Origin of the sequence: Ruegeria sp. R14_0 (assembly GCF_017743975.1) — a bacterium.
In the GTDB taxonomy this organism is placed as follows: domain Bacteria; phylum Pseudomonadota; class Alphaproteobacteria; order Rhodobacterales; family Rhodobacteraceae; genus Ruegeria.
Genome location: NZ_JAGHRC010000012.1, coordinates 1 through 57,671, shown reverse-complemented (window position 1 = coordinate 57,671; position 57,671 = coordinate 1). Strand labels below are relative to the sequence as shown.

At 58.6% G+C, this 57,671-nt stretch carries 50 protein-coding genes and 1 tRNA gene (1 of these 51 running past the window's edge); 20 read left to right on the top strand and 31 right to left on the bottom strand.

Annotation, left to right across the window (positions count from 1 at the left end; genetic code table 11):
* Window positions 1-10 carry the 5' portion of a catalase/peroxidase HPI gene (gene katG / locus J7416_RS21870; RefSeq protein ID WP_209227849.1) on the bottom strand. 2,192 nt of this gene lie to the left of the window's left edge, so only the first 10 of its 2,202 coding nucleotides appear in the window; the start codon lies at window positions 8-10; its stop codon lies beyond the left edge, outside the window.
* A 265-nt stretch (window positions 11-275) separates the two neighbouring features.
* Complete coding sequence (locus J7416_RS21865; protein ID WP_209227847.1) at window positions 276-1,124, bottom strand: SDR family oxidoreductase; 849 nt, start codon at window positions 1,122-1,124, stop codon at window positions 276-278.
* A gap of 91 nt (window positions 1,125-1,215) precedes the next feature.
* Here J7416_RS21865 and J7416_RS21860 point away from each other — a divergent pair, with 91 nt between their 5' ends.
* Window positions 1,216-1,848: a class I SAM-dependent methyltransferase gene (locus tag J7416_RS21860; RefSeq protein ID WP_209227845.1), complete on the top strand. Its 633-nt coding sequence runs from the start codon at window positions 1,216-1,218 to the stop codon at window positions 1,846-1,848.
* A 6-nt stretch (window positions 1,849-1,854) separates the two neighbouring features.
* Here J7416_RS21860 and J7416_RS21855 read toward each other — a convergent pair whose 3' ends face one another.
* From J7416_RS21855 to J7416_RS21845, 3 genes are read right to left on the bottom strand one after another with little or no spacing between them, the layout of a single operon-like run.
* The gene (locus J7416_RS21855) at window positions 1,855-2,634 is read right to left on the bottom strand and encodes a carnitinyl-CoA dehydratase (protein WP_209227843.1); all 780 of its coding nucleotides are present in this window, start codon (window positions 2,632-2,634) and stop codon (window positions 1,855-1,857) included.
* On the bottom strand, window positions 2,631-4,646 hold the full coding sequence (locus J7416_RS21850) for an acetate--CoA ligase family protein (RefSeq protein WP_209227841.1): 2,016 nt from the start codon (window positions 4,644-4,646) through the stop codon (window positions 2,631-2,633). The genes J7416_RS21855 and J7416_RS21850 overlap by 4 nt, the downstream gene beginning before the upstream one ends.
* A gap of 16 nt (window positions 4,647-4,662) precedes the next feature.
* A complete protein-coding gene (locus J7416_RS21845) occupies window positions 4,663-5,823 on the bottom strand; it encodes an acyl-CoA dehydrogenase family protein (RefSeq protein WP_209227839.1) in 1,161 nt (386 codons plus the stop codon).
* Between the two features lie 76 nt (window positions 5,824-5,899).
* On the opposite strand from J7416_RS21845, the gene J7416_RS21840 reads away from it, so the two are divergent.
* Window positions 5,900-6,841, top strand: coding sequence for a GlxA family transcriptional regulator (locus J7416_RS21840; RefSeq protein WP_209227837.1), 942 nt, complete (start codon window positions 5,900-5,902; stop codon window positions 6,839-6,841).
* Here the strand turns inward: J7416_RS21840 and J7416_RS21835 are convergent.
* Together J7416_RS21835 and J7416_RS21830 are read right to left on the bottom strand one after the other, a co-directional pair.
* Window positions 6,838-7,827, bottom strand: coding sequence for a sterol desaturase family protein (locus J7416_RS21835; protein ID WP_209227835.1), 990 nt, complete (start codon window positions 7,825-7,827; stop codon window positions 6,838-6,840). The two genes, J7416_RS21840 and J7416_RS21835, sit on opposite strands and share 4 nt — an antisense overlap.
* A gap of 22 nt (window positions 7,828-7,849) precedes the next feature.
* Window positions 7,850-8,605 carry a class II aldolase and adducin N-terminal domain-containing protein gene (locus J7416_RS21830; protein ID WP_209227833.1) on the bottom strand — a complete coding sequence of 252 codons (756 nt, stop codon included), beginning with the start codon at window positions 8,603-8,605 and terminating at the stop codon, window positions 7,850-7,852.
* A 118-nt stretch (window positions 8,606-8,723) separates the two neighbouring features.
* On the opposite strand from J7416_RS21830, the gene J7416_RS21825 reads away from it, so the two are divergent.
* The 5 genes from J7416_RS21825 to J7416_RS21805 all read left to right on the top strand — a co-directional run bounded on the left by J7416_RS21825 (window position 8,724) and on the right by J7416_RS21805 (window position 15,985).
* Window positions 8,724-9,599: a LysR substrate-binding domain-containing protein gene (locus J7416_RS21825; protein ID WP_209227831.1), complete on the top strand. Its 876-nt coding sequence runs from the start codon at window positions 8,724-8,726 to the stop codon at window positions 9,597-9,599.
* Window positions 9,600-9,741: 142 nt separating this feature from the next.
* Window positions 9,742-11,544 (top strand): adenine deaminase, encoded by a 1,803-nt coding sequence (gene ade / locus J7416_RS21820; RefSeq protein ID WP_209227829.1) that lies wholly within the window; start codon window positions 9,742-9,744, stop codon window positions 11,542-11,544.
* Window positions 11,541-13,004, top strand: a complete 1,464-nt coding sequence (locus J7416_RS21815; protein ID WP_209227827.1) for an AMP nucleosidase — start codon at window positions 11,541-11,543, stop codon at window positions 13,002-13,004. Before ade ends, J7416_RS21815 begins: the two co-directional genes overlap by 4 nt.
* Before the next feature lie 130 nt (window positions 13,005-13,134).
* Window positions 13,135-13,422: an HU family DNA-binding protein gene (locus J7416_RS21810; protein WP_170349467.1), complete on the top strand. Its 288-nt coding sequence runs from the start codon at window positions 13,135-13,137 to the stop codon at window positions 13,420-13,422.
* A 190-nt stretch (window positions 13,423-13,612) separates the two neighbouring features.
* Entirely contained in the window at window positions 13,613-15,985 is a 2,373-nt protein-coding gene (locus J7416_RS21805; RefSeq protein ID WP_247744424.1) for an autotransporter outer membrane beta-barrel domain-containing protein, read from the top strand.
* A 182-nt stretch (window positions 15,986-16,167) separates the two neighbouring features.
* Here J7416_RS21805 and J7416_RS21800 read toward each other — a convergent pair whose 3' ends face one another.
* Window positions 16,168-17,364, bottom strand: a complete 1,197-nt coding sequence (locus J7416_RS21800; protein ID WP_209227851.1) for a BCCT family transporter — start codon at window positions 17,362-17,364, stop codon at window positions 16,168-16,170.
* Window positions 17,365-17,547: 183 nt separating this feature from the next.
* Between J7416_RS21800 and J7416_RS21795 the strand changes: the two genes are divergently transcribed.
* Complete coding sequence (locus tag J7416_RS21795) at window positions 17,548-18,435, top strand: DMT family transporter (protein ID WP_209227825.1); 888 nt, start codon at window positions 17,548-17,550, stop codon at window positions 18,433-18,435.
* On the opposite strand, the gene J7416_RS21790 is transcribed toward J7416_RS21795, so the two are convergent.
* A complete protein-coding gene (locus tag J7416_RS21790; RefSeq protein WP_209227823.1) occupies window positions 18,411-18,932 on the bottom strand; it encodes a glutathione peroxidase in 522 nt (173 codons plus the stop codon). The genes J7416_RS21795 and J7416_RS21790 overlap by 25 nt on opposite strands.
* 145 nt (window positions 18,933-19,077) lie before the next feature.
* Between J7416_RS21790 and msrB the strand changes: the two genes are divergently transcribed.
* Together msrB and msrA are read left to right on the top strand one after the other, a co-directional pair.
* On the top strand, window positions 19,078-19,527 hold the full coding sequence (gene msrB, locus J7416_RS21785; RefSeq protein ID WP_170426424.1) for a peptide-methionine (R)-S-oxide reductase MsrB: 450 nt from the start codon (window positions 19,078-19,080) through the stop codon (window positions 19,525-19,527).
* Window positions 19,524-20,033 carry a peptide-methionine (S)-S-oxide reductase MsrA gene (msrA, locus tag J7416_RS21780; protein ID WP_209227821.1) on the top strand — a complete coding sequence of 170 codons (510 nt, stop codon included), beginning with the start codon at window positions 19,524-19,526 and terminating at the stop codon, window positions 20,031-20,033. The genes msrB and msrA overlap by 4 nt, the downstream gene beginning before the upstream one ends.
* 31 nt (window positions 20,034-20,064) lie before the next feature.
* Here the strand turns inward: msrA and J7416_RS21775 are convergent, their stop codons facing one another.
* The 8 genes from J7416_RS21775 to J7416_RS21740 all read right to left on the bottom strand — a co-directional run bounded on the left by J7416_RS21775 (window position 20,065) and on the right by J7416_RS21740 (window position 32,313).
* Window positions 20,065-22,068: a hydantoinase/oxoprolinase family protein gene (locus tag J7416_RS21775; RefSeq protein WP_209227819.1), complete on the bottom strand. Its 2,004-nt coding sequence runs from the start codon at window positions 22,066-22,068 to the stop codon at window positions 20,065-20,067.
* A gap of 72 nt (window positions 22,069-22,140) precedes the next feature.
* Window positions 22,141-23,178 (bottom strand): tRNA epoxyqueuosine(34) reductase QueG, encoded by a 1,038-nt coding sequence (gene queG, locus J7416_RS21770; RefSeq protein WP_209227817.1) that lies wholly within the window; start codon window positions 23,176-23,178, stop codon window positions 22,141-22,143.
* A 78-nt stretch (window positions 23,179-23,256) separates the two neighbouring features.
* A complete protein-coding gene (locus J7416_RS21765) occupies window positions 23,257-23,922 on the bottom strand; it encodes a glutathione S-transferase family protein (protein ID WP_209227815.1) in 666 nt (221 codons plus the stop codon).
* A gap of 58 nt (window positions 23,923-23,980) precedes the next feature.
* Entirely contained in the window at window positions 23,981-24,715 is a 735-nt protein-coding gene (mtgA, locus tag J7416_RS21760) for a monofunctional biosynthetic peptidoglycan transglycosylase (protein ID WP_209227813.1), read from the bottom strand.
* 39 nt (window positions 24,716-24,754) lie between these two features.
* The gene (locus J7416_RS21755; RefSeq protein ID WP_209227811.1) at window positions 24,755-25,702 is read right to left on the bottom strand and encodes a Hint domain-containing protein; all 948 of its coding nucleotides are present in this window, start codon (window positions 25,700-25,702) and stop codon (window positions 24,755-24,757) included.
* A gap of 186 nt (window positions 25,703-25,888) precedes the next feature.
* Entirely contained in the window at window positions 25,889-30,421 is a 4,533-nt protein-coding gene (gltB, locus tag J7416_RS21750; RefSeq protein WP_209227809.1) for a glutamate synthase large subunit, read from the bottom strand.
* The gene (locus tag J7416_RS21745) at window positions 30,418-30,852 is read right to left on the bottom strand and encodes a GFA family protein (protein ID WP_209227807.1); all 435 of its coding nucleotides are present in this window, start codon (window positions 30,850-30,852) and stop codon (window positions 30,418-30,420) included. Before J7416_RS21745 ends, gltB begins: the two co-directional genes overlap by 4 nt.
* 27 nt (window positions 30,853-30,879) lie before the next feature.
* Window positions 30,880-32,313 carry an NAD(P)-dependent oxidoreductase gene (locus J7416_RS21740; RefSeq protein ID WP_209227805.1) on the bottom strand — a complete coding sequence of 478 codons (1,434 nt, stop codon included), beginning with the start codon at window positions 32,311-32,313 and terminating at the stop codon, window positions 30,880-30,882.
* Window positions 32,314-32,543: 230 nt separating this feature from the next.
* Between J7416_RS21740 and J7416_RS21735 the strand changes: the two genes are divergently transcribed.
* On the top strand, window positions 32,544-33,347 hold the full coding sequence (locus J7416_RS21735; RefSeq protein ID WP_209227803.1) for an undecaprenyl-diphosphate phosphatase: 804 nt from the start codon (window positions 32,544-32,546) through the stop codon (window positions 33,345-33,347).
* On the opposite strand, the gene J7416_RS21730 is transcribed toward J7416_RS21735, so the two are convergent.
* The gene (locus J7416_RS21730) at window positions 33,348-34,331 is read right to left on the bottom strand and encodes a complex I NDUFA9 subunit family protein (RefSeq protein WP_209227801.1); all 984 of its coding nucleotides are present in this window, start codon (window positions 34,329-34,331) and stop codon (window positions 33,348-33,350) included. It lies immediately after the preceding gene.
* Window positions 34,332-34,528: 197 nt separating this feature from the next.
* Between J7416_RS21730 and J7416_RS21725 the strand changes: the two genes are divergently transcribed.
* The 4 genes from J7416_RS21725 (at window position 34,529) to J7416_RS21710 (ending at window position 38,109) form a co-directional block, all read left to right on the top strand.
* Window positions 34,529-34,615 (top strand) — tRNA-Leu (locus J7416_RS21725).
* Between the two features lie 591 nt (window positions 34,616-35,206).
* Window positions 35,207-36,196 carry a TRAP transporter substrate-binding protein gene (locus J7416_RS21720; protein ID WP_209227799.1) on the top strand — a complete coding sequence of 330 codons (990 nt, stop codon included), beginning with the start codon at window positions 35,207-35,209 and terminating at the stop codon, window positions 36,194-36,196.
* Window positions 36,197-36,277: 81 nt separating this feature from the next.
* Window positions 36,278-36,790 (top strand): TRAP transporter small permease, encoded by a 513-nt coding sequence (locus tag J7416_RS21715; protein ID WP_209227797.1) that lies wholly within the window; start codon window positions 36,278-36,280, stop codon window positions 36,788-36,790.
* Entirely contained in the window at window positions 36,790-38,109 is a 1,320-nt protein-coding gene (locus J7416_RS21710) for a TRAP transporter large permease subunit (RefSeq protein WP_209227795.1), read from the top strand. Before J7416_RS21715 ends, J7416_RS21710 begins: the two co-directional genes overlap by 1 nt.
* Window positions 38,110-38,191: 82 nt before the next feature.
* Here J7416_RS21710 and J7416_RS21705 read toward each other — a convergent pair whose 3' ends face one another.
* From J7416_RS21705 to J7416_RS21655, 11 genes are all read right to left on the bottom strand, one after another.
* Entirely contained in the window at window positions 38,192-38,644 is a 453-nt protein-coding gene (locus J7416_RS21705; protein WP_209227793.1) for a carbon monoxide dehydrogenase subunit G, read from the bottom strand.
* Window positions 38,645-38,750: 106 nt separating this feature from the next.
* Entirely contained in the window at window positions 38,751-39,563 is an 813-nt protein-coding gene (locus tag J7416_RS21700) for an XdhC family protein (RefSeq protein ID WP_209227792.1), read from the bottom strand.
* Window positions 39,564-39,574: 11 nt separating this feature from the next.
* Window positions 39,575-40,762, bottom strand: a complete 1,188-nt coding sequence (locus J7416_RS21695; protein WP_209227790.1) for a VWA domain-containing protein — start codon at window positions 40,760-40,762, stop codon at window positions 39,575-39,577.
* The gene (locus J7416_RS21690; protein WP_209227783.1) at window positions 40,762-41,628 is read right to left on the bottom strand and encodes a MoxR family ATPase; all 867 of its coding nucleotides are present in this window, start codon (window positions 41,626-41,628) and stop codon (window positions 40,762-40,764) included. The genes J7416_RS21695 and J7416_RS21690 overlap by 1 nt, the downstream gene beginning before the upstream one ends.
* A 105-nt stretch (window positions 41,629-41,733) precedes the next feature.
* The gene (locus tag J7416_RS21685; protein WP_209227781.1) at window positions 41,734-44,151 is read right to left on the bottom strand and encodes an aerobic carbon-monoxide dehydrogenase large subunit; all 2,418 of its coding nucleotides are present in this window, start codon (window positions 44,149-44,151) and stop codon (window positions 41,734-41,736) included.
* Window positions 44,148-44,642 (bottom strand): (2Fe-2S)-binding protein, encoded by a 495-nt coding sequence (locus J7416_RS21680; protein ID WP_093963851.1) that lies wholly within the window; start codon window positions 44,640-44,642, stop codon window positions 44,148-44,150. The genes J7416_RS21685 and J7416_RS21680 overlap by 4 nt, the downstream gene beginning before the upstream one ends.
* A gap of 12 nt (window positions 44,643-44,654) precedes the next feature.
* Window positions 44,655-45,488, bottom strand: coding sequence for a xanthine dehydrogenase family protein subunit M (locus tag J7416_RS21675; protein ID WP_209227779.1), 834 nt, complete (start codon window positions 45,486-45,488; stop codon window positions 44,655-44,657).
* Between the two features lie 139 nt (window positions 45,489-45,627).
* Window positions 45,628-46,728, bottom strand: a complete 1,101-nt coding sequence (locus tag J7416_RS21670) for an MHYT domain-containing protein (RefSeq protein ID WP_209227778.1) — start codon at window positions 46,726-46,728, stop codon at window positions 45,628-45,630.
* 141 nt (window positions 46,729-46,869) lie between these two features.
* The gene (locus tag J7416_RS21665; protein ID WP_209227776.1) at window positions 46,870-47,874 is read right to left on the bottom strand and encodes an ABC transporter substrate-binding protein; all 1,005 of its coding nucleotides are present in this window, start codon (window positions 47,872-47,874) and stop codon (window positions 46,870-46,872) included.
* Window positions 47,853-49,220, bottom strand: coding sequence for a sensor histidine kinase (locus J7416_RS21660; RefSeq protein WP_209227774.1), 1,368 nt, complete (start codon window positions 49,218-49,220; stop codon window positions 47,853-47,855). Before J7416_RS21660 ends, J7416_RS21665 begins: the two co-directional genes overlap by 22 nt.
* Window positions 49,210-49,878: a response regulator transcription factor gene (locus tag J7416_RS21655; RefSeq protein ID WP_209227767.1), complete on the bottom strand. Its 669-nt coding sequence runs from the start codon at window positions 49,876-49,878 to the stop codon at window positions 49,210-49,212. The genes J7416_RS21660 and J7416_RS21655 overlap by 11 nt, the downstream gene beginning before the upstream one ends.
* Window positions 49,879-49,986: 108 nt before the next feature.
* Between J7416_RS21655 and J7416_RS21650 the strand changes: the two genes are divergently transcribed.
* The 5 genes from J7416_RS21650 (at window position 49,987) to J7416_RS21630 (ending at window position 54,985) form a co-directional block, all read left to right on the top strand.
* Window positions 49,987-50,970, top strand: a complete 984-nt coding sequence (locus tag J7416_RS21650) for a tripartite tricarboxylate transporter substrate-binding protein (protein ID WP_209227765.1) — start codon at window positions 49,987-49,989, stop codon at window positions 50,968-50,970.
* 66 nt (window positions 50,971-51,036) lie between these two features.
* The gene (locus tag J7416_RS21645; protein WP_209227763.1) at window positions 51,037-51,519 is read left to right on the top strand and encodes a tripartite tricarboxylate transporter TctB family protein; all 483 of its coding nucleotides are present in this window, start codon (window positions 51,037-51,039) and stop codon (window positions 51,517-51,519) included.
* A 1-nt stretch (window position 51,520) separates the two neighbouring features.
* Window positions 51,521-53,032: a tripartite tricarboxylate transporter permease gene (locus J7416_RS21640; protein WP_209227761.1), complete on the top strand. Its 1,512-nt coding sequence runs from the start codon at window positions 51,521-51,523 to the stop codon at window positions 53,030-53,032.
* Window positions 53,022-54,209, top strand: coding sequence for a CoA transferase (locus J7416_RS21635; RefSeq protein WP_209227759.1), 1,188 nt, complete (start codon window positions 53,022-53,024; stop codon window positions 54,207-54,209). Before J7416_RS21640 ends, J7416_RS21635 begins: the two co-directional genes overlap by 11 nt.
* Window positions 54,206-54,985, top strand: coding sequence for a citryl-CoA lyase (locus J7416_RS21630; RefSeq protein WP_209227757.1), 780 nt, complete (start codon window positions 54,206-54,208; stop codon window positions 54,983-54,985). Before J7416_RS21635 ends, J7416_RS21630 begins: the two co-directional genes overlap by 4 nt.
* 4 nt (window positions 54,986-54,989) lie before the next feature.
* On the opposite strand, the gene J7416_RS21625 is transcribed toward J7416_RS21630, so the two are convergent.
* Complete coding sequence (locus tag J7416_RS21625; RefSeq protein WP_209227755.1) at window positions 54,990-56,498, bottom strand: heme biosynthesis HemY N-terminal domain-containing protein; 1,509 nt, start codon at window positions 56,496-56,498, stop codon at window positions 54,990-54,992.
* A gap of 10 nt (window positions 56,499-56,508) precedes the next feature.
* Window positions 56,509-57,671 (bottom strand): hypothetical protein (locus tag J7416_RS21620; protein WP_209227753.1); only part of this gene is annotated, 1,163 nt, incomplete at its 5' end.

Below are 57,671 nucleotides of genomic sequence, written 5' to 3'. Positions count from 1 at the left end.
TTCCGTCCATGTCGATCTCCAATCCTGGCTAAATTCCGGCTCAGTCGCGCGGTGAAAAACTCGGTCGATCAAGAACATATATAGATGACACTTTTACCTCTTTTAGATGCACGACCTGCAATTCGCGCATTCCACCAGAGGTATCGGCGACTCTTGTCTTGTCGCCGCCAGACCTAGCAGATTCAAACCATGCAAATAAGTTTTGTTTATGGATAAGTTTGATAACTAAAAACTATCAAACTTGGTGCCTTGCCACACCACCAAAAACGGTCCGGTTATTGACTGTCGACCATTAAGGACTTCAGACCGACCCTGTAGTTTGGATAAAGCAGCGAGACGCCCAATTCATCCTTGATCCGATCATTCCTGACACGCTTGTTTTCGTTGTAAAAGCTGCGCGCCATGGGGGTCATTTCCGCCTCTTCAAACGACACTTCGGGTGGTAGCGGCAAACCCTGCAGCTCGGCCGCATAGGCGATAACGTCCTGAGGCGGAACCGGTTCGTCATCACACACGTTGTAAACCGCACCCGGATTGGGTGCATTCATGGATGCGTTCAGGACTTGGGCAATGTCTGCCACGTGGATACGTGAAAAGACCTGTCCCGGCTTTATGATACGGCGCATACCCACGCGTTTAAGCTTGGAAAACGGCCCGCGACCGGGGCCGTATATTCCTGCCAGACGGAAAACATGCGTCGGCAACCCCGGAATGCTCTGCCATTGTCTTTCGGCCTGAACCCGCCACTTGCCCCGTTCCGCGGTCGGCGTGGCTGGTGTGGATTCGTCTACCCAAGCACCCTGATGGTCCCCATAGACAGCGGTCGTCGACAAATACCCGACCCATTTGAACTGCGCTGCTCGTTCGGCGATTTCATCCCGCAGTGCCGCCAAAACCGGATCGCCTTTCGCATTCGGTGCCGTCGATATCAGCAGATGCGTTACCCCATCCAGCTGCGGTTCTTGACCCGGCCAGATGACCGGCTCGGCCCCCGAAGCCCGTATAACCGGCGCCTGGGCCGGATCACGCGTTGTGCCCAGAACGCGCCAATTTTGGTGTTGCAACTGACGGGATAAGACCTGCGCCGAATACCCGTGACCGAAGGAAAAGAGAGTGCCTGTCATACGTTCCTAGATGATCGGCAATTTCAGCAGATGCAAGAACTCTGCGCTGCGACACTTGATTCGAATCCCCCATTGCGCCTTTCTTTTGGGCATGAGTGACAAAACACCCGATATCCACGCAGCCTATGCGCTAGAGTCCGCGGAAGACCACAAGCGCCTCTATGCCGAATGGGCTGGGGATTACGACGAAGGTTTTGCCACGTTCGAGGATTATCAACTGCACATCCATACGGCCCGCGCCTTTGTTGCCGCCGGAGGGCAAGGACCTGTGCTTGATGTTGGTGCGGGAACCGGTCTGTGCGGCGCAGTCTTGGCCGGGCTGGGCGTGGGGCCGATTGACGCCACAGATATCAGTCCAGAGATGCTGGATCAGGCCATGCGCAAGGACATCTATCGCGACGCGATTGAAGCTGACCTGAACGAAGGCATACCGGTACCGCGCGACAGCTACTCGGGCATTGTTTCATCCGGCACCTTTACCCACGGCCATCTGGGCCCCCAGGCCTTGCCGGCCCTGTTGCGCGTTGCAAGGCCCGGAGCGCAATTCGCCCTGTCCATCAACGCCCAGCATTATGAAAAACGCGGTTTCGCCGAAGCTCTGCACCGGCTGTCGCAACACCGGATCCGCAATCTTGCTTTGCCCGAAGTCCGCATTTTTGGCGATCTGGCATCCGGGCCCAATAAAGACGACACGGCCCTGATCGCGCTGTTCGAGCGCTGTTGATCCTGTCTATCGGCCTTTCCAAACAGGATCACGCTTTTCGGCAAATGCGCGCGCGCCTTCCAGATTATCTTCGGACCCATAAAGGACATCGACCGTCGGCAATTGGCGCTGCGTGATCCGGTTCATCGCATCCTGAAACTTGGAATCCTCGGCATCGCGCACGATTTCTTTGATTGCGGCGTAAACCAATGGCGGCCCGCTGGCCAAAAGACGCGCCAATTCCCATGCGCGGTCCATCAGCTGATCCCCCGGAACGACCTCATTCACCAGACCCCAGTTTTTCGCCTCGTACGGGTCGAACCAGCGACCCGTCAGCAGAAGTTCCATCGCGACGTGATAAGGGATGCGTTTGGGTAGTTTGACGCTGGCCGCATCGGCAACCGTCCCGGATCGGATTTCCGGCAGCGCGAAACTGGCGTGGTCGGCGGCCAGGATCATGTCTGCGCTCAGCGCCAGTTCCAGCCCACCGCCGCAGGCAATCCCGTTGACCGCCGCAATCACCGGCTTGTTCATGTCCCGCAGTTCCTGCAGCCCGCCAAAGCCACCGACACCATAGTCGCCGTCGACTGCATCGCCATCCGCGGCCGCCTTCAGATCCCAGCCGGGGCAAAAGAACTTCTCGCCGCCGCCGGTCAGGATGGCGACGCGCAGGTCAGGATCATCGCGGAAATCGCGAAACACCTCGCCCATGACCCGGCTGGTCGCCAGATCAATTGCGTTTGCCTTTGGCCGATCCAGAGTGACTTCTAAAATCGCGCCATCGCGTTTGGTTTTGATCGGGGTCATGAGCTTGCCTTTCGGATCAGAGCGTCCACCGCCACCGCACGGTCAAGCGTGCAGATCAGTGGGTTGATTTCAACTTCGCTGACATGGGATGCGTTGGCAATAACATAGGCTTGCACCGCTTCGACCGTGTCCAATATCGATTCCATATCCGCAGCCGGTTTGCCGCGATACCCCGCCAAAAGGGGCGCGCACTTCAACCTGCTCAGCGCGTCTTGCACTACGTCGCGAGAGGATGGGATCAGCAGCGATACGGTGTCGCGCAGAATTTCGGTCAGCACCCCGCCGGCCCCAAGTGTCAGAACATACCCATGGGCAGGGTCGCGGGTCACGCCAACCAGCAATTCGGCAACGCCGCCTTCAGCCATTTCTTCGATCAAAACCTCATCGGTCCCGATTTCCGCTGCGACTTTGGCAACCGCCTCTGCGTGAACGCCCAGACGGACGGCCGCATGTTCCGACTTATGCGCCAGACCGACGCCTTTGACGGCAAAAGGGCCCGTCAGGTTGGCAGACGCGTCCTCGGCCCCTTCCGCCGAAGCCACGACGCTTTGCGGAACACGAACGCCGAATTCGGCCAGCGCCTGTTTTGCTTCTGCTTCGGTCAGCACGTGGTTTGTGTTGGTGTCGGACGGCAACAGAACCGGTTCAGCGTCAGGTGCGCTTGGGCGTGATGCTGCCTCGACCGACGCAAGGGCTTCGTGCAGTCCCGCAAAGGGAACAACGCCCCCTTTCATGAGGCGCAATGCGACATCTTCTGGCAACAACTCCGGCAAGGTGGCCGTCACTGCGAATGGGCGACCGGTCCGGGCGACGCAGTTCAGCGCGGCTTGGGTGGCGCAGTCCCAGTCCGTCGCATCCGTGTGCGGATAGTCCACAATGGCCAGTGTTAGAGCCTGTTCTGGGCTCATCATGGCGCTCCACGCCCGGGTCATCGCCTCTGTGTCACGCCAAATGTAGGTGTGGTAATCGAGCGGGTTCGCCAAAGCCACCATCGGCCCAAGCGCGTCGCGCAGATTGTCTTTTTGCTTTTGCGACAGCGGCGGAAAATGCACGTCACGGTCTTCGGCCATGTCTGCGGCCAGACTGGCCTCTCCGCCCGAACAACTGATCGAGCCCAGCCCGTTGCTGTCCAGCCCACCGGTCACGTGCAACAGTTTGAGGCATTCCAGAAAGCTGGGAATATCATCCAGCCGTGCGATACCAAGACGGTCCAGAAACGCCTGCGCACCTGCGTCTTCGCCCGCCAGCGATGCTGTATGGGAGATCGTCGCCGCCTGTGCATGGGCTGAGCGGCCCATCTTGAGCGCAACGATTGGAACATCCCGGGCCCGCGCCTTTTTGGCCAGCGCTTCCCATTTGCGCAGGTCGCCGAACCCTTCGATATGAACCCCAATCGCCGTGATCCGGTCATCATCCAAAAGCGCTGCAGCAATATCGGCTTGATGGGTTTGCGCCTGATTGCCGCTGGTCAGCATAAAGGCCAGCGGCAAGGCGCGGCGCTGCATCGTCATGTTGATCGCGATGTTTGAGCTTTGGGTCAGGATTGCCACGCCGCGATCCACCGGTCGCATCCCGTGCTGATCCGGCCATACGGCGGCGCGCGCCAACCCGTTGACGAAGCCATAGCAGTTCGGGCCCAGAATCGGCATATCCCCGGCTGCCTGAACCAAACGCGCTTGCAGATTGGCACCTTCGCCATCCTCGGCGCGCGCTTCGGTGAAGCCAGATGCAAAGCACACAGCCCCACCAGCGCCCATGTCGGACAAAGCGGCAACAGCCTCGATCGTTGCGTGGCGGTTGATGCCAACAAAGGCGACGTCGGGGGATGCGGGCAGGTCTTCAAGGCTTGCAAAAGCCGCTTCGCCTGCGAGTGCACCTGCCTTTGGATGAACGGGCCAGATATCGCCCTGAAACCCGAATTTCCGGGCCTGCTCGATCACCGAAATACACCACGCGCCACCGCCGATCACTGCGATGGACGTAGGATGCAAGAGCCGAGTCAGAGAAGACATCAACTGTCCTTCACCGTCACGCACCGAGGGCCCTCAATAGATCGCGGCTGATGATATGACGCTGAATTTCGCTGGTCCCGTCCCAAATCCGTTCGACACGCGCATCGCGCCAGAACCGTTCAAGCGGATAGTCGTCCATCAAGCCCATACCGCCGTGGATCTGGATGGCGGCATCGGTGACACGTGCCAGCATCTCGGTCGCATACAACTTGGCCGAGGCGATCTCGCGGTTGGCAGGCATGCCTTTATCCAGTCGATCCGCAGCCGCCAGCGTCAGCAGATCCGCCGCGTCGATCTCTGTGATCATGTCCGCGATCTGGAACGAAACGCCCTGGAATTTGCCGATCTTCTGGCCGAACTGTTCGCGCGTGGCCGAGTAATCCAGCGCATAATCGAACGCACGGCGCGCGCGGCCCACGGACATCGCTGCGACTGTAATTCGCGTCGCATAGAGCCAGGTATTCATGACGTCGAACCCGCCATCGACCTCACCCAGAACCTGGGCGTCTGGCAGACGACAATCGTCGAAATCCAACACCATGTTCTTGTAGCCGCGATGGCTGACAGACTTGTAGCCGTCGCGGATCGTGAATCCCGGCGTCCCGCGGTCGACAAGAAATGCCGTGATCCGCTTTTTGGGGCCTTTTGGCGTCTGATCCTCGCCGGTCGCGATGAAGACGATGATAAAGTCCGCATGTTCCGCGCCCGAGATGAAATGCTTGGTGCCGTTGACGACCCAGTCACCGCCATCCCGAACAGCCGCACATTTCATACCACGAACGTCCGAGCCGGCACCGGGTTCGGTCATGGCAAGCGCATCCATCTTTTCGCCGCGCACGGCGGGCATCAGATAGCGTTCGACCTGATCGCCCTCACATGCCATCAGAATGTTTTGCGGGCGTCCAAAGAAATGGTTCAGCGCCATGGAACCCCGACCCAACTCGCGTTCGACCAGAGCGAATTCCAGATGGTTCAGCCCTGCACAACCTACGCTTTCAGGAAAGTTGCAGGCGTAAAAACCCAGCTCGATCGTCTTGCGCTTGATCTCATCCGCGATGTCTTGCGGCACTTCACCGGTACGTTCGACCAGCTCCTCATGCGGGTAGATCTCGTTTTCGACAAAGCTGCGAACGGTTGAGACGATCATCTCTTGTTCGTCGGACAATCCATATTGCATCGGGCGACTCCAAATCGGTGTTGCGCGTATCCTGACGTGGCTTGCCATTCGAAGCATGCAGAAATAGACGTTTACCATGCAAAATTGGACTAAATCACCCTCTGCACCGCAGCAAATCGGCGTTCTTCTGTTCGACGGATTCTCGAACCATTGCCTGGCCAACACGGTCGAACCTTTGCGCGCCGCAAACACGCTGGCTAGTCGCAAATTGTACGACTGGCGGTTTCTGTCGCTTGAGGATGGGCCTGTTACATCCTCATCCGGTCTGCAGGTCGCGCCGCACTGGGCGTTACAAACGGCCAGCGGGGACATGCTGATGGTCATGCCCTCTTATGGGTTTCGCGCGCATGGCGGTTGGAGGACTCTTTCAGGGCTGCGTTCGGCGGATCAGCGATTCAAGCTATTGGCGGGTCTGGACACCGGCAGTTGGCTTTTGGCGCAGGCGGGGTTGTTAGACGGGCATCGCGCCACGATTCACTGGGAAGAACTCACCAGCTTTACCGAGCGCTTTCCCGAGGTTGATGCCCGGCGCGAACGGTTTGTCATCGACCGCAACCGGATCACCTGTTCCGGGGCGATGGCGGCCTTTGACCTGGTGTTGCATCTGATCGGGCGGGATCAGGGTCAGGCCTTAGCGCTGGAAGTGTCCCAACTGTTCATGACCCGTGATTCCGCGCGGTCACATAGGGGTGGCGCAGGTGCCACGAGTGGCTATGTCAACAAGGCGCTCGCCCTGATGCAGGAGAACCTGGAATCCCCGCTGCCCATTTCAGAAATCGCCGGGTTGGTCGGGCGATCTCAAAAAGCGTTGTCCGTTCGGATGCAGGCTGAGTTGGGTGCCGGCCCGGCCCAGGTGTACCGACGTTTGCGCCTGAACCTTGCGCGCAAACTGGTGTCCGAGACAGACCTGACTATTGGTGAGGTCGCCCTGCGCGCGGGCTATGACGACCCCAGCGCCCTGACCCGCGCCTTCAAGGCCGAGTTTGGGATCACGCCGCGCGCGCTACGGGCTGATTAGGTGTACATCTGTTTCTTGTATGCCCGCGTTCGAGTCGTCGCCTCGGCCGATCCGTCGTGATAGGTGCCGAACCACTTGTCGAACGGAATTTCCGAGGTGCCGTAGTTGCACTCGAAATACCGGTGGTGCAACTGGTGGAAGAAGTCACCGGCCCGGGCGGCATCCGTGTCCCCCGCCTTGAGCTTTTCAAAGCCAGAGTGGGACAGGACTGGGCTGATTTGCTGAAAGTAGGTGTGGAACAGCACATGCAGCGGGTGCGACGGCACGATCAGGTGGATGAAATAGGTCGTGAAGTACAAAAGGTTCTCGTACCAATGGTTCGAAATCCCCGACCAGGGCCCGATGTTCACATTGCGATGGTGCACGGCGTGGACGTATTTATAGAGCTTCGGGTGATGCTCGAGCCGATGAACCCAATAGAAATGCAGCCCCGACCACATTGGGATGAACACCATCCAGACCACGAACCATACCGGCGCGCCGGACCATGTCACCGTGGGGACATAGCCGTTGGCCATCGCCCAATAGATGATCCACTGATAGACCGTCGCGACGGTCATCGCGCTGCCCAGCGTCCACCAGATATTGTCCAGGACCTGATTTCGAAATGTGAAGGTACCGTTGTTGCGAGTCAGATCTCGGCGGTCGAACTTTTTGTACATGCCCTGCCCTTTGCGCATGTAAAGCCACCAATGCAGCCCACCCGCGATCAGGATCTGCGGCACCATGTTCAGCAGCCAGATGCGAAACATCCATCCCGGCGCAAAGCTTTGCATGGTTTCCAGCGAAGGGAAGAAGAAAGCATAAGCAACGACTGCCAGAGTCAGACACAAGGTCAGGGACGTAATCTGCAGCCACGCGCCGCTGTACCATTTCAGCACGGCAGACGGACGCGGCGGCCAACTAAAAAGTGGGTTCAAACCAACCGGACCTTTGGGGAGATAGTGCCAGCGGGCGGTTTCGGGATCCTGTGCTGTATCAGACATGGCAATTACCCTGTTGAGGTTGTCACGTGGCGTAGTCGGAACCGTCGGCATCCAGCAAGGCCTTGACCTCTCGCAGATGTGCAGCGGCCTGGTCCGGATAGTCATCAAGCTCTTGCGCGGTTTTCTCGGCGATCTCATCGGATAGCACGCGCAAAGGCTGCCCGGTTTGCAGCGCGCGGATATAGGTTTCAGCCGCACGCTCAAAATAATAGAGCCTGTTAAAGGTGTCCGCCGGATCACTGCCAATCACCAGCACCCCGTGATTCCCCATGATCATGACCTTCTTTTTGGGGTCCGACAGCATGGATGCACAGCGTTCCCCTTCGCTTTCAAAAGCAAGCCCGCCGAACTCTTCATCAATGACGTAGCGGTTGTAGAACGTGGCCGTGTTTTGGTCGATCGGAGGCAGCGTGCTATCCGCAAGCGAGGCTAGCACGGTCGCAAAGATCGAATGCACATGCATCACACAGCGCGCATGGGGGCAATGACGATGGATCGACCCATGCAAGCCCCACGCCGTTGGATCGGGTGCACCGGGTTGGGTCATCACATCCGGGTCATTCGCATCCAACACCAGCAGATTGGACGCTTTGATCCGCGCAAAGTGCATCTGGTTCGGGTTCATCAGGAACTGTGTGCCGTCCGGGTTCACGGCCAGACTAAAGTGGTTGGCCACGCCCTCGTTCATGTTCAAACGCTCAACCCAGCGAAAGGTTGCGGCCAGGTCCACGCGTTCGGCCCAGTGGTCAATATTGGCGCGTAGGTTGGTGACGGTCATTCCGGACTCCTTTGCCGATGGCTGAGGGCTTTGGGAAATCGTGCCTGCGACCGCAAAAATTGACCAACGAAAAAAACGCAACTATTCCATTAGCTGAACTAATGGCAAGGTTATGCGCATGCAGAAACCACTTCCTCCGTTGGGTTGGCTCCGCACCTTCGAGGCCGCAGCGCGGCACCTGTCTTTTACCGGCGCTGCACGGGATCTGAACATGACGCAAAGCGCCGTCAGCCAGCAGATCAAATCGTTGGAAGGGTATATTGGCCAGCCGCTGTTCCTGCGTCGACCGCGGGCGCTGGAACTGACTGAGGCGGGGCTGACCTATTTGCCTGTCGTCCGCGAGGCGTTCCGAACTCTGGAACGCGGGACCCGGGCCGTGACAGGAGCCCAACAGAACGCGGTTCAGGTGCAAAGCAACATTACCTTCGCAGTGAACTGGCTGGGGCCCAGACTGCCGAGGTTCCGCGCGGCGCATCCCGAAGTTCAGCTGAACATCTTTACCGAATTGTGGGAGCCACGGGAAATGGCCGAGGGCGCGGCCGTCGAAATCCGCTATTCGTTGCGCCCATCCGATACCGTCCGAACCGAACTGCTGCGAACCGATCACTATTATCCGGTTTGTGCGCCCGGGTACGAAGTAACACTGGAGACTCTGCAGCAACAGCCCTTGTTTGATTGTTCAAATCTGTTGTCGAACTGGCAAAACTGGATCGAAGATCAGAGTCTAACATGGCAAAATCCAGCCGTAACCTATTCCACGACTTATCTTGTCAGTCTTTCAGCCGCGATGGCGGGTGGCGGGTTGTGCCTGACCCATGACACCATCGCAAAGGATCTGATCGCCCAAGGCCGCCTGATCGCACCGTTCGCCTACAGAGCCCAAATGCCAGAGGCTTATTATCTGCTGTTGTCCCCTAGTGCCGAGCATAGCCCCGGAGCGGTGGCATTTGCAGATTGGGTGCGCCGCGAGACCGAGGCTGATCAGGAAAGCTGAGGGGGCTACTCCCGCCCATCATCAATGTCCTGACGGGCATCTCTTCTGGTTGGGCCGGGCAGCGCTGGCGCGCTGCGTGACGGTTTGATGATACCTGTTCACAAGGGGTTGAACCTTCCTTCGCATTCGGGAAAGTTGGGCCATGGAATACACACCCTTCCCAAGTTGGCCCGATGTCGCCCCCCGTTTGATTGCTGTCGCCGCAGGCCGTGAAGCTGCGGATGTGGTCATCCGCGGTGGTATTTGGGTGAATGTGCACAGCCGCGAAACCCTGCCGGGCCACGACATTGCAATCGCAAATGGGCGCGTGGCTTATGTCGGACCTGACGCATCCCATTGCACTGGACCGGAAACACAGATCATCGAGGCCAATGGGCGATACATGATCCCCGGGTTGTGTGACGCGCATATGCATATCGAATCCGGCATGCTCACCCCTGCCGAATTTGCCCGCGCCGTGATTCCGCACGGAACGACCAGTATGTTCACCGACCCGCATGAGATTGCCAATGTGCTGGGCCTAGAGGGCGTGCGCATGATGCATGACGAAGCGATGATGCAGCCAGTGAACATCTTCACCCAGATGCCGTCATGCGCGCCGTCCGCTCCGGGGTTGGAAACCACTGGCTATGAGATCACGGCGGAAGATGTGGCCGAGGCGATGAGCTGGCCGGGCATTATTGGCCTGGGCGAGATGATGAATTTTCCCGGCGTCATCCACGGCGACCCCAAGATGTTGGCCGAAATCGCTGCGACGCAACGTGCTGGTAAGACTGTGGGCGGACACTACGCTTCGCCTGATTTAGGGCCTGATTTCGCGGCGTATGTTGCCGGAGGGCCGGCGGACGATCACGAAGGAACCTGTGAAGAGGACGCCATTGCGCGTGTGCGTCAGGGGATGCGATCGATGATGCGGCTGGGCTCGGCCTGGTACGATGTGGAAAGCCAGATCACGGCGGTGACCGAGAAAGGGCTGGATCCAAGGAATTTCATCCTGTGCACCGACGACTGCCATTCCGGTACGCTGGTCAATGATGGGCATATGAACCGGGTCGTTCGGCACGCCATTGCCTGCGGCTGTGATCCTCTGATCGCTCTACAGATGGCAACGATCAACACCGCCACCCATTTCGGGTTAGAGCGTGAGATCGGCTCAATCACCCCCGGCCGGCGCGCGGATATTATTCTGAGTTCTGACTTGCAGGAACTGCCCATCGAAACTGTGATCGCACGTGGTCAGATCGTGGCCGAAAGCGGCTCTATCTCGGTGGACTGCCCGCATTTTAACTGGCCCGATACCGCACGCAACACCGTTCATCTGGGGCACGCGCTGACTGCGACGGATTTTGAAATCGAAGCGCCTGCTGGGGCCAACCGCGTACAGGCCAACGTAATTGGCGTGGTGGAAAACCAGGCCCCGACCAAGGCCCTGAAAGCCGAGCTGCCAATCATCGGCGGCCTGGTCGAGGGCGAAGGCGATGTCTGCCAAATCGCGCTGGTCGAACGGCATCGTGCGACGGGCGGCGTGACCAACGCCTTTGTCTCTGGCTTTGGGTATCAGGGCAAAATGGCGATGGCCTCGACCGTGGCGCATGACAGCCACCACATGATCGTCGTCGGCACTGACCGCGATCAGATGGCATTGGCCGCGAATCGGCTGGCAGAGGTGGGCGGCGGCATCACCATCTTCCGCGACGGGGAAGAGCTGGCGCTGGTCGAACTGCCCATTGCGGGCCTGATGTCTGACAGCCCGGCTGAAACCGTCGCGGCCAAGGCCGAAGACATGGTTGCCGCAATGGTGGCCTGCGGCTGTACGCTCAACAACGCATATATGCAGCACTCTCTGTTGGCGCTGGTTGTGATCCCGGAACTGCGGATTTCCGACCTTGGCCTTGTGGATGTGCGCAGCTTTAAAAAGATCGATCTTCTGGAACCACTTGCATGACAATAATAAAAACGCCCGACGCCCCGAAAGCTGAACAATTTACTGACCCCAAGGCGGCCGTTGCCCGACTGGAAGAGCTGTATGAGCAAGCAACCCGCTTTCTCTGCGACAGCTTCTCTGACGCGATGGAACAGGGCGCGCCCATTGCGCGCTACAGAGCCTACTACCCAGAGATTCGCATCAGAACGTCATCGTATGCGCAAGTCGACAGCCGGTTGAGTTTCGGCCATGTGTCTGAGCCCGGGATACATGCAACGACTGTCACGCGCCCGGATTTGTTTCGCGCGTATTTGACTCAGCAGATCGCATTGCTGATCAAAAACCACGACCAACCGGTTACGATTGGCCCGTCAGATACACCAATCCCGGTACATTTCGCCGTGGCCAATAACCCCGACCTGCACGTCCCTCAACAAGGCGCGGCCGGGTTCACTCTGCGGGACGTCTTTGACGTTCCGGACCTGACGACCACCAATGATGACATTGTGAACGGCGTGTACGACCCCGATGAGGAGGTCGGACCGTTGTCGTTGTTCACTGCACAACGCGTGGATTACTCGCTGGCACGGCTTGCGCACTACACTGCTACAGATCCAAGCCACTTTCAAAACCACGTGTTGTTCACGAACTACCAGTTCTATGTGTCCGAGTTCGAGAACTATGCCCGCGAACAACTCGCGGACCCGGACAGCGGGTATACCAGCTTTGTTTCAACCGGGAATGTTGAGATCTCTGACCACAAGGCCGAGCTGACCCAACCGCTGAAGCTGCCGCAGATGCCGACCTATCACCTCAAGCGTGAGGATGGATCAGGGATCACTCTGGTGAATATTGGCGTCGGGCCATCGAACGCCAAAACCGCCACAGACCATATCGCAGTATTGCGCCCCCACGCCTGGTTGATGGTTGGCCACTGTGCCGGCTTGCGCAACACGCAGGCCCTTGGGGACTTTGTTCTGGCGCACGCCTATCTGCGTGAGGACAAGGTGCTGGACGATGACCTTCCGGTGTGGGTACCGATCCCTCCGCTGGCCGAAGTTCAGGTCGCGTTGGAACGCGCGGTCGCCGAGGTCACCAAGCTGGAAGGGTATGAACTCAAGCGGATCATGCGCACAGGCACGGTCGCATCCGTCGACAACCGCAACTGGGAACTGCGCGATCAGTCCGGCCCGGTGCAGCGGCTCAGCCAATCCCGGGCCATCGCGCTGGATATGGAAAGCGCCACTATTGCCGCAAACGGTTATCGGTTCCGGGTGCCCTATGGCACTTTGCTGTGCGTTTCTGACAAGCCGTTGCACGGCGAATTGAAGTTGCCAGGCATGGCCTCGGCCTTTTATACCACCCAGGTCAGCCGCCATCTGGCCATCGGAATACAGGCGATGGAACACCTGCGGGGCATGCCGCTCGAGCGTCTGCACAGCCGGAAATTGCGTTCTTTCGACGAAACGGCCTTTCTCTGACGCAAAAAAGCAACGTTTTCCCCATATTTTTAGGGTTTTCGGCGCTACTATTCGTTGTGTTAGCCCACAATATCCCGTTACAGTTACGCGGTGAGGCCCTATGTATCGGGCACGTTAAGGAGACCAAGAAATGGCAAAGCCTATGACAAAGACTCAGCTGGTTGCTGCTCTCGCTGAGGAAATGGGAACCGACAAGAAAGCTGCGAACGCGGCGTTGGAGGCTGTGACCGGCCTGATCACCCGTGAAGTTTCGGCCGGTGGCGCAGTGACCCTGCCCGGCGTGGGCAAAATCTACTGCCGCGAGCGCCCCGAGCGCATGGTGCGTAACCCCGCCACAGGCGAGCAGTTCAAGAAAGAAGCGGACAAAGTGGTCAAGATGACCATTGCGAAAGCTCTGAAAGACAGCGTGAACGGCTGATCCTGCCTTTCACTGCAATGCGATTGAGGGCCGCCTTTTGGGGGCCCTTTTTCGTTTCAACCTTTTTGCCCGGTTTTTTGTCTGCTTTGAGCCCAAAGCAGTCAATCGTTCAACTTTTAAACACTCCAAAAGACTCACGGTGTATCACGATTGTGTGTACTCTCGCCTATGGAGTAAGAGGAGAAAGCTGATGGAAACAAGGGACCCGGCACTTGCGGCGCAATATGCTCAGCGTGCAGTTTTCATTAAGTTAACACTAGGGGGCTTGGCTTATGTGTTGATGGCGGACCACGCACAAGCCCAAAGCGCACAGGCCTGCGTAGAATTAGGGTCTCCCCGGATAGAGTACGCTTCTGGATCTCAAAGCACTCGCATTAATCAAACAATCTCAACGACGGAACGCACGTGTCTCCCGATTCCGAACGGACCGATTACAGGACTTACAATTGGAAACTCCTCAATCACATCTTCAGGTGAAATTGAGTTGTATGTTCCAGGCCAAAACTCCGTTCCAAGCAATGCTTCTGTGTTAACTCTTCTGAATGTTGATGTCGCGGCGGGTAGCGGAGACTTTGTCTCCCGGGAAGCCTTGGCAACAAACATCAACGGGAAGCTCCGAGTGAACCTGATTGAAACGTCGATTGGTTCCGGCAGATCGATGACCTTCGCTCCGTTCAACGGCGCGAATATCGACCCCACTGAAGTCTACTTCCAGTCAGACCGACCGTTAACCTACGACAATCTGACGGTTATGGGGGCTACCGAAGTGGTTTTCGGGGCGTACTATATTCAGACCCGGATTGCTGAGGCTTCCGATTTCACACTGACGAATAGTTCGATTTCCTCAACCAGCGATATGGCGATAGCCGCAGGCACGACTGTTCGCCTCGATACCACGAGCAGTTTGAACACTGTGAACTTTGAGAATTTTGGCACGCTGGCCGGAACGGGGACCGTGAACGCTTTCAACTTCACGGTTAAGAACGGCGGGGTGCTTTCGCCGGGCTCTTCAATTGGGACACTCAACAATAGTGGCGGAATTGACTTTGAAACTGGGTCAAGTCTGCTAAGTGAAGTCGACCCGACGGCCGGGCAGAAAGCTGACTTGGTGTCATCCAGCGGGCCGGTGACGGGAATTGACCGCGCGACTATACAAGTCGAAGCTGCTCGGCCCGGCCTGACTGCGCAAGACTATGCTGCCGGCAACAATTACACGGTTTTTCAAGCCTCAAGGTTTGATGGGGACTCACCGACGCTCGTTGCAGGAGGAACTCTGCCGGCGTTGTCCAGTCTGACTATAGCCAACACGCCGACCACAGATGGTCAGATTGATATCGCATTCACTGCTCAGCCGGTCGCAAGCCTGCCCCAGAACCCGGCAGTTACCAATTCACCAAATGCCAGCAACCTCGCCGGGGCGGTTGCTAACACGACAACGACGTCACCGGGGACAGGGCTTAGCAGTGGCTCAACGGTAGGGGTAGCAGTCAATACTCTCACCAATTCTGGCTTGGCTGGATTCAATCGTGTGCACGCGGAACCCTATTCCTCCAACCTGACCATTGGGCTTGAGCAATTGGACCTGATAACAAACACCGTGCTGAGCCACGCGGACTGCCGCAAGTATCAAGCGGTCGGTTTCGGCAATGAGGATCAACCGGTTGCATCAGGCGAGATCGACACGGCCCAGAGCCCAAGCGGCGCAATAGACTGCTCTGATCGGCGCTGGTGGATCGACACGGCCCATGTGAGCGGCGACGTTGATGGAAGCAACGGCCTCGGGACATTCGACTATTCGCTCGGCACCGTTTTGGTCGGAGCGGATGTCGCAAGTACCAATAGAGGTGTGGTCGGCGTGTACGCGGGCTTCGGTACATCCTCCATGGATGAGCACGATCAAGTCGATCAGGACTTTTCGACAGACAGCTATCACGTGGGCGTTTATGGGCGTACAACAACCGGAACGTGGGAGTTCTCAGGGCTGATCGGCTACATGTTCGGTGAAACGGACGCCAAACGGAACAACCCTTCCGTTGATGGTTTTACGGGAGGCGAGGCTAAATCGGAATTGGACCAAGAGGGAATCCACGCCGGTTTCCACGCACGAAAGCTGTTTAACCTGGACAGCGGTGCAAGGGTTTCTACGGTTTTTGGATTAAACTACGGGCGTATTCAACAAGGTTCAGGCACAGAGACGGGCGGTGGTGATTTCAACTACTCGATTGAAAAAGCGAACGCAGAGTCTCTGGTTGCTTCCATTGGAGTTGATTATCAACGCGACTTCTTGACAGAGAATGGTCTGTTAACTCCAATCGCCTTCGCCCGGTATGAATATGACTTCTTTGCCAACAAAGACAGTGAGCACGAAATCACAGTTACAAGTCCATTGTTCGGAACATTTACACAAGTCGGACAAAACCGAGGCGCCAATGGTTTCGTTGTTGGGCTTGGCTTGGGCTATCAAATATCTGAGCTGGCCAGACTAACGGCAGGATATGGCTATTCTGTTCGCTCCAATGGCCAAGAACATGGCCTCGGAGCAAACTTAAGCGTGCGGTTCTGATTTGTCAGTACGGTTGTTCAAAAATTTAGGAAGCACACGCACCAACTATCGTCGTTGCGACCTCACAAACGAACCCAGTGGACGTCCGCTTTGTCGGCATTGCTGACACACTTTGAATGGAAGTCACTCCAAAAAGAAACGGGCGCCGTAAGCGCCCGTTTCTTTTTCATCGCCAAGGCTGATCAGTGAACCGTCTCAACCTTGTGGAAGTCCAGGTCGCGATCGTCCGGCATCGAGTCGATGCTCAGAACCTCGCGGCGTTTGGCGATCAGGATGTAGACCACGCAAGCCAGATACAGACCGATCACCACTGCACCAATCCACTGGATCTGCAACCACTGGCTTTGGAACAGCAGAGTCAGGGCGAACAGCAGGACTACGTTACCGGCGACGTAGGTTGCTTTGCCGAACCGCTCAACCGTCAGGTTCAGGTTGTCGGTATACAGACGGATCAGTGAGTCGAGCGAGTTGATCACGAACGTCACGCCGACGATTACCATCGCGATGTTCGTCAAGCCTGCGGTGCTGATCTCGTTCAGGTGATAGTAGTACAGAACCGAGAACCAGATCGCGAGCGGGATCGACGGGAAGATCAACAAAGCCGCCAGCAGTTGCCACGTGGTCAGCCCGCCGACAAAGCGCGAGGTGAACTGGCCAATCATGATCGACCATGCAAACCACCAGAACAGGTAGAAGGCGTGGTAGTCGGTCAGCGGCAGGACGAATTTTTGGATGTTGGCAAAGTAAGCGCCAATGTTTGCACCGGTGTCCAGCAGACCGTTCAGACCCATGCCCGCGGCGGCCCACATGCCAATGATCAACGTGAGGAACAGAAAGGTCGAGCCCACGGACAGAATGCGCACATATTTCAGATCGGTCGATGAGTAGGCTGCGGCCAGAATCACCACAAATACAATGATGTAGAAAGTGGTGACGACGGATTCGCCGTCTCCGACATCAGGCAGGTAGCCCGGCAGGTAGATCAGGAACAGGCTGGCAGTAAAGGCACAGGTTCCGATGATCACCACGTTATTGATCAGTTTGACCAGCGGGATCTCAAAGAACTTCACGCGCGGTTCGATGACGCAGAAGTAGAACGCCGTCAGGAAGTAAAACCCCCAAATCAGAAAGCCCCAGAACCCGAACTCGATCGCCAGCGGGTTTGCAAAGGCATAAGCCGGTTCTTCGGCATAACCGCCAAACTCGGTCAGCGGGAACATAATCAGCCCCACGTCCAGACCCGAAGTGAACAGGATCGCGATGAATGTGAACAGGTGCACGGGTGTTACCCCCACACAACGCAGGTTCCACCACTTTACGACAATGAAGGCGACCACGCCCAAGGCCAGCAAGACGCCAAATGACAGAATGTACTCCAGAAGCACCAACATACCTCCTGTGGATTAGTCAGAGTGACGCTCCCATAACTTTAATTGATCAATCAATCAACAAAGGTAGGCGTTCCTTAAACAGCAGACGCAACCTGTGTTTTTTTTGACGCGGATCGCTTGTGTGTCACCGGAAATTCGGAAACAGTCGCAGCGGTTAATAGTGGGGTCACCATGGATCTGCGCGCCATTGCCATGGGGCTGGTCTTTGCCTTCATCTGGTCATCGGCCTTCACCTCGGCGCGGATCATCGTGGCCGATGCCTCGCCGCTGTTTTCGCTGGCGCTGCGCTTTTTAATCTCGGGTCTGCTGGGGGTCGCGATCGCGCGGGCCATGGGCCAAAGCTGGCGACTGACCCGCGCACAGTGGTATGCGACGATACTGTTCGGAATTTGCCAGAATGCCCTTTATTTGGGTCTGAATTTTTATGCGATGCAAACTGTTCAGGCGTCAGTGGCCGCAATCATCGCATCGACCATGCCCTTGATCGTAGCGTTGGCCAGCTGGGCGCTGTTTCAGGAACGACTACGGCCTTTGGGCGTAATAGGGCTGCTGGCCGGTTTTGCAGGGGTCGCACTGATCATGAGCAGCAGGATCAGCGCCGGGACCGATCTGTTTGGCGTCATGCTGTGTGGGTTGGGCGCTCTGGCGCTCAGCTTTGCGACCCTGGCGATACGCGGGGCCACGTCGGGCGGAAACTTCATGATGATTGTGGGTTTGCAGATGCTTGTCGGTTCGGGGGCTCTGTTCCTCGCTGCACCGATGTTCGAAACCATCTATATTCACCCCAACGGACCGTGGCTGCTGGCTTTTGCTTACACCACTCTGTTCCCGGGCCTATTGGCGACCTTCATATGGGTTCTGCTTCTGAACAGGATCGGCGCAATCCGGGCGGCCACCTTCCACTTTCTGAATCCGGTGTTCGGGGTTGCTGTTGCCGCTGTGCTGCTGGGCGAAAAGCTTGGTCCATTGGACCTGGTCGGTGTTGGCATCACAACGCTGGGTATTCTGGCAGTTCAACTCTCGCGGCAAACCGATCAGCGCAGCAAGGCCTCGACCTGACGCAACAGCTTGGGCGAGTCCGGTTTAACGTTCGAACCATAGGTCGCAACGACCTCACCCGATGGGTCGATCAGGATCTTGTTGAAATTCCACGTGGGAACAAATCCCGTCTGCTGGGCAACGGCCTGATAGAAAGGATGCGCACCTGCGCCTTTGACCGGCGTGATGTCGGTCATGGGCAGGGTCAGGTCATAGTTCACCTCGCAAAATTGCTTTACCTCTTCGGCTGAGCCCAGTTCCTGATTGAATGAATCCGATGGCACGGCCAGAACCACCAGGCCGCGATCAGCATAGGTATCGTGAACCTTTTGCAGACCCGCATACTGCCCTGTGAAGCCGCATTGCGATGCTGTGTTCACGACCAGGACCGGCTGCCCTCTCCAATCCTCGATGGACAATGTTCCCCCGTCGATCGAGTCGAACTCACCCACCAGCGGCGCGGCTTGAACGGCGCGGGCAACCAACAGCAGGGCGGACAAAAGAAGCAGTCTGAACATGGCGTGACCTCCTTTATCTAGAAATACGTGCCTTCCCAGCATTCGGATCACCTGCACGAGCGCGCGAGATCGTTGAAATATGATTTTGATTTCTGCACCAGTATGCCCAAATAAAGGTCCAAGCCGCATTAAAACCGGAGGAGCTATGACCCGCTACACCAAAGACCCTGAGGCCATTGCCGCTCTGTCACCCGAGGAATACCATGTGACCCAGCGCAGTGGCACCGAGCGCCCTGGCACCGGCAAGCTGCTGTACAACAAGGAACCTGGTATTTACGTTGATATCGTGTCGGGCGAGCCGCTGTTTGCCTCGACCAACAAATACGAATCCGGTTGTGGCTGGCCCAGTTTCACCAAGCCGATCGTGCACGAGCATGTCGAAGAGTTTCGCGACGCATCGCTGGGGATGATCCGCACCGAAGTCCGCTCGAAACACGGCGACAGCCATCTGGGGCATGTATTCCCCGACGGACCGCGCGAACATGGCGGGCTGCGCTATTGCATCAACTCAGCCGCCTTGCGGTTTGTCCATCGCGATGAGATGGAGGCCGAAGGCTATGGCGAATACCTGATCCATGTGGAGGACATCCAATGACCGAACAACGCGCTGTTCTTGCCGGTGGCTGCTTTTGGGGCATGCAAGACCTGATCCGCAAACTGCCCGGCGTATCCCGCACCCGCGTCGGATATACCGGCGGTGACGTGCCCAACGCCACCTATCGCAACCATGGCACCCATGCCGAAGGGATCGAGATCTTCTTTGACCCCGCCAAGATCACCTATCGCGAGTTGCTGGAGTTCTTCTTCCAGATCCACGACCCGACCACGCTGAACCGTCAGGGCAATGACCGCGGGATGAGCTATCGCTCGGCCATCTACTTCGTGGATGACGCGCAAAAACAGGTGGCAGAGGACACAATTGCCGATGTGAACGCCAGCGGCATTTGGCCCGGCAAGGTCGTGACCGAGGTCGAACCCGTCGGCGATTTCTGGGAGGCCGAGCCCGAGCATCAGGATTACCTGGAACGGATCCCCAACGGCTATACCTGCCATTTCCCGCGTCCTGACTGGGTTCTGCCCAAACGCAGCGCAGCCGAATAAAAAGCTTTGGCCCCCTTCGAATGAAGGGGGTTTAGCCCGACGCCACGCGGGGGCGTCCGCTGGCTTCAACCGTGATCAACGCCTCGACAAAGACGTCCTGCGCTTCAACGCGCGCGGTTCGGATGTCACGATCAACGACCACACGGATATCCGCCGCACCGGCCTGTCGCACGGCCCCTTCGGCCTGATCCCGCAAAACCGTCTCGAGCAGCGTAAGGGCCTTGTCGGATTCGGTGAAATCCTGCGGACCGTCTTCCAGATGCACCCGATAGCGTCCTTCGGACGGAGAAGTCACCGTGCCCGATCTGCGCAAGGTTAATCGCCCAACTACAGCGCCGATCGCATTTGCCACGCCGGCATGTTCCGGCAGGACCATATTGCAGTGCAACCGATCACCAACCGCCGGATAGTAACTCGGCGCCGAAGCGCCAAGGCCCACCACATCCACGTTCAGCGCCGCATCCAGCGCGAGCAACCCGCGATGCTTTGCCAACCCTTTTTGCGTCAGAACATGTCTGGCCAAATCAGCGGATGGAACACCAAAACCCTCGGCTTCTTCGGCAAAAGCAGTCTCTAACAAGGTCAAAGACGTCTGTTCCGTCAACTGATCGATGATCATCTGCGCCAGTTGTTCGGGGCTGCTGGCCAACCTGTCGCCGGTTCCCACGCGCTTGCGCGCCACCAATTCTAGGGCCTTTTGAGCAGCCTCTGCATCCCAGGCATCCAACCGGCCCAGAACATGGCTGGCATCTGAAGGCGTTACCCCCGAGACCTGAACGATTCCGCGATCCACCAGCCGCGACAGCGCCCCGTTTTCCATGCGGGTACGCAGCAGATCGCTCAGCGGCAGTACGCTTTCGCCCAACCGTTCCAGCAGCGTTTCTTCCCGTGCACCCAACCCATCCGCGTTGATGCCGGGAACACGTCGCGCAAACCGCGTGTCATGTTCCCCGACGGTTGTTGCGCGCAACTGCGTGTCCAGAACGGCGTGGACGATCTCAGGCGCTTCAGACGCGATCAGCGACACAGGCAACACCCGGCGCGGACCAAGAAACACACCGCCGCCCAGGCCCTCGGTCACCACATGAACCTGGCTGTCACCACCCAAACCGTGCGTCCGCATGGCCACAGCCTCGACCATCGTGCGAAACCCGCCGACCCGCGCGCCTGCCGGGTCGATCGCGGGCTTGCCATCCCGGATCAGCGCGACGTCGGTCGTGGTCCCGCCAATGTCGGACACCAGCGCATCCTCGACCCCCGTCAGCCAGCTTGCTCCAACGATCGAGGCCGCAGGACCACTGAGGATTGTCTCAATCGGCCGCTCCCGCGCCTGTTCGGCGCTCATCAAGGCCCCGTCACCGCGGACAACCATCATCGGAGCGGTGATGCCCAGATCGACCAATTGATCCTGCGCGCGCCCGATCAAACGGTCGATCATCCCGATCAACCGCGCGTTCAAAACCGCCGTCACCGCCCGTTTCGGACCATTCAACTTGGCCGACAACTGATGCGAACATGTCACCGGCGCGCCGGTTTTCTCAGCAATGATGCGCGCGGCTTGCAATTCATGCGCCGGGTTCCGCGTGGCGAACTGCGCCGCAACGGCAAACCCTGATACGTCTTTGTGCGACGCCAAAAAGGCCTCCAACCCATCGACGTCCAGCGGGTTAGCCTCGCCGCCCGCATGGCTATGCCCGCCGCCGATCACCAGCGCCGGATCACCCTTCAGCGCTTCCCGCAGCCCATGTTTCTCAAGATCCGCTTCCTTGAACCCGATATAGATCAGCGCGACGCGACCACCCTGCCCCTCGACCAGGGCATTCGTGGCCAATGTTGTCGACAAAGACGCCATCGAGATCTGATCGGGCCGAACCTGCGCCTGCTCCAACACGGCTGAAATTGCCTTGCCGACGCCAATGGCCAGATCAGCGCGCGTCGTCAGAGACTTGGCCGAGGCGATCACCTCTTTCTCATCCCGGATCAGCACCGCATCCGTATAGGTTCCACCCGTATCCACCCCCAAAGCCAACGCCATCGGGATCTCCTTCTTGTTCGCTGTCGATGGGTGTAGCGGTTTGGACCGACACGTCCAGCCTGTTTGCGGCACTTATGACAATCGTTTCACCGCCCAGCGCGCGGCGTCGGCTACAGTCGGGTCGGGATCCTCGGTCAGCGACTGGGCGACGGGCCTTAGATTGGCGTGCTGTGAGTTCCCAATCGCATAGAGGACATTTCTCACGAACCGATCCCTCCCGATCCGCTTGATGGGTGAGCCCGAAAACTTCGCCCGAAACGCCGCATCGTCCAGCCCAGCAAGCTCAGCCAAGGGCGGCGCCTTCAGATCATCGCGCGCAGCATACCGCACATCGCTCGCCGCGACGGCAAACTTGTTCCAAGGGCAGGCGGCCAGACAATCGTCACACCCGTAGATCCGATTGCCCAGCTTGGCGCGCAGCTCCTCATCCACAGGCCCCTTGTGTTCGATCGTCAGATAGGAAATGCAGCGTCTGGCATCCAATTGATACGGCGCGGGAAAAGCATCGGTTGGACACACATCCAAACAGGCGCGGCACCGCCCGCAATGGTCGACCTCAGCTGTGTCCGTCGGCAGATCCAACGTCGTGAAAACCGACCCTAAAAACGCCCAATTGCCCCAATCCCGACTGACAAGATTGGTATGCTTCCCTTGCCATCCTAAACCGGCAGCCTGCCCCAGCGCCTTCTCGGAAACCGGGGCCGTATCCACAAAAACCTTCACCTCTCCGCCAGCCTCCGCAATCAGCCAGCGCGCCAACCGTTTCAGCCGCTTTTTGACCAGATCGTGGTAGTCCTTGTTCTGCGCATAAACGGAAATAGCTGCCCTATCCGGTTGATCCAATATCTCGGTCGGATCATGCTCGGGCGAATAGCTTTCTGCCAGCATGATCACCGACCGCGCCTCGGGCCACAGCGCTGCCGGATTGCCGCGCCAATGGGTCCGCTCGGCCATCCAGCCCATCTGCCCATGGTACCCGGCCTCAAGAAATGCCTCCAAACGCTCTGGCACCTGTGGCACATCCCAAGGCCGACACACACGACAGGATACAAACCCCTCGCTCAGCGCCTGCGCCAACAGCTTCTCTTTCAAACCCGATCCGCTCTTCATCTGGCTAAAAATATCCTCGGGGGTGAATTGGCCCAACGGGCCAAGAGGGGGCAGACAGCCCCCTGCGCCCCCACCCTATCAGAAATCCAGATCAGCGTAATGGGGCGGCGGTCGGAATCCCGGAACCTGATCCGCCAGAATTGACCGGAACGCAGGCCGCGACTTGATCTTGGCGTACCAATCCTTGACCGCCTGAGATCGGTTCCAATCCACATCCGAGATATAATCCAGCGCCGACAAATGCGCAGCTGCTGCAAAATCGGCCAAGGTCATCTGATCTCCGGCCAGCCAGCGACGGTGGTCCAGCAACCAAGCCATGTAATCCAGATGATACTTTATCGCCTTGGCGCCCGCCTTGACGTTTTTACTGTCCGGATAGCCCTGACCGGTCACTTTCTTGTTCACCCGTTCATACAACAGCTTCGAGGTGACCTCGTGGTGAAACTTGTCATCGAACCAACCGACCAGACGCCGCACCTCGTACCGCGCTTCGGGCGTTTTTGGCATCAAAGGGGGTTCCGGGCGCGTTTCCTCGATATACTCACAGATGGCCGCGCTCTCTGCCATGACCTGCCCATCCAGGCGCAACACCGGAACTTTGCCAGCCGGATTTCGGCGCAGGAAATCCGGGTCCTGTTCCCAGTATCGCTCTTCTACCAGCTCAACTTCGATCTTCTTTTCCGCCAGCGACAGGCGCACCTTGCGGCAATACGGGGACAGGGGAACATGAAACAAACGCGCCATGGGCTTCCAATCGAACCAGTGAATACCTCCCAGCTTTAGCCTTGAGGGGCATAGGGTTTCAATCCTCGAAACAATCCGCGCGACCATCTGCGCGGATGGTGGCCGCCCCGTCGAGGATGGCAGCAGCCCGCCTGCGGGTCCGCACGGATGGATCAGTGACTGACCGATTGCGCGGTGACGGCAGAATCGCGGCCAGACGCGCGGCCTGCACGGGCGACATCTGATCCGCGCTTACTCCGTAATACCGATGTGCGGCCGCTTCGACCCCGAACACACCCTGACCGGTTTCGGCGACGTTCAGATAGACCTCGAGGATTCGCTGTTTGCTCCAGAAAATCTCAACCACCGGTGTGATCGATGTTTCAAACGCTTTGCGCACCCAACTGCGACCCTGCCACAGGAACACGTTCTTCACGACTTGCTGCGTGATGGTCGAAGCCCCCCGGCTGCCGCCATCCTCTAACGCATCGCGGATGGCCTCGACATCAAAGCCCCAATGCAAACAAAAATTCGCATCTTCCGCCGCAACGGCGGACCGGGCCATGATCGGAGCAATCTGTTCGATCGGCACCCAGTCGCGCTCGACCTTGCCCAACCTGCGCCATTCCGACCAGATCGTATGGGTCACCGGCGGGTTGACCACCGAATAGAGAAGGATCAATCCCAACAAAAGCACCACGGCGCCCAACGCGGCCCGTGTTACCCAACGGCGAACCCGCGGGATCAATGGTTTTCTGGTTTTTGACGCTTTGCCTTTTTTTCTGCTCGGCTTGCGCGCTGCTTGTCTTGCCATTCTGTTGCTATACGACGCGGCGAACGGGTTTGGAACGGTTTATGTCACGATGGCGCGCCCTTCGCGCGGGTGGACCACCGGACGCGCGGTTTTCGGCAAGGTCGGGTTACGCCGAGAAAGCTCGGGGAACAGACGCAAGACCTCGGCACGTACGTCCTGATCCGATTGCGAGATTGCGTGCCCGGGATAGTAGCTTTCGCTTTTGGCCCCGTTTGCGATGACGATCTCATGTTGTGAAAACAGCAGATGGATATAGTCGACCCGCCCACCTTCGACACGAGTCACGGTCTTGCCATTCACCAGGCAATGCGCCGCGATCAAAACCTCGGGGTGGCCAAAAAGATAAGGGGCCCGCCAGTCTTCGACCAGCATCCTGTGCTGCGGAGAAACGGTCAGCGGCGCATTCAACCCAAGAACGCCCGCTTCGAACCGGATCGGGGCCAGCTTTCCCTGGGCCTCAACCGTCGTGCGACCAACCCACTGCAGAACTTGCGGACCGTGATCGGCGGTCAAAATCAGATCGCCCGGCCTTAGCTCTTCGACAACACGCGGGCCATCCGGAGTGTCGATCATGGTTCCGGGCGTAAAGCACGGTGGCCCAAGATCACCGCCCGCAATATTGACCGAGCCAAATCCGTTGGGGTCGCCAAAATTGTCACTCACATCCGTAAAAGACGAACTGACAAAGACACCGTCCTGCAGAATCTGGTTGCCCGACGGGGTAAAGACCCTGCGGCCGTCAGCAAGATAGAAGGTCACACCAGAATAGGTGACCTCGGTCCCGTCGTCCAAACGAACGGTGACCATGTCATCGAAATACGTCGCTGTGATATCGGACCCGTCGACCGAGTCATTGTTCAGCCGGTTGATCAGCCCGTCGTCATTCTGGTCCACGATGTTCAGGCTTTGCACCGTCAGAACGGTTCCCGCCGCCGGCGGGGCCGCCGGATCCATCAGATAGAACTGGTCCGAATATGTCGTCGGCATGTGATCGATCCTGTGCGTTCGTACCGGTGGGCCGTTGTTTTTCCGCCCGTTCTCAAGAAACCTTGATCAAGGCTAGTCTCGTCATAGGATCTGACGCAAGAACCCATGTAAATTTGGTAAAAATACAAAAAACCCGCGTGCTATAGGAGACACGCGGGTTTTGAGTGTGTTTCTAGTGGTAAAAGCTTACTCGGCTGGTACCGCAGTCGCCTCGGTGGTCAGAGGATGGCTGAGCTTGTTCAGCATCTCTTTCGGACAAACCTGCAAGAAGTTGCCCTTTTCGACCTCCCAATGCTGCAGAATGTCTGCGGCTTTACGGCTGTAGGTTTCGGCCTGATGCGCCTCGATCAGCGATTTCAGCTGCTCTTCCCAATGGTCCACGGTCACCGGGCAGGTTACCAGTGTTTCCATGTTCATCAGCGCCTGCGCCTTGCCTTCCGGGTCGTACAGATAGGCCATACCGCCTGTCATACCCGCACCAAAGTTGGCACCGATGTCCCCAAGGATCACCGCGACGCCGCCAGTCATGTACTCACACCCGTTCGAGCCACAGCCCTCGATCACCACCTTGGCGCCTGAGTTCCGCACGGCAAACCGCTCACCAGCACGACCTGCGGCAAACAGGTGGCCATCGGTGGCCCCGTAAAGAACGGTGTTGCCGATGATGGTGTTGTCATCCGCCTTCAGCGGGCTGACCTGCGGCGGGCGCACGACGATGGTGCCGCCCGACAGGCCCTTACCCACATAGTCGTTGGCGTCACCGGACACTTCCAGTTTCAGACCCGGGGCGGCAAAGGCCCCCAGTGATTGACCGGCCGAGCCCTGCAGCTTCACATGCAGATGGTCGGGCTGGAACGTGTTCCGCATCCCGAAGTTCTGCACGATATGGCTGGAAACCCGCGTACCGACAGTCCGGTGCGTGTTCTGGATCGCGTAAGACAGCTGCATTTTCTCGCCGTCTTTCAAGAACCGCGCCGCGTCGCGAACGATTTCTGCGTCCAGCGTATCCGGCACCGCGTTCCGATCCTTGTCGCGGTTATAGACGATGTCATGAGCGCCATCGACTGTGATCAGCAGCGGGTTGAGGTCCAGATCGTCCAGATGCGCCGAGCCTCGGCTGACCTGCGCCAGCAAATCGGCACGGCCGATGATTTCGTCGATCGAACGCGCACCGAGGCTGGCCAGCAACTCGCGCACTTCCTGCGCGTAGAAGGTGATCAGGTTGACGACCTTATCCGCGTTGCCGGTGAACTTGGCACGCAGGCTTTCGTCCTGCGTACACACGCCGACGGGGCAGGTGTTCGACTGGCACTGGCGCACCATGATACAGCCCATCGCGATCAGCGCGGCGGTGCCGATGCCGTATTCCTCGGCCCCCATCATCGCAGCCATGACAATGTCACGCCCGGTGCGCAGGCCACCATCGGTCCGCAGGGTCACGCGATCACGCAGGTTGTTCATCGCAAGAACCTGATGCGCCTCGGTCAGGCCCATTTCCCAGGGCAGACCAGCGTATTTGATCGATGTCGCGGGCGATGCGCCCGTGCCGCCATTGTGACCCGAAATAAGGATAATATCCGCTTTTGCCTTGGCCACGCCGGCAGCAATCGTGCCGACGCCCGAAGACGCCACCAGCTTTACCGTCACCTTGCAGCGCGGATTGATCTGTTTCAGGTCATAAATCAGCTGCGCCAGATCCTCGATCGAATAGATGTCGTGATGCGGCGGCGGCGAGATCAGGGTTACACCCTTGGTCGAGTGCCGCAGACGCGCAATCAGGTCGGTGACCTTCATGCCCGGCAGCTGACCGCCCTCACCCGGTTTCGCACCCTGGGCGACCTTGATCTCCAACTCTTCACACTGGTTCAGGTACTCGGCGGTTACGCCAAACCGGCCCGAGGCCACCTGTTTGATCTTGGCCGACGGGTTGTCGCCATTCGGTTCCGGCACGAAATGCGCCGGATCTTCGCCACCCTCGCCCGAGTCGGACTTGGCACCGATCCGGTTCATCGCCACGTTCAGCGTCTTATGCGCCTCGGGGCTTAGCGCGCCCAGCGACATGCCCGGCGTGACAAAGCGTTTGCGGATTGAAGTGATCGACTCGACCTCTTCAATCGGCACCGGCTTGCCCAGCGGTTTGAAATCCATCAGGTCACGCAGGTGGATCGGCGGGTTCGCCTGCATCTTGGCCGAATACTGCTTCCACAACTCATATGAGGCGCGGTTGCAGGCCATCTGCATCATGTGCATTGAGGTCGCTTCCCACGCGTGGGTCTCACCCGATTTCCGGGCTTTGTAGAACCCACCAATGGGCAATACGTCCAGACCGCTGGCCCAGGCCTTGGCGTGAATTTCTTCGGCCTTGGTCTGAATACCCGTCACACCGATGCCGGAAATCCGGCTGGTCATGCCCGGGAAATACTCAGCAACCATAGCACGGCTGAGGCCCACGGCCTCAAAGTTGAGACCACCGCGATAGGACGAGATCACCGAAATCCCCATCTTGGCCATGATCTTCAGCAGGCCCTGATCGATCGCCTCGCGATAGCGTGCAACATTTTCGGTCAGGGTGCCGTCCAGCAAGCCGCGATCAATGCGGTCGGCCAGCGAATCCTCGGCCAGATAGGCGTTCACAACGGTCGCACCGCAGCCGATGAGAACCGCAAAATAGTGCGGATCAACACATTCGGCAGACCGCACGTTCAGCGAGCAGAAGGTGCGCAGACCCTGACGGGTCAGATGCGAATGCACCGCGCTGGTCGCCAGGATCATCGGCATCGCTACACGACCCGCGCCCGAGTTCATGTCGGACAGCACCAGATGCCCAGCACCCGAACGCACGGCCTCTTCTGCTTCGGCTCTAACACGGGCCAAGGCGGCGCTCAGAGCGCCTTGGCCGGGTTCAAAGCTACAATCAATGTCGGCCAATGGGGCGTCGAAGTTCTCGACCAGCTTGTCCCACTGCGCGTTGCCGACAAAGGGGCTTTCCAGAACCACGATCTCGGTTTGGCTGCTGTCTTCGTCCAAAACGTTCTTGAGGTTCGCAAACCGCGTCTTCAGCGACATCACCCGATATTCACGCAAGCTGTCGATGGGCGGGTTCGTCACCTGGCTAAAGTTCTGCCGGAAGAAATGGCTGAGCGGGCGGTATTGCTTGGACAGGACCGCCGAGGGCGTGTCGTCACCCATCGAGGCCAACGCCTCTTTGCCATCCTCAGCCATGGGGGCGAGGATCTGTTCCAGCTCTTCCACTGAATAGCCCGCCGCGATCTGACGTTTGCGCAGGTCTTCGCCCGAGAAGATCGGGGTTTCAGTCACACCTGCCAGAGTGTCATCCAGATCGTTGATCTTGCCGACCCATTCGCCAAAAGGCTGCGCGCGCGCCAGCTTGTCCTTGATCTGTTTGTCGCGGAATAGCTTGCCCTTTTTCATATCGACGGCCAGCATCTGGCCCGGTCCAAGCGCGCCTTTTTCCGTCACAGATGCTTCGTCAATCGGAACCATCCCGGCCTCGGATCCCGCGATGACCAAGCCATCGCCGGTTACCACATAGCGCATTGGGCGCAGACCATTCCGGTCCAGACCCGCACAGACCCAACGACCGTCGGTCATCGCCAGCGCTGCGGGGCCGTCCCACGGCTCCATCACCGAGTTGCAGTAGGAATACATGTCGCGCCAGGCCTGCGGCAGCTCCACCGCCTGCTTTGACCAGCTTTCCGGCACCAGCATGGTTTTCGCCATGGGCGCCGAACGACCCGCGCGCACCAGCACCTCAAATACCGAGTCTAATGCGGCCGAATCCGATGATCCACCCGCGATGATCGGCTTAATGTCCTCGGCATAGTCACCAAAGGTCCCGCTCGCCATGCGGATCTCATGGCTTTTCATCCAGTTGATGTTGCCCTTCAGCGTGTTGATCTCACCGTTATGGGCCAACATGCGGAACGGCTGCGCCAACCACCACTGCGGGAAGGTATTGGTGGAATAGCGCTGGTGATAGATCGCGAAGGCGGATTCAAAGCGTTCGTCCATCAGGTCGGGGTAGAACACGGCAACCTGTTCGGCCAGCATCATGCCCTTGTAGATGATCGAGCGGCAGGACAGTGACGCCAGATACAAGCCGGAGATACCAGCGGCCGCAGCCGCCTTTTCGATGCGGCGGCGGATCACATAGAGCTCACGCTCGAAGGTTTCTTCGTCGACGTCTTTGGAATTCGAGATCAGGATTTGCTCGATCTCGGGCCGCGTCGCGTTGGCTTTTTCGCCCAGGCAGGTGACATCGACCGGCACGTGGCGCCAGCCGTATATGTAGTAGCCCATGCGCAGAACTTCGGTTTCCACGATGGTCCGGCACTGTTCTTGTGCGCCAAAATCGGTGCGGGGCAGGAAAACCTGACCAACCGCGATCAGCTCGTCCATTTTGGGTTCGTGACCGGTACGGCGGATCTGGTCATAGAAGAAAGGAACCGGGATCTGCACGTGAATGCCCGCGCCGTCGCCTGTCTTGCCATCAGCATCAACAGCACCGCGATGCCAGATCGCCTTAAGCGCGTCGATCCCGGCATCCACGACCTTGCGGGATGCTTTGCCGTCAACCGACACAACAAGACCCACGCCGCAGGAAGAATGCTCTTCTTCCTCGGAATAGAGACCGTTTTCCGCCATCCATTTGCGCTTGGCTTCCTCGGCCCGCACCCAATCGGCATCATATTTGGTCATTGGCTGTCTCCTTCTTCCGGCTGGGCATACATGGCTTCGACTTCTGTCTTGGTCATCTGCCGGCGTTCACCTGCGAACGCATACCCGTCGGGCTTTTTGTCGATATAAAGTTCCAGTTGCAGCGGGTGGCCTGTGTCTTCAAAAAGGCCTGCTGCCATTTGTGTATGTCCGTGCATCTCGCCCGGCAGAGTAATCCGGTACCAAAGGGCCGAACCACACTCAGAGCAAAAGGCACGTTCCGCCCAGTCGGACGAGGTGTAGGTTTTGACCGGACCCAAAGCGGCATAGCCCGGCTCGGCCTGAAAGGTCACCAGCATCGAACTGGTCCAGCGACGGCACTGGTCGCAATGACACGCGCCCAGCGCATCTCGCGCCGGGGTGGCGGTGACTGTGACCGCGCCGCACATGCATTGGCCTTGCAATTCGGGCATCAGACCCTCCTGTCGCTGGGCGTTGGGTTACTCGGCTGCGACGGCAGCCTTGGCGTTGAACCGGTCGATAATCGCATCGGCGCAGTCGCGGCCATCCCGGATGGCCCAAACCACCAACGAGGCACCGCGCACGATGTCACCGATCGCATAGACGCCATCCATCTCGGTCTCACCGGTCTGGAACGCGGCCTTGACGGTGCCCCAGCGCGTGACGGGCAGGTCCGGCTGGCCAAACAAGGTGGGCAGGTCTTCGGGTTCGAAACCCAGAGCTTTGATGACCAGATCAGCCTCTTCGACGTAATCTGCGCCTTCGATCACCTCGGGAGCCTGACGGCCAGAGGCGTCGGGCTGGCCCAGACGCATCTTCTGCACCATCACGCCCGAGACCTTGTCGTCGCCGGTAAAGCCCTTGGGCGCGCTGAGCCATTCGAACACAACGCCTTCTTCCTCGGCGTTTTGGGTTTCACGCTGCGAACCGGGCATGTTGGCGCGGTCGCGGCGATACAGACATTTGACCGAGGTCGCCCCCTGACGAACCGAAGTCCGCACGCAGTCCATCGCAGTATCACCACCGCCGATCACGACAACCTTTTTGCCCTCGGCATTCAGGCGGCCATTGTCGAAGTCTTCGACAGCGTCGCCAAAGCTTTTGCGGTTCGAGGCGGTCAGGAAGTCGATTGCCTTTTCAATCCCAGCCAGACCGCTGCCGGGCATGGACAGGTCACGCGATTTGTAGACGCCGGTCGCGATGATCACGGCATCATGCTTGGCGCGGATTTCGGCAAACTTGGTTGCATCGACATCGCAGTTCAGCACGAACTCGACCCCGCCATCAGCCAGCAAGTCATTGCGACGCTGCACGATGTCCTTTTCCAGCTTGAATCCCGGGATCCCGTACATCAGCAGGCCACCTGCGCGATCATAGCGGTCATAGACGGTGACCTGAATGCCCGCGCGGCGCAGCATATCTGCAGCCGCCAAGCCACCGGGACCTCCGCCGATGATACCGACGCTCTCGCCACGTTCGGCTCCGGGGGTGACAGGTTTGACCCAACCTTTGTCCCATGCGGTGTCGGTGATGTATTTTTCGATGGTGCCGATGGTGACCGTGCCATGGCCGGACTGTTCAATCACACAGTTGCCTTCGCACAGACGGTCTTGCGGGCAGATACGACCGCAGATTTCGGGGAATGTGTTTGTGGCCTGGCTGGTATGGTAAGCCTCTTCCAAGCGGCCAGTTGCCGTCAGATGGAGCCAATCCGGAATGTTGTTGTGCAGCGGACAATGCGATTGGCAATAAGGCACACCACACTGGCTGCAGCGGCTGGCTTGTTCCTTGGCCTTTTCAGATGCATATTCGGCATAGATTTCATCAAAATCTTCTTTGCGGTCTTCTGCGGCACGCTTTTCGGGCATGACACGGTCGATCTGCACAAATTTCAGCATCGGTTGCTTGGCCACGGGTCAAACTCCATGAATTGGCTTGGTCGGGTCTCTTTAAGAGATGTGATACGAGATGAAAAGTCAACTGTACTGACCTATTTTAGAAAAAATGCAGGAAACCTGCGGGTAGTTTGAAAATAAATCCAATTTTTAGTTCCGATTCGGACCTATATGCGCACTTTCCTTTTTCACAACACGCTTATACCCATTGAGCGAAACAAAGACGTGACCAAAACGCGGCGGGGCAGATGAGTCTTTTTCAATTGATTCTTGCGGCAATTATTCAGGGAATAACTGAGTTTTTGCCGATCTCTTCGTCTGGCCATCTGATCCTGCTGCCCAGCCTGACGGGAATGGATGATCAGGGGTTGGCCATCGATGTGGCCGTGCATGTGGGCACTTTGGGCGCGGTGATCCTGTATTTCTGGTCTGACGTGAAACAGGCCCTTATCGGTCTGCCGCACGCGCTGACGGGCCGAACCGACACGCCGCAGGCCCGGCTGGCACTTGGCCTGATCACCGCGACGATTCCCACTGTGATCGTCGGGGCCATTCTTTACAAAACCGGCCTGATCGAGGCATTCCGGTCGATGGCCGTCATCGGTTGGACAATGCTGGTCTTCGGCCTTGTGCTGTACTGGATGGATCAGAAAGGACCGCAGACCAAACAGGCTGGTGAATGGGGCCCACGTGACGCGCTGATCATGGGGCTTTGGCAGGTTCTGGCGCTGATTCCGGGAACGTCCCGGTCCGGCATTACAATCACAGGCGCGCGGCAACTGGGTTACACGCGCGAGGATGGCGCACGGATTGCGATGCTTATGTCGATTCCGACAATTCTGGCCTCAGGGGCTTTGCTCTCGGTCGACGTGATCCGACATGCGGACGCCCAACTGGCCCGAGATGGCGCGATCGCCGCCGTCTTTGCCTTTGCCTCAGCGCTGCTCGCCCTGAGCCTGATGATGCGCCTGTTGCGCAGCGTCAGCTTTACGCCGTACGTGATCTACCGCGTAATTCTGGGCGTTATCCTGCTGGTGATTTCCTACAGCTGATCAAGTTCGCAGGTTGTTGGCCGAGTTCTGGATGTCGTCGTACTGCCCAGAAGGGCGGAACTTCCACAAATAGTCCGGCAGAATCGATTCCAGCGTTGCGGGCTCAATCCCAAGGTCTGCAAATCCTTTGGCATCCGCCGACACCACATTGTCGCGGCGCAGGTTTTTCAACTGATCTCGGGTCAGGATATTGTTCGGGAACAGCTGAAAGCTGACGAATTTCAGAATATCCAACACGCCTGCCATAATGCGCGCCACAAAGAAGGGCATCCCGATGATGACCCGGCGGCGATAAATGACATCCAACATTTGCTGCATCAGCGCGCGGAAGGTTTTCACCTCGGGTCCGCCCAGCTCGTAAATTCCCGGTTCCGCCTGCCCCTGCACAGCCTTAACCGCAGCCTTGGCCACGTCATCCACATAAACCGGCTGAAACTTGGTTTCAGCCCCGACCAAAGGCAGGAACGGCCCCATTCGGGTCATACCGGCGAACCGGTTAAAGAACTGATCCTCGGTTCCGAAAATCACGGACGGCCGCAGGATGATCGCATCTGGCCTATGGGACAACACGCCGGCTTCGCCGTGTGCCTTGGTCCGAGAATACTGGCTGTCAGACTCCGCGTCCGCTCCGATCGCAGAAATATGCACCATGCGTTCAATGCCTTGCTCGGCTGCCAGACGTGCGATCCGTTCTGCGCCATCGGCCTGCACGGCATCAAAGGCGTTCTTGCCCAGTTCGTTCAGCACACCCACGCAATTGACCACCGCATCTGCCCCGTGCATCGCAGCAGCAACCGAGGCATCGTCGCGGATATTGCACAAAATGGGTTCAACCTGACCAACGACGCCGTAGGTTTTGACAAACATCGCCTCGTTCGGACGCCGGACCGCGACCCGGACACGCCACCCTTCGCTGGCCATGCGCCGCGCAATATAACGGCCTACAAATCCCGATCCGCCGTAAATCGTGACCATTTTGGACATCAGAGGGCTCCTGCTTGTAGCTTCTATTTGATCTAGCGCCACAGGCTGCATCAAACAAGGCGCAATAACGCCGCGCGGCAGCGAAAAGACGAGCCAAAACAAGGTGAATTCAGGCGGGTCAAAAAAACTTTCAAAAATCTTCTCGAATCTGGTTGACCCTCCCCGCCAGTAGGCTTAAACGCCCCTCCACGACACCTGCCCAGGTGGCGGAATTGGTAGACGCGCTAGCTTCAGGTGCTAGTGTCCGTATGGACGTGGAGGTTCGAGTCCTCTCCTGGGCACCATATCCCCTAAAAAACCTAATCCTTAGGCCGTTACATTTGCTGCGCTTTTCGCAGTGCTCTGGCGATTAAATCGTGCCTGCGGCTGCGCCTGGGACTGACTTTTGGGTTTGCCAACGGTCCACTGGGCCTGCCCCTGCACAACCCGAGACAGACGGTGCTGCTTTTTTGAGATACCGGTTCTCAGCCTTCCTGGTCAACGAAGGGCAGCGTTGCTAGAAAAGCGCTTACTTTTCAGTCGCCACGCACCCGTGACGGGTAATTTTCCCAAAAAATCAGGCCCGTAACCCAATAACTCTCACTGCCGTATTTTTGTGCAGAACAGGCATGTTTGAGGCCCGGTTTGCGTGTGGAAATAAAAAATATTGATTTTCGGATCGACCACGCTTTACAAGGTTAGTTAACGATCACTAAACACATTGCCTTGAGGTCGCAACCACTGACGCAAGGCATGCGGGCTTGCCTGAAATACACTGCGCCGTCGCGCTGACAGAGAAGACCAGCAGGGGAAGCAGCGATTTGTGGTCGGGAAACCTGACGGGTGGAACGTTCGCCCGCATCGCCAGAAGTCATCCACTCACGGGAGGAAACACTATGCGCATTCTTGCAACCCTGTCCTTGGCAACAGGGCTGGTCGCTGGAACCGAAGCTTTTGCACAGTCCATCAAATGGGACATGGCAAACGAATACAGCGACAAGTCGATCCACGCAGAAGGCGATCGCTTATTTGCAGAACTGGTCGACGAAAAGACCAATGGCGATATCGAGATCACGCTGCACTTTGGTGCCTCGCTGGGCTTCCGGTCCAAGGACCAACTGGACGCGGTTGCTGATGGCGCAGTGCCGCTGGCCGACACTTTCACCGGCCCGATTTCGGGCATTCACCCGATTTTCCAACTGTCCGGCCTGCCCTTCGTGACCGAGGACTTCTCGCAAGCACGCGCCCTGTTCGAAATCGCCCGCCCGCAGTACGAGGCCGTTCTGGCCCACAACAATCAGACCCTATTGTGGGCATCACCCTGGCCACCCGCTGGTATCTGGGCCAACAAGGCTGTGGTTGACGACGCATCCTTGGCCGATCTGAAAATCCGCACGTACGACCAACTGGGAACCGTCACCCTGACGACAGCTGGTGCTGCTCCGGTTCAATTGTCCTGGGCCGACGTGGTTCCTCAGCTGTCGACCGGCGGTATTGATGCTGTTTTGACCTCGGCCGAAGCGGGACTTTCGGTGCAATTCCCTGATTTGCTGGACCACTATATGCCGATCGCAATCGGCACGCCCTTGAACATCGCCACGATCAACAACGACGTACTGAATTCACTGACCGACGAACAACGCGCCGCCGTTATGGAAGCCGCGGCCGAGGTTATGGAAAACCAGTGGAAAATCGTCGAACGGCGCGTGGCATCCAACTTTGAACGCGCCCGCAGCCAGGGCGTGACAGTGATCGAAGATCTGGACCCCGCCTTCCTTGAGAAGCTGCGCAACGCCGGTCAGGCAGGCATCGAAGTCTGGCTGGCACGCTATGGCGATGAAGGCACCGCCATTCTGGAGGCATATAACGCAAAGATCGGCGGTTAACCCGACAAAGGACAAAGCCTTCAGCGCCCTGTCCCATCCGGCCGGGTGGGGCGGGGCTTTGTGTGTTGACCGGAGATAACGATGCTCAACAAAATTCGGGCGACCAATGCCCTTATTGCCAATATGGCCGCAGGTGCGGCGGCTTTGGTAATGATTGTGATCACCCTTCACATCTTGCTTGAAATCACTTTGCGGGCGCTTTTCAGCACTTCCACCCATGTTCTGGATGAATTTGCCGCCTATGGAATTGCCGCGATGACCTTTCTTGCATTGGCCCAAGCGCTGTCCAGCGGGTCAATCATCAGGGTCAGCCTGTTGTTCAGCAAAGCTCCGAAACAGGTGCAGCGCATACTTGAGCTGTTTGCAATCCTCACCACGCTTACCGTGTCCTGCGGGATCGCGTGGTTGGTTCTGCGCAGTATCACACGCAACATCAAACGCGGCGCGGTCAGTGAAACCGTGGCCCAGGTTCCGCTCTGGATTCCCGAGGCCGTTGTGTTGCTGGGCCTGTGCATATTCATCCTGACGCTGCTGGTCCGTTTGCTTGATGTGCTCTTTGATTTTGACCGCCTGCAACTGGGAGGAGGCCACTGATGGATCCGTTGCTGATCGGACTGGTTGTCCTGCTTCTGCTCTTCTTCTTTCTGGGCGCTGGCGTCTGGATTTTTTCGGCGTTGATCGCGGTTGCATCGCTGAGCCTGATCTTCATCCTAGACTTTCCGGTGATGCGCGTTGGATCGATCGCAACAAAGGTCATCCTGACCAGCGCCATGAAATGGGAACTGGTCGCCATACCTTTGTTCATATTCGTGGGCGAGATCATATTCCGCTCTGATATCTCGGCGCGTATCTTCAGCGGCCTTCGTCCGGTCCTTGGACGTGTGCCCGGTGGTCTGCTGCATTCTAACGTTCTGGGCTGCACGCTGTTTGCCGCCGTGTCCGGGTCCAGCTCGGCCACCACCGCAACCGTCGGGCGCATCACCCTGCCGACCCTGCAGGAACAGGGCTTTGACCGGTCGCTGGCGATCGGATCGCTGGCTGCGTCGGGCAGTCTGGGCCTGTTGATCCCACCGTCGATCATGCTGATCATCTATGGCGTTCTGGCGGAACAATCGATCGTCAAACTGTTTGCCGCCGGGATTCTGCCCGGATTGCTGATCAGCCTGCTGTTTTCCAGCTATATCGCGTTCCGGTATTTACGTGATCCTCCGGTTGCACCTCCGGTTCGCATCGGTAGCAGCCTGAAAGAGACCTTCTCGCACCTTCTGGATCTGGTTCCGATCCTGTTCCTGATGGTGCTGGTGCTGGGCGGCATCTATTCCGGCCTTGCGACACCGTCCGAGGCCGCCGCGGTCGGCGTGGCCGGGGCCGTTCTGGTTGTTGCGTTTTTAGGTCAGCTAAAGTGGAACCTGCTGGTGAAAAGCGCAAAAAACGCGACTCTGACATCCTGCATGATCTGTTCGATTCTGATCGCGGCCAGCTTTCTGAGCTCGGCCATGGGGTACCTGCACCTGCCGCAAAACGTGGCTGAGGCCATCGGCGCATTGGGAACCAACCCAATCCTTTTGATCACGCTGTTGGCGCTGTTCTACATTGTGCTGGGGTTCTTTCTGGACGGCATTTCGATTGCGGTCATGACGCTGCCAATCACGCTACCCATCGTCGTGCAGGCCGGATTCGATCCGATCTGGTACGGCATTTTTCTGGTCATCATGGTCGAGACCGGCCTCGTCACCCCTCCCCTGGGCTTTAACCTGTTTGTACTTCAAGGCCTTACAGGCGAACGGATGGGGGATATTGCAAAAGCCGCACTGCCCTTCTTTCTGCTCATGCTGCTGGCGGTTGCGATCCTGGTTGTCTTTCCCCAAATCGTATTGTGGCTGCCAGAGTATTTGGACAGCTTACGACCCTAGACCGGTCTCTCGGAATCCAATGCGCCTCCGATCCACCCGGAACGGAGGCGCTTTGCTTTGGTCAGAGCCGAGCGGGCCGGTGTCAGCTTACGGGTTGTTCCGACACAACCTCGCCAAACCGGGTAAAGAACTTGCCCGAAAGCTTTTTGGCGGTGCCCGCTATCAGTCGGCTGCCTAGCTGGGCGATCTTGCCCCCCACTTCGACCTTGGCGGTGTAAGTCAGGATGGTCTCTTCCCCATCTTCCGCCAGAGTTACGTCCGCGCCGCCCTTTGCGAAACCGGCTGCGCCGCCTTTACCCTCACCAGTCAGCGAAAACCCGTCAGGCGCGTTGGTGTTGTCCAAAGTCACGGCGCCAGCGAACCGCGCTTTTACCGGCCCGATCTTGAGGACCACCTTGGCTTCAAGGTCTTCGGGTGAGTTTTGGATCAGCTCTTCGCAACCCGGAATACATTCCTGCAGGATTTCGGGATCGTTCAGGGCCTTGTACACCACATCCCGCGGCGCATTGATGCGGACTTCGTCACTCAGTTCCATCTGTCTTTCCTTTGCTCAACAGCATCTTGGATAAACCAGAAGCGCGGTTTCTGTCGCCTCTTCCGGGGTTTGTTCGGGACGCGCGGGCCACAGGGACCGCAAACGCTTAAGCACGCTTTTCATCATGGGACTCCGTTTTGGATTTGTCACTGTTTCGCCAAAGAACAAGTTCGGCCAGGATCGACACGGCAATCTCATGGGGATCGATGGCGTGGATATTCAGCCCTGCAGGCGATTTCAGCCGCGCGGCGCGGATCGGGTCAACGCCTTGCGTTATCAGCTTGGCGGTCAACGTCTCGGCCTTGCGACGGCTGGCGACCATCGAGACGCGGTCTGCATCGGTCTGAAGCGCGGCGGTCAAGGCCGCGGCATCGCCCTTGCCTTGTGAGGCGACAACGACGAAATCGCGCGCCTCAACCCCTAATTCCGCAGTGTCTTCGATCTTGAATCGCTGAAACTCACCGTCTGTCTCGGCCCCATCGGTCAGAACAACCCGGAAGCCGGCCAGCGCTCCGTGTGCCGCCAGAGCAGTTGCAATCGGCGACTCGCCGAATATCACCAGACGCGGCGCGTGTTGATACGGTTCAACCAACAAATCGACGGTACCACCGGACGGGCATCCGCTTTTGAATGTCTGAACACCGTCAGGATCGGTCATGTTCACCACCTTTTCCGAAGGTTTGACCCGGATCATCTGCGGGGTGCCACTGGCGAGCGCCTGCTGGGCCGAGGCGCGCACCGCACGTTGAACGCAGGCACCGCCCAGATGGCCAAGTATCCGCCCATCCCTGGCGATTGCAGCCTTGCCTCCGGCCTTCGCCGAGGTCGCGTCCGCCGTGCGCAACACTGTGGCGACGCAGAAGGCTTCATCAGTTTTACGAAGCTGCTCAATCGTGTCGAATATGTCGAAGCTTGCCATGTGGGCTCCTTTCACAGCTTACGAAATTGCGGTTCCAGCGCCGCCAACGCCTCAAGCGTATTGGCGGGCAGGTGCGCGTCCAGATGGGGTTCTGCGGCTTGCATCGCGGCGGCGATGGGTTCGTAGTTGCGCCAGCCTTTCAGCGGGTTCAGCCAAACGATCCGCCGCGCCTTACGCTGCATACGAGCCAGCACATCGCCCAGCGCTTGTGGGTCGGAACTGCAATACCCGTCTGAAAGGACCAGAACGATGGTCCTCCCGTTCAACGCCCGCGCGCCATAGCCGTTCAGAAACTGCTCGAGACTGCCCGAGATATCCGTGCCGCCGCCGAACCCTTCGGCCATCAGCGAAAGTCGCCCCGCCGCCCGCAGCGAGTCGTGGTCGCGCAACGCATCCGTGACGCGCATCAGGCGGGTGTGGAACAGATAGGCGTCCGCCCCTGTGCCACTGCCGATCAGACCTTTGAGGAATGCCAGAAAAACCCGCGAATAGACCGTCATCGAACCACTCACGTCACACAACGCCACGATCCGCATCGGGCGCGGTGGGCGTGCGCGGCGATGCAGATCCATCGGCTCTCCGCCCCGTGCAAGGCTGGCCCGCTGTATACGACGCATATCCAACGCAGGTCCGCGCAGCGCCTGTTTGCGCCTGCGCGAGCGCCGGTCGCGGATAGCACGCGCGATGGCGGTTGCGGCTTGCTCAGCCTGCCGCAGCGCGTCTTCGTCCATCAGCTCGCGCAAATCCCGGCGCGACAGGTTGGCCGTACGGGTTGCGATCAGCTTCCCGTCTCTCCCCACGGCCTCCCCGTCACCGGTATCAGGTGCGGCGGCCTGATCCGTACTGGTTTCGGTTTCCTGACTATCCTGGTTTTCCTGCTGCCAGATCATCGGCTTGGCGGATTGAACCCGCACATGCGCGGTTTGGGCGGTTCCCGTGCGTTGCTTGCCGGTGTTGAACCAGTAGGCTTCGAACAGGTCATCGAACCGCCGCCAATCTTCGGCATCGCCGGCCAGCAACACACAAAGTGCCTGCTGGGCCTGTCTGACATCCGTCGCCTCAACCGCCGCCAGCGCCGCCAATGCGTCCCCCGTCTCAGCTGGCCCGACGCGCATTCCGTTCATGCGCAGATGCGCTATGAAACCGGACATGCGATCCGACAAACCAGACGCACGAGAAGGGAATCGGGTGACCTGCATCACGCCACCTTTCCGATCAGGCGATCCATCACTTCGGGCGGGGCAGCGTCATAGTCGGCTGCAGTTTTCAGAAGGCAAACAAGGGTCGCCTGAACCTCTTCCCGGGATTGCGCCATGTCGTTGACACCCAACCCTGAAAGGGCCGCGGCCCAGTCCAACATCTCGGCGATACCCGGGGTCTTTTCCAAATCTTCTTTGCGCAATGCCTGCACAACGCCAATTACCTGGCGTGCCAACAACCCCTCGACTGCGGGCATGCGTGCTTTCAGGATCGCCATTTCCGTTTCTCGCGACGGGTAGTCGAGGAAACTATACAGGCACCGACGCCTCAGCGCGTCCGACAGGTCCCGCGTCCCATTCGCAGTCAGGATCACAATGGGCCGCGACCGCGCCTTGATGGTGCCGAGCTCGGGGATGGTGATCTGAAAGTCCGACAGTATTTCAAGCAGGTAAGCCTCAAACTCCTCATCCGCGCGGTCGATTTCATCGATCAGCAGAACGGGCGGTTCTTCTTCTCTGATTGCTTCCAATAACGGTCGCTTCAGCAAGTAATCATCGGTGAACAACTGCGCCTCGCTGGTGCCGCCTTGTGCCTCGCTTGCACGGATGGCCAGCAACTGGCGCTGGTAGTTCCACTCATAAATCGCATGACTGGCATCCAGCCCTTCGTAGCACTGCAACCGGATCAGCCGCGCGGCGCGCTGGGCGGCCACCGCCTTGGCCACTTCGGTCTTGCCCACGCCCGCGGGGCCTTCCAGCAACAGGGGCCGCCCCAGAGACTGCGCCAAGTGCAACGCCATCGCCAACCGGTCATCAGCAACATAACCTTGCGCAGCCAATCCGTTCTGAACATCCGTCAAAGTCAAAACCAGGATCCAATCTTCATCTGGCCAAAAATATCCCGGGGGAGGTTCGGAGGGGGTAGAACCCCCTCCGTTCGGTCGGACCGGCGACAGCCGGTTCGAAACCGATTACCCGTGCATCCCCAACCCGTTGGCGATCTTCCAGATGCGCCAGTGGTCATGTGGCATATGGCTCTGAACCAGGCCAAATGGGCGGAACGCATCATGCACCGCATTCGAGAACGCAGGCACGCCGCCGACATTCGGGCTCTCGCCCACGCCCTTGGCCCCGATCGGGTGATGCGGGGACGGCGTTACCGTGTGATCGGTGGTGTAGTTGGGCGTTTCCCATGCCGTGGGCAAGAAAAAGTCCATCAACGTGCCGGTCTTCACGTTCCCCATCTCATCATAGGCGATTTCCTGACCCATCGCGATGGCCAGCGCTTCGGTCACACCGCCGTGCACCTGCCCCTCGATGATCATCGGGTTGATCCGGGTGCCGCAATCGTCCAGCGCATAGAACTGCCGGACCTCCCATTCGCCGGTATCCACATCAATCTCCATGACACAGATATAGGCACCGAACGGGTAGGTCATGTTTGGCGGGTCATAATAGCTGACGGCCTCAAGACCCGGCTCAAGACCGGGAATGGCTTGGTTATAAGCCGCGAAGGCGATTTCCTTCATGGTCTTGAACCGTTCCGGCGCGCCTTTGACGGCAAAACGATCAACGTCCCACTCGACATCATCGTCGTGGACTTCCAGCAGATAAGCCGCAATCATCTGCGCCTTGGCGCGGATTTTGCGCGCGGCCATTGCTGTCGCGGCGCCCGCAACAGGCGTAGACCGAGATCCATACGTGCCAAGCCCATAAGGCGCGGTATCTGTATCACCTTCCTCCAACGTGATGTCGTCTGCAGGCAGGCCGATCTCACTGGCGATGATCTGGGCAAAGGTCGTGGCATGGCCCTGACCCTGGCTGATCGTCCCCAGCCGCGCGATGGCGGAGCCGGTCGGGTGGATTCGGATTTCGCAAGAGTCGAACATACCAAGCCCGAGGATATCGCAATTCTTCACGGGCCCGGCCCCGACGATTTCGGTAAAGTGCGTTAGGCCAATCCCCAGCAGTTTACGAGTCTTTCCGGCTTTGAAGTCCTCGATCCGCTGCGCCTGTTCGGCACGCAAACCATCATAATCCACGGCCTTCAGAGCCTTATCCCAAGCTGTGTGATAGTCACCCGAGTCGTATTCCCAGCCCAACGCCGACTGATACGGGAACTGATCGGCCTTGATGAAGTTGATCCGGCGCAGCTCGGCCGCGTCCATGTTCAACTTGATGGCCAGAACCTCAATCATCCGTTCGATGAAATAGGCGGCTTCGGTCACGCGGAAGGAACAGCGATAGGCGACACCGCCCGGAGCCTTGTTGGTGTAGACACCGTCTACGGCCAGATACGCGGTTGGGATGTCATATGACCCGGTGCAGATGTTCATGAACCCGGCCGGGAACTTGGTGGGGTCGGCACAGGCGTCAAACCCACCGTGATCTGCCGTCGTATGGCACCAAAGACCAGTGATCTTGCCATCCTTGGTCGCAGCTATCTTACCCTGCATCCAGTAGTCGCGGGCAAAGGCTGTGGTCATCAGGTTTTCCATCCGATCCTCAACCCATTTCACCGGTTTCCCGGTGACGATCGAAGCAACGACCGAACAGACATAGCCCGCATAGGCGCCCACTTTGTTGCCAAAGCCGCCGCCGATATCGGGGCTGATGACGCGAATATTGTGCTCGGCCAGACCCGAGATCAGTGACACAACGGTCCGGATCGCGTGCGGAGCCTGAAACGTGCCGTAAAGGGTAAGCTTGCCGGTCACCTTGTCCATCGACGCGACGCAGCCGCAGGTTTCCAGCGGGCAGGGGTGGGTCCGGTGGTAATAAACCATCTCTTCGGCCACCACATCGGCCTCAGCCAGAATGGCTTCGGTCGCGTCCTTGTCGCCCTGTTCCCAGGTGAAGATATGGTTGTGGTGCTTGCGGGGGCCGTGTGCGCCTTCGGTCTGACCCTCAAGGTCTTCGCGCAGGACAACGTCGGATTTCAGTGCTTCGAACGGGTCCGTCAGAACGGGCAGCTCTTCGTATTCGACCTCGACCAGTTCCACCGCATCCGCCGCGATATAGCGGTCTTCGGCGACGACATAGGCGACCTCCTGGCCCTGAAACAGCACTTTGCCGTCCGCCAACACCATCTGTTTGTCACCCGCCAAGGTCGGCATCCAATGCAGGCCCAGCGGCGAAAGGTCCTCGGCGGTCAGAACGGCAATCACACCGGGCAGCGCCAGCGCCGCCTCCTTGTTCACGCTGACAACGCGAGCATGTGCGTAGGGGGAACGCACAAAATCGCCGAACAGCATGCCGTCCAGCTTGATGTCATCGACATAGTTACCCTTACCTTGGGTAAAGCGCACATCCTCGACGCGTTTGCGCGAGCTGCCCATCCCTTTGAGGTTGGCGGCGCGTTCTTCGGGGGTCATGGTTTGATCGTTCATTCCGCAGCCTCCTTCTGAGCGTTCAGCATGTCAGCAGAGGCCGAGATCGCCTTGACGATGTTCTGATATCCGGTGCAGCGGCACAGGTTTCCGGCCATACCAAAGCGGATTTCTTCTTCGGTCGGATTCGGGTTTTCTTGCAGTAGACGATGCGCGCGGGTGATCATGCCCGGCGTGCAGAAGCCGCACTGCAACCCGTGGTGTTCGCGGAACATTTCCTGCAGGACACCAAGGCTGCCGTCGTCATTGGTCAGCCCTTCGACAGTGGTGATATCAGCGCCGTTCACCTGCGCCACGAAGGTGGTGCAGGATTTGACCGACTTGCCGTCGATATCGACGGTGCAAGCGCCACAATGACTTGTCTCGCACCCGATATGAGGGCCAGTGATTTTCAAATCTTCCCGCAGGAAGTGGATCAACAACGTGCGCGGCTCGGCCAGTCCTTCGACCTGCTTGCCATTCACGGTGAGTTTGACGTGCATTTTCGACATGATTTCCTCCCCTCAGCCCGCGCGGCTCTGCGCGCGTTCGATGGCGCGGCGCAGCATCACGGCGGCCACATGTTTCTTGAACTCAACCGGCCCGCGATTGTCGGCGACCGGGTCGATGGCGCTCAGCATCGCGGTGACGCACCCGCTGATGTCGCCGTCAGCCAACGCGTTGCTGGCGCTTTCGGACCAGATCGGCGTATCCGCCAGATTGGTCATCGCGACCGAGGCCTGACCATTGCCAACCATCACAGCCGCAGCGGCGGTCGCATAGTCGCCGATCTTGCGCTTTTGCTTTTCATAGGCCTGACCCACGCCCGCCCCCGGCACGGGGATCGAAATCCGGGTCAGGATTTCCTCATCGTCGCGCGCAGTGAAATAGGCGGCCTCGTAGAAATCGCGCGCGGCCACGCTGCGCGACCCATCCGGACCGGTCAGATCAAAGGTCGCGTTCAAGCATTGCATCAACCCCGGCATGTCATTGCCCGGGTCGCCATTGGCAACGTTGCCGCCAACGGTGCCCACGTAGCGCACTTGCGGGTCTGCGATCTGCAGCGCGGCTTCGCGGATCAACGGTATGGCCTCTGCCAAACCGTCGTGGGTGATCAGCTCGTGCTGCGTGACCATCGCGCCAAGCGAAACGGTATCAGCCCCGATCTCGATGCCTTTCAATTCGTCAATGGCCTGCAGATCGACCAGATGGCCCATCTCGGCCATGCGTAGTTTCATCATCGGGATCAGGCTGTGCCCGCCCGCGATCACGCGCGCTTCATCCCCATGTTCCTGCAAAATGCCAATGGCCGAGGCGATGTCGCCTGGCCGGTGATACTCAAAACCGGCTGGTATCATGTTTTTCCTCCCTGGGTCCGAGCGGTATGCCTTGGGGGACCTAGCGTAAGGAAAGAGCGGTCAGAGCAGCCATTCCAGCCAACGGGAACGGGGGGCGCAGCTTGTTTCACGAAATGCGAATGAGCTGCACGAGCTGCGATCAGAGGCCCAGCGCCTCGCGAATATCCGTCAGCCGGGATCGACTGACCGGCACCTTGGTCAGGGCGTCGACCCCATCGAAATAACAGGTGCCGTTGTCCTTGTGCCTCTCAAAGCTCGAGACGTGTTTCGGGTTCACCAGATAACTGCGATGTGCCCGCAAGAACCCGTCCGGCTTAAGCCGTGTTTCAGCCTCGGTGATGGACCAGGGGCAAAACAGTTTTTCGCTGTCCATGTAGAGAACAGTGTAATGCCCCTCGGCCCTCACAGCTGCTATTCGGGCGGGTTCGGCAAAGAATGTCTGGCCTTCACGCTCGAACGGGACACCGGCACGCAATGCGGCTGGCTGAGGTTCCGGGCTGGTTTCCGGCTTAGTTAAGGCTATCGTGTCGGGTGCTGGTTCAATAAAGGTGATCCCGGTCAGCAGGAAGGCACCGCAGATCAGGAAAACGGCCACCGTCACGCCCATCGCCAATACCTGATTGTTCAGTGCGGGCCCTGCCCCTCCGGCGACATCGCTGGCAACAAAATCCGTCAGGCCGGTGGCGACGAAATGCATCGTGAAAACCGCCAATCCAAAACAGACTGTCCCCAACAGAATGTTGCGCTGCGTGCGGTTGTCATAGGCGACCCAAATCGCCAAAACCGACAGGACAACCGAGGCCAAGGTCGAGATTGCCACGTCCCAAACGTTGTAAACGGGGCGGCACAGCTCCATCCCGGCCATGCCGACATAGTGCATCACAACAATGCCAAGGCCCACGATCACACCGGCCAAAACAATGGTTCCCATCGTACGCGGACGGAAATGCAGGATCAGCAGCGCCAAACCGACCATCAGGATCGCAACCAGCGCTGAAATCAGGGTGATCAGGGCGTCGTAGTAGAACAGGATCGGCAATTGCAGGCCCAGCATCGCCACGAAATGCATCGACCAGATCCCACCGCCCAGAATGATCGCGGCCAGAGCCACCACCAGCTTGCGCCTCTGATCGTCCAGCTTCGAGGCCCCGTGCGTCAGATACAGCCCGGTGAACCCGGCCATCATCGCAACGGCGAGTGACGCCGCCACAAGCCAGACGTTATGTGAGTAGTCCAACATTTGGGTCTGCACGCCCTCCCCGACGCGTGGACGACGTTAGCAAACGGATTTGATTGGGACAATTGCAGGATGAAAAGGAATTCTCGCTGTCAGCAGAGCCTTCGTTTGTATTCATTTCGCCAAACCAAAATACCGGCCAAACTATTGAATTACAGCGTCTTCCCAGGCCGACAGGAACTTTGTTCGTTTCAACCCGTCCAAAAAGGTCAGCAACGCAGGATCAAGGCCAATCGTCTCTTGCCCAATTGCCAGATCATTAGGCTGCAAAAAGGGCAGCGGGCTGGCTGGCTCTTCCGTGGTTGGTCCCTGCGCCACAAGATACCGCAACAGCATCTCGGCAGCGTTGGGTTCGGGGGTGGCCCTGGAAACCATAGCCGTGCGCATCATGATCGTCTGGAAGTCCGATGGCAGAACGACTTCAAGCGCGTCTTTCCCCTCGGTGCGCACAGCGGCGTAACTGCCCAGTACATTGTAGGCGACGAGGATAGAGCCATCGGCGAGGTCATTGATCATTTCGCCCGAACAGCAGTACAGCCGTACATCCAAGCCCCCCATGACCTCCATCAGCCGCCAATAAGTCTCGGACGCGCGCGCATCTTGCGTTGCAAACAGATATCCCAGTCCGGACTGGCGCACGTCGTACGTTCCGACCTTACCCCGAAACGCCTCGGGGCGTTGACGCAGGGCCTCAATCAGACCCTGCCGGGTTTGCGGTATCGGCTGCCCTTCGAAAGCGGCACGATTGATCACAATGGTCGCCGGTTCCGAGGTGAAAGCGAACAGACTGTGGTGCCATTGCGCCCAATTTGGCACGGGAACATCGTCGACAGGCAGAGCAAATCCATCATTTGCCAGTTTCAACTGTAGATCCATGGCGCTGGAGATGATCACGTCAAACGCCTCGGGGGTCGCGCGGACCCGCTGGTTGATGTCTGCCGTGCCGGAGACCAGGTATTCGACACTAATTAGGGGGTTTTCAGCCACAAACCCTTCGATCACCGGGGCAAACAAGACGGTATCGGTGCTGGAAATGACCCTAAGGCGCGGACCTTCTGCATCTTCGTTAAAGATCAGACGATCTTCCCAGTCGTCCGCCCAACCGGCGATGGGAAGAAACAGAACGGCTAGAGCGATAAGATAACGCATGCGCCTCCCTTTGATCGGTTTTTGAGGAGCAAGGATCCTCCGTGCGCTGTTGCGACATCCTGCGCGATGGTCAAGCCCAGACCGGATCCGATGGTTCCGGCGGCGTTTTGCCCGCGTTCGAACCGACGCGTCAGCGTATCGATTTCGTCAGGCGGAAAACCGGGGCCTGAGTCCCGGACCTGAATCTGAGGGTCTGGATGCGCGATGATCGTGATCTGGACGATACTGTCCGATGGTGCGTATTTCATCGCATTGTCGATCATGTTCCGCACGGCATTCTGAATAAGGATCGGATCGCCTGAATAGGGAACCGATGGCTCACCCGTCAGGGACAGCGTCAGCTCTTTCATCTCGGCGATCGGGTTCAGGCGCTGCACCAATTCCCGGATCAGTACAACAAGGTCGATCTCCTCCCGCTCAAGATGATCCGCCCGAAACGTTATCATGGCGTGGTCCAACAGCTGACCCGCCGCGCGCGAACTTTCATCGATCGCGCGTACCATAGCCTTTAGGGCCTCGCGATTGTCTTCGCGTTCCACACGGTGAAGCGTTGCCTCGGCGTAGGACCGGACAGTTGCCAAAGGTGTGCGCACGCGGTGTGCGGCCTCTGCGATAAAGTCCTCAGACTGGCTAAGCGATTGATCCAGACGGCCCATCAGCGAATTCAGCGACATCACCAGCGGCGCCATCTCTTTCGGCACGGGTTTCTTGAACGGGCTTAAGTCCTGTGGGCCCCTGCGCGTGACTGATGTGGTCAGTTTGTTCAACTGGCCAATCGTTGTAGAGGTGACCCAGAAAGATAAAGCGGCGGTCAGCAGAAAGAACCCGATCCCCAAATACGCCGCATTGCGCGAAATCTGATCCAGCGTGTCTGACAACGCATCCTGAGTCTGTCCTAACGCGACCTCAATCTCAGTCTGACGGCCCAATCCGACCAACGCCCGGCTGGCGCTGACCTGCCGAACCCGCTCACCCCGAACCTCGCCGGTTTGGAACGACAGTCTTTCTTCACCGGGGCTGTCCGAGGGGCTGAGGTCTTCGTAACCCGACAGGAATTCGCCGTCCTGATAAATGGCATAGAACACGCGGTCGTCCGACGGCGTACTGAGCATTGAGAATGCAGCATAGGGAATATCCACCTCAAGCTGACCGTCCCTAAGCGCCGCGGCATCCAGGATCGAGGCCACGGATGCCCCCAATATGTCGTCCTGCCCCTGCTGCGCGACCCTTGCAGCATAGCTGCGCACGGTAAGGAATAGAAGAATGGCCAGAACCGCAGCCCCGCCGATCAGCGTCAGAACAAGGCGATTTCGCAGCGATCCTGAAACGGTTGGGCTAGTCGTCATGATCCAGCCTGTATCCCAAACCGCGCAACGTGGTGATTTTCATGTCGGATTTTTCAAGGTGTTTGCGCAGGCGGCCAACATAGACCTCAATTGCATTTTCCGAAACGGTGTCGTCATAGGAAAACAATCTGTCCGCCAGTTTTTGCTTTGAAAAAACCTGGCCCGGAGCATTGATGAACAGCTCGATCAACCGCAACTCGCGATTGCGGAGCGAGACCTTATTGCCATCCACCGTCAAGTGGCCTGCAACGGGGTCAAAAACGATCCCGCCAATCTCAATCGTCGATTTCGCACTGCCGGATTTGCGGCGCAAAACGGCGCGGCAACGGGCTTCGAGCTCGGCGTGATCAAAGGGTTTGGTCACGTAGTCGTCCGCCCCCAGATCAAGCGAGCCGATTCGATCCGAAACCTGACTGCGGGCGGTCAGAACAATCACCGGCGTGTCCAGATGGCTGTCACGGTGCTGTCTGAGGAACTCGCGGCCGTCCCCATCGGGCAGCATGATATCCAGAAGGATCAGATCATAGTCCTCGGTCGCGACAAAGGCACGTGCGTCCTCTAAATCCGCTGCATGATCAACAACATGGCCGTCCAGTCGCATGCGGGAACTGACCGCATTCGCGAGGTCTAAATTGTCTTCAACAAGCAGAAATTTCATGAGCCGCAAGCAGTTTCTTTTTACATGACAGGTTGATGTCAGGTTGGCGTGTTTAGGTGCGGGATAATCTGTGCCGCTGAGCGGCCGGTTGTCAAATGGGAGGACATAATGACAACATTTAACCTGGGCCGTCGGGCCCTTATCGCAGCTGTTGCCGCAATCGGTCTGGTTGGACCTGCCGCAGCGGACGGCCACAAGGTCGTCGACAGCATCCACTTTCTGATCCCCGGCGGTGCCGGCGGTGGCTGGGACGGAACCGCACGCGGAACCGGAGAAGCGCTGACCAATGCAGGTCTGGTTGGAACGGCGTCCTACGAAAACATGTCTGGCGGCGGCGGCGGTAAGGCCATCGGTTACCTGATCGAAAACGCCGACAGCAACCACGGCACGCTGATGGTCAACTCGACCCCGATCGTGATCCGCTCGCTGACCGGCGTGTTCCCGCATAACTTCCGCGACCTGACCTTGGTGTCGGGCACAATCGGTGACTATGCAGCAATTGTTGTTGGCAAAGACAGCCCCATCAACTCGATGGCCGATCTGCTGGCCGCTTACGACGCTGATCCCGGCGCAACCGCAATCGGCGGCGGCTCGGTCCCCGGTGGCATGGACCACTTGGTTGCCGCGATGGTTATGGAAGCCGCAGGTAAGGACGCGCTTGGCGTGAAATACATCCCGTATGACGCAGGCGGTAAAGCGATGGCTGCCCTGCTGTCGGGTGAAATCGCCGCCCTGTCGACTGGTTTCTCGGAAGCTGTCGATCTGGCCAATGCGGGTGAGGTCAAAATCATCGGCGTAACCTCGGAAGAGCGTGTGGATGCGGCACCGGACGCCCAAACCATGAAGGAACAGGGTATCGACACCACCTTCGTGAACTGGCGCGGGTTCTTTGCAGCCCCCGGTCTGCCAGAGGACAAGCTGGTCGCCTATCAGGAAGCCATAACCAAGATGTACGACACCCCTGAGTGGGAAGAAGTTCGTGCGCGCAATGGTTGGGTCAACATCCACAACTCGGGTGACGATTTCTCGACCTTCCTTGAGCAGCAGGAACAGCAGATCAGCGACCTGATGAAGAAGCTGGGTTTCCTCTAAAGCAATCTAGGGCAGAGCGTTTGGTCGCTCTGCCGCCCCCAATAATGAAAAAAGGGAGGGGACGTTATGGCGCTGGATCGCTGGATCGCGCTTGTTTTACTGGGTGTTTGCCTGACATATGGGTACGCCGCCTGGTTCACGATGGATGGAAGTCTTCCTCCTTTCATGCAGAGAAACCCGATCTGGCCCAGCACATTCCCCAAGGTGCTGTCGGTTCTGGGTGTGGTGGCCTGCACAATCATCCTGCTCGGCTTTGAAAAGAGCGAGATCAAAGAGGCCGACATCGATTATCGGCGGTTGGGTGAATATCATCTGGGTCAGGCGATTTCGTTGCTGGTGCTGATGGTCGTCTATGCCCTCTGCCTTCGCCCTGTTGGGTTTTTGATCGCGACCTCCTCTTTCCTGATCCTCGGCTCTTTCATTCTGGGCGAACGCAAGTGGCACATCATGCTGCCGGTGGCGTTCATCGCGACCGGGGCCGTCTGGTATCTGGTTCAGGAAGTTCTTGGAATTTACATGCGCCCCCTGCCGGGCCTGTTCGGAGGCTGACATGCTCGAAGGACTTCTGATCGGCCTGCAAACGGCATTCTCAATTCAAAACCTGCTGATGGTCATCGCGGGCTGTCTGATCGGCACATTCATCGGCATGCTGCCGGGTCTGGGCCCGATGTCGATCATCGCAATCATGATCCCGGTCGCAATTTCTATGGGCGATCCGTCTGCCGCGCTGATCCTTTTGGCCGGCGTCTATTATGGCGCGATCTTTGGCGGATCGACCTCATCCATCCTGCTGAACGCGCCGGGGGTCGCGGGCACCGTGGCCTCAAGCTTTGACGGCTATCCGATGGCCCGGCAGGGCAAGGCAGGCAAGGCCCTGACCGTTGCCGCCATTGCAAGTTTCGCCGGCGGAACGCTGGGAGCCATCTTGCTGATGATCTTCGCGCCGGCCCTGTCTTCGGTCGCTCTGCTGTTCCATTCCGCTGAGTATTTCGCGCTGATGGTGGTGGGCCTTTCGGCCATCGCCGCCTTTGCCGGATCGGGGCAAGTGGCCAAGGCCATCATCATGACGACGCTTGGGCTCATCATGGCAACCGTCGGCGAAGGCGCACTGTTCAATCTGCCGCGCTTCACAATGGGCATCATGGACCTACAATCCGGGTTTGGCTTCATCACTTTGGCCATGGCCATGTTCGCACTGCCCGAGGCACTGTTCCTAGTGCTCAAGCCGAAAGACCTGAAAGGCGACGACGGCGAAATCAAGGATCTGCGTGTGACCAAGGACGAGGCCAAGGCCATCGCCCCGGTCATCGGTCGCCAATCCGTGCAGGGCTTCTTTATTGGCGTTCTGCCCGGTGCGGGCGCGACCATCGCAAGCTTCTTGGGCTACGCGGTAGAACGCAACATCGCCCCCAAGGAAGAACAGGAACAGTTCGGCAAGGGTTCGATCAAGGGCCTCGCCGCGCCGGAGTCAGCCAACAACGCGGCCTGTACCGGATCGTTTGTGCCGCTGCTGACACTGGGCATTCCCGGATCAGGGACAACAGCGATCCTGTTGGGCGCTCTGATCGCATTGAACGTGACACCCGGACCCCGGCTGATGATTGATGAGCCTCAGATCTTCTGGGCGGTGATCATGTCTATGTTCATCGGCAATCTGGTACTGCTGATCCTGAACCTGCCGCTGATCCCCTACATTGCCAAAGTGCTGGCTGTTCCGCGCAACTATCTGATCCCGTTCATTTTGTTCTTCACCCTGATGGGGGCTTACATTGGGCAAAACAATGCGACGGAACTGCTGATCCTTGTGGGCTTCGGCGTCTGCGCGACGGCACTGAAGTTCGCCGACTATCCGCTGGCCCCCTTGCTGATCGGCTTCATCCTGGGCGGCATGATGGAAGATAACTTTGCGCGTTCCATGCAGCTTTATGATGGTATCGCCTTTATCTGGGAACGCCCGATGACCCTGGGGCTGCTTGTCATTGCCGTGCTTCTGGTGCTGCTGCCCAGCTACCGCGCACGTCGCGCTCGGGCCCGGGCCGCAGGTGTGGCGGATGGCGACTGAACCGCTCAGGGGCGTTCGGGTCCTTGATCTGACAAACGTGCTGGCAGGCCCGTATTGTTGTTACCAACTTGCCTTGATGGGGGCAGAGGTGATCAAGGTCGAACGCCCCGGCAGCGGGGATTTGGCCCGCGTACTTGGCGCTGATCCCGACCGGAACAAAGACGGTATGGGGGTCAGCTTTTTGGCGCAGAACGCGCAGAAGAAATCGATCACTCTGGATATGAAATCCGGCCGGGGCAAGGCTCTGCTGAAACAACTGGTGCAAACGGCCGATGTTCTGGTTGAAAACTTCCGGCCCGGTGTCATGGACCGGTTGGATCTTGGGTATGAAGTTCTGCGCGCCGAGAATCCTGCCCTGATCTACTGCGCCATCAGCGGCTTTGGACAGGACGGACCGCGCCGAGATGATCCTGCCTATGACCAGATCGTGCAGGGGATCAGCGGGGTCATGTCGATCACCGGCGCGCCGGACACCGCGCCCTATCGCGTCGGCTATCCTTTGGCCGATACGGTCGGCGGACTGACGGCGGCTTTTGCGGTGAGTGCCGCCCTGAACGCAAACCCCCGTGGCGCATTTCTGGATATCGCCATGTCCGAGGCCGTGATCTCGACCATGGGTTGGGTTGTGTCCAACTACCTCGTTGGCCGCGTCATGCCGGGCGCACATGGCAACGAGAACACGACCTCGGCTCCGTCGGGTACATTCGCCACGTCCGACAGCCCGATCAACATCGCCGCCAATCGGGATGAACAATGGCAGGCTCTTGCCCGACACCTTGCCCGAGAGGACCTGCTGGACAACCCGGACTATGCAACGCGCGAGGATCGTAAACGAAACCGCCATGCGCTGAGGGACGAGCTGGAGAAATCCTTGAAACTACGCCCGGCGCGCGAATGGGTGGCAGAGTTGAACGGCCTGGGCGTACCAACCGGGCAGGTTCAAACGGTTCCCGAGGCGTTGGCGGATGAACAGCTTTCGGGGCGCGGGTTGATTGGCGCGTTGCAGGTGCACGGCGAGGACATGCAACTGGCCGGCAGCCCCGTTATGATGGACGGGCAGAGAAACATGCCGCAGACCGCGCCGCCCAAACTGGGCGCGAATAACGCAGCAATCTGGTCCGAACTTGGTCTGACCATCGACGAGATCGACGAATTGACGAAGGATGGCGTGATATGAGCGACGTTTCCGACTGGTGGCGCACTTCCATCATCGACATGGAACCCGGCCGCATCGCCTTGCGCGGCGAACCCATCGAGGACCTGATCGGCAATCTGAGCTTTGCCGAAATGATCTGGTTTCTGGTCCGCGGCGACCGCCCCTCGCCCGCGCAGGCCCATCTGTTCGAAGCCGCCCTGGTTGCGGCCGTGGACCATGGCCCTCAGGCACCCTCAATTGCGACGGCCCGAATGGCGGTGACCTGCGGGTTGCCTTTGAACAACGCGATGGCAAGCGCGGTGAACATGCTGGGTGACGTCCACGGCGGAGCCGGTGAGCAAGCGGTTGAGCTTTATCATTTCGTCAGCACGCATGCAGGCGAACTAGGCGCAGCGCTGGATGACTGGATTGCACAGCGCGGAAAGATCCTGCCGGGTTTTGGCCACCGCTTTCACACACCGACCGACCCGCGCGCACCGCGGTTGATGGCGTTGGTGTCCGAGGCCGTCGAGAATGGCGCTTGCGACGGACGCTTCAGGCAAATCGCGCTTGATATCGAAGCCGAACTCGCACGGCGCAAAGGCAAACCCGTTCCAATGAACATCGACGGAGCGACTGCGGTGATCTACGCTGAGCTTGGGTTTGAACCGCCCCTTGCACGCGGTCTGTTCTGCCTGTCCCGGTCCGTAGGCATACTTGCGCACGCGTGGGAGCAAACACAGCAAGGCGGGCGCAACAAAGGACCGACACCCCCGAAATACCGCTGGACCTATCTCGGGACGACGCCCGAGGATTAAGGCGTCAGGCCTGCTTCTCGACCGCCGGTTCCTCGTCAGGCCGAACCGGTTCCGCATCCAGTTCGATGACCTCTGGTTCCACGGTTTCCTCGGCTTCGTCCATTTCGGCCTCAGCCTCGGTTTCAGTGTTGTCTTCCAGCGCGCCAACGATCAGAGGCAACATATGAACGCCCGTCGCAGAGGCGATTTCGGGTGTCTGAGGCGTTTGCCAGCTGAGCGTGTCAAAGCTGCCGCAATTCGGACAGACCGGAGCCCACTCGGGCTGAATGTCATGGCAGTTGTCGCAAACCCATTGCGGTCCGCGCGGCGCATTCAAGGCCTTCGCCAGCCAGCCCTGCACCACGGCGTCCGAGGAACCCTCGCCTCGTTCGATCGCGGCCATCAGGGTATACCCGCGCGCATCCGCGTTCTTTTCCACCACATCGCCCAGCGCGCGGCGCGCTTCGGGGAAGTCTTCGGCCACGATGTTGAGTTCCGCCAAAATCAGACGGGTTTCCATATTCTCAGGGTGAATACGGGTCAGCGCGGTGAAACGTTTGATCCGCTCGTGCGGGGTTTCATCCGGCACGATCTCGGCAAACGCATGGGCCAGATCCGGGTGCGGCTGCACTTCCCAAGCTTTTTTCAGAATCTTGGTCGCGTTGCGCGGTTTGCCCTTTTCAATATAAGCGCGTGCCGCCATCGCCGCCGCGGGAACAAGATCAGGCGACAGGCGGTTTGCCTCAATCGCGCGCTCCTGCTGTTCGACTGTGGCGCTTTCGTCCAGAATGCCCTTGGCCTCGGACAAGGCCAGCACAGCATCGCGGCGCTTGAACACATCACGTGGCAGGTGGCCCGATTTCAGCTTGGCGGTCAGGGTTGACCGCGCACCCGCCCAATCCTGCGCCTTGGTTTGCAGACCCAGCAGAATGTCCTGCGTTTCCTGATGTCGCGGCTTCATGGCAAGGGCTTTCTCGGCCAGTTTGCGCGCAGTTTCATCATCGCCTTCGGACAGTTTCTGTTTCATGATGCCGCGCACGCCGACAAATCGGGTCGCGTTGTTTTCCACTAGTTTTTTGTAAGTGTCCGACGCCTTTTTGGTATCACCGTTCATCTCGGCCGCTTGCGCGACCAGCAGGTTCGTCAGCTCGGGCTTGTTCAGCAACCGTTCGGCCTTGGTGGCCTTGTTCAAGGCCACGCGCCCTTCGCCCGAAGCCAGCGCCATAAGCCCATCGGACAGAGCCTGATACCCGCGCTGTTCACGGCTTCGGTCGAAATACCGCGACAGGGCGGTCTCGTCACCGTTGAGGAATTTCAGCGTTGCGATCAAAAGGGTCAGTAGCTTGAAGAACAGCCAGATCGCAAACACCAGAACGCCCAGCGCGATCACCGATTGCAGTGGCCCCAGCGTATATTCCGTTCCGCCAGCCGTGATCTGCACACCACCACTGGTTTCCATCAGGAACCCGGCACCCACGGCCAGAAGGCCGATAATCGCAACAAAGACTAAAATCTTAAACAGTGACCACAGCATGGCAGGTCCTTCAGTTCGAGTTCACGCTAGGCTGAAGCGCATTGGCGGCATCCACCGCGGAGACCCGCGTCTGCGCCGCCTGCTCCCAATCAGCCATCGCTGCCTGCGCCGCTTCGGGCAGGGACTTAATTTCGGTCAGTGCGGTCGAAATATCGCCGCTGGACAATGCGGCCTCGGCCCGCGACAGGATCGCGTCCGGATTGTCCCCCTCTTGCGGCGTGACTGAACGTGCGCCGGTCTGCCGCTGCAGGAATGCCACCAACCCGGTGGTCTTGTCTGCATCGCGCGCATCCGCCAGCGCCGTCCTTGCCGCAGGCGAGAACGAACTGCGCAACGCCGACAGGGTGGCAACACCTTTATCCGCAGGGCCAGACAGCGCGTCGGGCACGTCGACGCCGCCTGCTTTCAGCTCGGCAACCAGATCTGAATAGGGCTGCCCTGCATCTAACTGTCCGGTCAAGCGGGACAGGGTTGCCGCGTTCTGAGCGGCCTGCGCTTCGTCCGAGGCTTTCGCTTCGAGCGCTTGCGCATCCGCAACCATCTTTTCCACTTCGGCGCGCTGCGCCGCCAGAGAGTCCTGCAACTTCTTCAATTCGGCTTCAAACGCGGCCGAAACCTCGGGCGAGGCACCCTGTGTCAACGCCCCGCTTTCCAGAGCCGTCAGACGACTGGCCAGAGGATCAATCTGACCCGTCAGCCCATCGACACTGGTTTTCAAGCTACTCAATTCGTCGCCCAGCGGTGTTACCTGATCGGTCAGGGCGGCAATTTTTCCGTCAACATCCGACGTATCGGACAGGGATTTGGTCAACGCGTCGATCTGACTGGATTGATCGTTTAGCTTCGCCTCAAGCGCCGTGAGCGCATCTGACTCGGACGATCCGAACAATCCTGCACTGCCCGCTGCAAACCCGATTCCCGCCGCCAGAGCACCGCCAAGCAAAGCGGGTATGAAACCGCCGCGGCTTTCTTCCTTTTTCGGCTCTTGCTGAGGTGCTTCTTCCGCGCCGGCCACGGGCTCTTCCTGAACCGGCTCCTCGACGCTCGCTTCGGCTTCGGCTTCGGCTTCGGCTTCGGCTTCGGCTTCGGCTTCGGCTTCGGCTTCGGCTTCGGCTTCGGCTTCGGCTTCGGCTTCGGCTTCGGCTTCGGCTTCGGCTTCGGCTTCGGCTTCGG

Coding starts and splice junctions, on each gene's coding strand:
- J7416_RS21865 (WP_209227847.1), bottom strand. CDS start 1,124: ATGACAGGCACTCTCTTTTCCTTCGGTCACGGGTATTCGGCGCAGGTC.
- J7416_RS21860 (WP_209227845.1), top strand. CDS start 1,216: ATGAGTGACAAAACACCCGATATCCACGCAGCCTATGCGCTAGAGTCC.
- J7416_RS21855 (WP_209227843.1), bottom strand. CDS start 2,634: ATGACCCCGATCAAAACCAAACGCGATGGCGCGATTTTAGAAGTCACT.
- J7416_RS21850 (WP_209227841.1), bottom strand. CDS start 4,646: ATGTCTTCTCTGACTCGGCTCTTGCATCCTACGTCCATCGCAGTGATC.
- J7416_RS21845 (WP_209227839.1), bottom strand. CDS start 5,823: ATGCAATATGGATTGTCCGACGAACAAGAGATGATCGTCTCAACCGTT.
- J7416_RS21840 (WP_209227837.1), top strand. CDS start 5,900: ATGCAAAATTGGACTAAATCACCCTCTGCACCGCAGCAAATCGGCGTT.
- J7416_RS21835 (WP_209227835.1), bottom strand. CDS start 7,827: ATGTCTGATACAGCACAGGATCCCGAAACCGCCCGCTGGCACTATCTC.
- J7416_RS21830 (WP_209227833.1), bottom strand. CDS start 8,605: ATGACCGTCACCAACCTACGCGCCAATATTGACCACTGGGCCGAACGC.
- J7416_RS21825 (WP_209227831.1), top strand. CDS start 8,724: ATGCAGAAACCACTTCCTCCGTTGGGTTGGCTCCGCACCTTCGAGGCC.
- ade (WP_209227829.1), top strand. CDS start 9,742: ATGGAATACACACCCTTCCCAAGTTGGCCCGATGTCGCCCCCCGTTTG.
- J7416_RS21815 (WP_209227827.1), top strand. CDS start 11,541: ATGACAATAATAAAAACGCCCGACGCCCCGAAAGCTGAACAATTTACT.
- J7416_RS21810 (WP_170349467.1), top strand. CDS start 13,135: ATGGCAAAGCCTATGACAAAGACTCAGCTGGTTGCTGCTCTCGCTGAG.
- J7416_RS21805 (WP_247744424.1), top strand. CDS start 13,613: ATGGAAACAAGGGACCCGGCACTTGCGGCGCAATATGCTCAGCGTGCA.
- J7416_RS21795 (WP_209227825.1), top strand. CDS start 17,548: ATGGATCTGCGCGCCATTGCCATGGGGCTGGTCTTTGCCTTCATCTGG.
- J7416_RS21790 (WP_209227823.1), bottom strand. CDS start 18,932: ATGTTCAGACTGCTTCTTTTGTCCGCCCTGCTGTTGGTTGCCCGCGCC.
- msrB (WP_170426424.1), top strand. CDS start 19,078: ATGACCCGCTACACCAAAGACCCTGAGGCCATTGCCGCTCTGTCACCC.
- msrA (WP_209227821.1), top strand. CDS start 19,524: ATGACCGAACAACGCGCTGTTCTTGCCGGTGGCTGCTTTTGGGGCATG.
- J7416_RS21775 (WP_209227819.1), bottom strand. CDS start 22,068: ATGGCGTTGGCTTTGGGGGTGGATACGGGTGGAACCTATACGGATGCG.
- queG (WP_209227817.1), bottom strand. CDS start 23,178: ATGAAGAGCGGATCGGGTTTGAAAGAGAAGCTGTTGGCGCAGGCGCTG.
- J7416_RS21765 (WP_209227815.1), bottom strand. CDS start 23,922: ATGGCGCGTTTGTTTCATGTTCCCCTGTCCCCGTATTGCCGCAAGGTG.
- mtgA (WP_209227813.1), bottom strand. CDS start 24,715: ATGGCAAGACAAGCAGCGCGCAAGCCGAGCAGAAAAAAAGGCAAAGCG.
- J7416_RS21755 (WP_209227811.1), bottom strand. CDS start 25,702: ATGCCGACGACATATTCGGACCAGTTCTATCTGATGGATCCGGCGGCC.
- gltB (WP_209227809.1), bottom strand. CDS start 30,421: ATGACCAAATATGATGCCGATTGGGTGCGGGCCGAGGAAGCCAAGCGC.
- J7416_RS21745 (WP_209227807.1), bottom strand. CDS start 30,852: ATGCCCGAATTGCAAGGCCAATGCATGTGCGGCGCGGTCACAGTCACC.
- J7416_RS21735 (WP_209227803.1), top strand. CDS start 32,544: ATGAGTCTTTTTCAATTGATTCTTGCGGCAATTATTCAGGGAATAACT.
- J7416_RS21730 (WP_209227801.1), bottom strand. CDS start 34,331: ATGTCCAAAATGGTCACGATTTACGGCGGATCGGGATTTGTAGGCCGT.
- J7416_RS21720 (WP_209227799.1), top strand. CDS start 35,207: ATGCGCATTCTTGCAACCCTGTCCTTGGCAACAGGGCTGGTCGCTGGA.
- J7416_RS21715 (WP_209227797.1), top strand. CDS start 36,278: ATGCTCAACAAAATTCGGGCGACCAATGCCCTTATTGCCAATATGGCC.
- J7416_RS21710 (WP_209227795.1), top strand. CDS start 36,790: ATGGATCCGTTGCTGATCGGACTGGTTGTCCTGCTTCTGCTCTTCTTC.
- J7416_RS21705 (WP_209227793.1), bottom strand. CDS start 38,644: ATGGAACTGAGTGACGAAGTCCGCATCAATGCGCCGCGGGATGTGGTG.
- J7416_RS21700 (WP_209227792.1), bottom strand. CDS start 39,563: ATGGCAAGCTTCGACATATTCGACACGATTGAGCAGCTTCGTAAAACT.
- J7416_RS21695 (WP_209227790.1), bottom strand. CDS start 40,762: ATGCAGGTCACCCGATTCCCTTCTCGTGCGTCTGGTTTGTCGGATCGC.
- J7416_RS21685 (WP_209227781.1), bottom strand. CDS start 44,151: ATGAACGATCAAACCATGACCCCCGAAGAACGCGCCGCCAACCTCAAA.
- J7416_RS21680 (WP_093963851.1), bottom strand. CDS start 44,642: ATGTCGAAAATGCACGTCAAACTCACCGTGAATGGCAAGCAGGTCGAA.
- J7416_RS21675 (WP_209227779.1), bottom strand. CDS start 45,488: ATGATACCAGCCGGTTTTGAGTATCACCGGCCAGGCGACATCGCCTCG.
- J7416_RS21670 (WP_209227778.1), bottom strand. CDS start 46,728: ATGTTGGACTACTCACATAACGTCTGGCTTGTGGCGGCGTCACTCGCC.
- J7416_RS21665 (WP_209227776.1), bottom strand. CDS start 47,874: ATGCGTTATCTTATCGCTCTAGCCGTTCTGTTTCTTCCCATCGCCGGT.
- J7416_RS21660 (WP_209227774.1), bottom strand. CDS start 49,220: ATGACGACTAGCCCAACCGTTTCAGGATCGCTGCGAAATCGCCTTGTT.
- J7416_RS21655 (WP_209227767.1), bottom strand. CDS start 49,878: ATGAAATTTCTGCTTGTTGAAGACAATTTAGACCTCGCGAATGCGGTC.
- J7416_RS21650 (WP_209227765.1), top strand. CDS start 49,987: ATGACAACATTTAACCTGGGCCGTCGGGCCCTTATCGCAGCTGTTGCC.
- J7416_RS21645 (WP_209227763.1), top strand. CDS start 51,037: ATGGCGCTGGATCGCTGGATCGCGCTTGTTTTACTGGGTGTTTGCCTG.
- J7416_RS21640 (WP_209227761.1), top strand. CDS start 51,521: ATGCTCGAAGGACTTCTGATCGGCCTGCAAACGGCATTCTCAATTCAA.
- J7416_RS21635 (WP_209227759.1), top strand. CDS start 53,022: ATGGCGACTGAACCGCTCAGGGGCGTTCGGGTCCTTGATCTGACAAAC.
- J7416_RS21630 (WP_209227757.1), top strand. CDS start 54,206: ATGAGCGACGTTTCCGACTGGTGGCGCACTTCCATCATCGACATGGAA.
- J7416_RS21625 (WP_209227755.1), bottom strand. CDS start 56,498: ATGCTGTGGTCACTGTTTAAGATTTTAGTCTTTGTTGCGATTATCGGC.